We start from the raw sequence: 57671 nt of genomic DNA on the forward strand, positions 1-57671 counted from the left end.
GCACTCGCTACGACAAGCTGGCCAAGAGCTACGCAGCCATGGTCACGCTGGCCTGCAGCCTACGTTGTATGCGGCAATACATTTCGTACAAAACCTAGTGGCCAACTCGTGTTTTTCCAGCAGGCGACGGAAGTTGAGGATGGTGGTTTCATCCGGAATTCGCTCCAGGTTTAGACTGGAAAACTGGCGCAAGATCGCCGTTTCGTACAGCGCCTCTTCTATCGCCCGATCGCTGTAACCGAACCAGTTCTGCATGAGGTGAACCCGCAGCATCGCCATAAACGGATAGGCAGGACGGCCGCCTTCGCCCTTCGGGTAATGGGGTTCGATCAGGCCAATTAAACCCTTCCAGGGTACGACCCGCCCCATCTCGATCAGGAACAGTTCTTTTGCAGGTCTGCTTGCGCTTACCGGCGTACTCGGCATCGGCGAAGGTCATTTGCTGAATCATCGAAAAGCTCGGCGATTGGCGTCCCGGGATTTTGCCAAATCAGGAAGTCTTTTTCAGAATTTCCTTATGTCTGTTGGAAAGTTATCGCGGCTATGGAAACTCGAAAAAGGGCTACCCTTACAGAATAGGGGGATTACCATCCGACAGCTGAAAGATGCTTGCGGCAACTAAAAATACAGAAACGGCCGGGTAACCTGATCGTATCTTATTGATTCCCAGCTTTCAAAATCGCTGGAGATTTGTACACTCTCGAATCGCTGGCAAGGTTCTTGCTGAGGCTCGCTCAGTAAGTAAGTGAAAGATCGTTGAGTGGGACTGCTTTGCTATAAAGCCACCCCTGCGCTAATGCCTCCGGACAAAATACTATGATGGCCTGCCTTTGAGCTTGGTTCTCAATGCCTTCGAAAATAATCGCGGTATTTAGTGTCCTGGCAATTTCGAAAATTTTCAACAATATTGAAGCCGCAGGTGAATCCGTTCCGGCGAATTTGGTAAAAGACCTGTCAATCTTAATTTTGTCGACATTCAGATCAATAAGATACGAAAGGCTCGAGTATCCCGTACCAAAGTCATCTATAAATATTTGAAAACCGTGTCGACGCAACCTACAAATGCTGGATTCAATTTCACGGATTTCAGCGGTTGCACCTTCAAGTATCTCGATGGCAATCTGTGGTGGAGTGATGTCGTTCTTTTCTGCTTCTGCAATCAGCATATCCACAGTTTCTGGCTGGATTAATAATTCAGTCTCCAAATTAACACTCAGGTATAAGTCTTTATTAGAACGAAATCGACTGCTGAACTCGTGTATCGCTTTGGATATTATATTCCTAGTGAGTACTGGACCGAGATTAAGCTCAGCGGCAATCTTGAAAAAAATATCGGGCGGTACATCGCCGAGCTCCTTATCATGCCATCTAGCAAGTGCCTCAAAACCACGCACGCGGCCTGTAGTAGCTTGTACTATTGGTTGGTAGGCAACTTGTATATTGCCGTTGCGAATGGCACGTGCAAGCTTCCCTTTCATGGAGCGTCGGTTGACTAACAGCGTCATGATTACGTACCAAAACAATACGCCGAAACCTCCACTGATGGAGGTTACAGATGCGAGTATCCCAACATGCCTCGTAGAAAAAATGTTGCTATTTATTTGGGCAGCTACGCAAATATCGTAATAGCTCGAGCAAATTCTAGCTTTACGGATAGTAATAGATTTAAAGTCTTTTACAGCACGCCCAATGACGTGCATAACCTGTTGTCGATCGGGTGAGGTGATGACCGCGCTCAACTCAGGTGGTGGCGACTCAAATGCTGCAAATGCTTTTGGCGAGGTAACAACCGAGGTTAATTTACTGGCGGAGATGTCAAACCTATTGTTTGTATCAGTGTAGCTAGGGATGTCGCTCCAGATAGTATAGTTATTCCTAGTTTTTTTGCCGTTATCTGGCAGGTTGTAGGGGTTATTGAAAATACCCCATAGCGCAGAGCAGAGTATTTTGCCGTCGATGATCCTGCCAGCGTCTTTTACAAACTGGTAGTTGAAGGTGATCTGCTTAAGGCGCCCCATGTCCGCGGGGGAGCAGGGGTTTGATTCCAATTGATCAAGATCGAGCAAGGCCGCGGTCAGATCAGCCGCCACGTTCTCGGCATGCTTTAGTATACTGCTTGCATAAGAGTCTACCTGAGTTTGGTTGCTCTCCAGCCAAAGCACTTGTGATAGCCAAAGTGCAAATATAATGGATACTGAGACTGATCCAAACAGTAGAGATCCAGCAATAGTTTTGGATTGCTTTGGGGACATATAAAGTTTGCCTCGCGATCAGAACCAGATAGGAGAGTGCATCTTCGATGGCCGGATCGCTCAGGGAGAAATAATTTTGCAACAGATGAATACGTAGTATGACTTCCAGAGAATAGGGCTTTCTCCCGCCGCTGGGCTTGGGTCGAACAGCCAGATCAGTCCCAGCACACCCGTCCAGGGGACGACCTGATCCATCTCGGGCGAAGAGGCTTTCATGGCCGGTTTGCTTGCGCTTGCCGGCGTACTTAAAGTCGGAGAAGCTCATATGGCTCATGGGCAGCTCGGATCAGGGGGGGGCAGACGTATTTCAGCACATTTGAAGACTTGTTTGTCAGTGCCGACGTTGAAATTACCCAAGGGGGGGCGGTAGAAATCTTGGACTGTTGGCGCTGACGCCGAATTGACCCAGCGGCCGATGCCAGACTGACCCAACACCAATCGGTGAAAATCCAGCACTGGTAATGGGGGATGCGGCGTCAGCGCCAACATGCTGTGCTCACCCTTCCGGCAGTGTCCGCCAGGCGGAGCAGCAGGGGCGGCGGTTGTAGGCTGAGGGCCAGCACCCGGATCGGCGAACATTGCGAAATGTTACGTCAAATGCGAAGCTGACGTAATTGTGAATACTTATCATCCGCCTCTATCGCTATCGTCCAGCCCGCGCATCTTGATTATCGAGGATGACGTTGAGCTGTGCACGCTCCTGAGCAATCATCTGAGCCGTCGTGGCTTTGCCTTGAACAGCACCCATCGCGGCGATCAAGGCCTGGACCTAGCATTGCATTCTCCGGTGGAGTTGATCCTGCTGGACATCATGCTGCCCCGCGACTGTGGCCTGAATATTCTCGCGCGCCTACGATATGAGCGGGGTACGCCGGTGATCCTGATGTCGGCGCTGGGCGCCGAGCAGGACCGTATCACCGGCTTCAGCCAGGGCGCCGACGACTATTTGCCCAAGCCGTTCAGTCTGGCGGAACTCGATGTGCGCATCGACGCTTTGCTGCGCCGCGTGGCGATTGACTGCGGCACCCGCCCGCCGTCCGCCGCTGGCCGCCGTTCGGCGCTGGATTTGGACCCCGATGCGCGGGACGTGCGCTTCAACGGCCGTGCCGCTGGACTGACTTCTTCGGAGTTTCGCCTTGTGTGCACGCTTCACGAGCACCGGGGCGAGGCGTTGAGCAAGGCGTTCCTCTATCAGCATGTGCTGCATCGGCCCTACACCCAGCTGGATCGTGGCCTAGATGTGCATGTGTGCAACCTGCGGCGCAAGTTGGCGGCCATCGAGGTACAGGGGCTGCGCATTGACGCGGTGCGTCATCAGGGCTATGTACTGATGTGCGAAGGCGTCTGATGCGGTGTCGTCATCCACTGCTGTGGAAAATGGCCATGCTGCAAGTGTGCGCCTGCCTGCTGCTGGTGTGGCTGGTGTGGAACTGGGGCCAGCGGGTGGAGCGCAACACCTACTTTCTTGAACTGTCCGACCGGGTCGCCTTGGCTAACTATGCCGCCGAGGTCGAGCAGGTCGCGGCCCGTGGCGATGCGCAGGCGGTGGAGCGCTGGCGGCTGGCGTTGCAACAGCGTGAACACACTTGGGTCTCGGTGCTGGATGACCGCATGCAGAGCCTGGGCACGTCGTCGCTCAGCGCCTCGCAGATCAGCCACCTAACTTTCATGCGCAAGCTCAGTTGGCCGATGAGCAAACGACTGGAGGATGAACTGCCTTATGTGAGCATCGCCTTTCCCCAGCACCCGGAGCGTGGGCGGCTGGTGATGCAGTTGCCTGAGCGCCTGTTACCGCCGGGGCTTACGCCGTGGACCCATGTGTTGACCCACGGCGTGATGCCGGTGCTGCTGGCGCTGGGTCTGGGGTTGGTGCTGTACCGCCACTTGGTGCAGCCGCTGAACGAACTGCGCGAGCGCGCCAACACCCTGAGTGGCGGCGACCTGGCGTCCCTGGCCAGCAGCCGCGTCACGCGACGCCCGGATGAACTGGGCGAGCTGGCCCGCGCCTACGAGCACATGGCCGAGCGCCTGCGCCAGAGCCTTGACCAGCAACGCCAGTTGTTGCGCACCTTGTCCCATGAAATTCGCACGCCCCTGGCGCGCTTGAAGATCGCCAGCGAAAGTGGCTTGCCACCCGGTCTACTGGAACAACGCCTTGCGCATGAGGTGGAAGACATGCGCCGGCTGGTGGACGACTCCCTCAACCTGGCCTGGCTCGACACCGAAAAAGTGCGCCTCCCGGCCGAAGCAGTGGTGGTGGCCTCGGTGTGGGAAGCCTTGGTGCAGGATGTGCATTTCGAAACCGGCTGGCCGCTGGAGGCACTGGTCTGTGAGCTGGGCAGCACCTGCCAGTTGCGCGTGCACCTCAACAGCTTTGCCCTGGCCCTGGAAAACGTCCTGCGCAACGCTATCCGCCACTCGCCGGCACACGGTGTAGTGCACTTGAGAGGCCGGCGCGATGGCGACAGTTGGTGCCTGGTTGTCGAAGACCAGGGATCGGGTGTGGCCGAGGCCGATCTGGAGCGCATCTTCGATCCCTACCTGCGCCTGGATGGCACCCAGGGCAGCGGTTTCGGCCTGGGCCTGAGCATCGCCCGGCGTGCTATCGAACTGCAGGGCGGCGAGTTATGGGCCAGCCGTGGCACCCAAGGCCTGCGCATAAACCTGCGCCTGCCAGCGGCAAATGTTTAGAAAGTTAATGTTCTTTACTCCCAATTGCATCTGCTTATCATCGGCGGCTTTTGATGGCCTGTCGATATCGGCCGGGCTGACGTTTGGAGATCCCCGCATGTTCCGCTTATCCCTGCTTGCCGTGAGTATTTGCAGCCTGCTGCCGGTTATCAGTTTCGCCGCCGAGGCCGATGCGCCCGCGTCACTGGAACTGCCGACCCAGACCGTGTTGGGCACCGCACAGGAAGAGATCAAGCAGATGCCCGGCGTGTCGATCATCACCGCCGACGACATCAAGAAGCGCCCGCCGGCCAACGACCTGTCGGAGATCATCCGCACCATGCCCGGCGTTAACCTCACCGGTAACTCCAGCAGCGGCCAGCGCGGCAACAATCGCCAGATCGACATTCGCGGCATGGGCCCGGAAAACACCTTGATCCTGGTCGACGGCAAGCCCGTCAGCAGCCGCAACTCGGTGCGCTACGGTTGGCGCGGCGAACGTGACAGCCGTGGCGACAGCAACTGGGTGCCGGCCGATCAGGTCGAGCGTATCGAAGTCATCCGTGGCCCGGCGGCGGCGCGTTACGGTAACGGTGCGGCGGGCGGCGTGGTGAATATCATCACCAAGCAGCCGGGCAGCGATACCCACGGCTCCGCGACGATCTACCACAACTTCGCCCAGCACAAAGCCGAAGGCGAGACCGAGCGCATGAACTTCGGCCTCAACGGCCCGTTCACCGACACCCTCAGTTACCGCGTGTACGGCAATATCGCCAAAACCAACGCCGACGACGCTGACATCAACAGCGACCATGAATCCACCCGCACCGGCAACCAGGTCGGCACCTTGCCGGCGGGGCGCGAAGGCGTGCGTAACAAGGACGTCAACGGTCTGCTGAGCTGGAAGATGACCCCCGAGCAAACGCTCGACATGGAGGCCGGCTTCAGCCGACAGGGCAACATCTACACCGGCGACACCCAGAACACCAACAGCAACGCCAACGTCAAGAGCATGCTTGGCCATGAGACCAATATCGTCTACCGCGAAAACTTCGCGCTGACCCATCGCGGCGAATGGGATTTCGGCAGCAGCCTGGCCTACCTGCAATACGAAAAGACCCGCAACAGCCGCATCAACGAGGGCCTGGCGGGCGGCACCGAAGGCATCTTTTCCAGCACCGACTTCTACACCAGCGTGCTGCGCGACCTGACCGCCCACGGCGAGGTCAGCCTACCGCTGCACGCTGGTGTTGACCAGGTGCTGACCATGGGCACCGAGTGGGTCGAATCCCAGCTCGACGACCCCAGCGCTAACACCCAGACCACTACCGCGGGCGGCAGCGTCGCGGGTCTGACGAGCACCAACCGCAGCACCACATCGTCGGCGCGGATCTTTTCGGTCTTCGCAGAAGACAACATCGAGCTGTTCCCTGGTACGCGCCTGACCCCGGGCCTGCGCCTGGACCACCACAATATCGTCGGCGACAATTGGAGCCCGTCGCTTAACCTGTCCCAGGTGCTCACCGACACACTGACCCTCAAGGCCGGCATCGCGCGCTCGTACAAGGCGCCGAACCTCTACCAGCTCAACCCCAACTACCTACTGTACAGCAACGGCCAGGGTTGCTACGGCTCGACTAAGAGCTGCTACCTGCAAGGCAACTCCGACCTCGAGGCCGAAACCAGCGTCAACAAGGAGCTGGGCATCGAGTACCGCCACCACGGCTTAATCGCCGGGCTGACGTACTTTCGCAACGACTACAAGAACAAGATCGAGTCCGGCCTGACCCCGGTCGGCACGGCGTCCGGCGGTACCGGTACCACCGCCAATGCCAACGTGTTCCAGTGGGAAAATGTGCCGAAGGCGCTGGTCGAAGGGCTTGAAGGTAACCTTACGTTACCGCTGGCCGAGTCGCTGACCTGGACCAACAACTTCACCTACATGCTGCAGTCGAAAAACAAGCAGACCGGCGATGTGCTCTCAGTAACGCCCAAGTACACCCTCAATTCCATGCTCGACTGGCAAGCCACACAGGATCTGTCCCTCCAGGCCAGCGTCGCATGGTACGGCAAGCAGACGCCGAAAAAATACGACTACCATGGCTACCGCGTGACAGGTACCAGCAATAAGCAACTGTCGCCGTATGCCATCGTCGGCGTCAGCGGTACCTACGCGCTGACCAAGCACCTGAGTCTCACCGCTGGCGTGGATAACGTCTTCGACAAACGCCTGTGGCGCGAAGGCAATGCCCAGGGCGTTACTAACATCGAAGGCGCGGGCGCCGCCACCTACAACCAGTCCGGCCGTACCTTGTACACCAGCCTGACGGCGTCGTTCTGATGGGCCGGGCACTCTTGCTCGCGTTGCTGTTCGCCCAGTGTGTGCATGCCCAACCGGCCCCCGACCAAGTGATGGATGCGCCGGTGCTGCGTGAGGCCAGCGACTACCAGTTCAGCACCCTGGAACTGGACTCCGCCGACGGCGCCCGGCACTACCGCATTTGGCTCGGTCGCCCGCTCAAGGTCACGGTCGCCAATCCGGTCGCCTATTTGCTCGATGGCAACGCGGCCATGGCGGCGCTGGATACCGCGCTGCTCAAACGCCTATCCCGCAGCGCCGCGCCGCCGGTGCTGGTGGCGGTGGGCTACGCCACGCCGCTGCGCATCGATCGTAATGCGCGCACTTTCGACTACACACCGAAAGTGGGCGAGGGGGCGCAACGTGATCCGCTGACGAATGTTCCTAGTGGCGGGGCGGATGTATTCCTCGACCTGCTCACCGGGCAGATTCGCGCGCAGATCAACCAGCGGCTGGGGGTTTACCCCCAGCGCCAGGTATTATGGGGGCATTCCTATGGTGGGCTGTTGGTGTTGTATACGCTGACGACCCGGCCCGGTGCTTTTGATGAGTACGCTGCTGCTAGCCCGTCGTTGTGGTGGAATAACGGCGTGATCCATTCCGATGGTCTGGCGCAGCATCTGTGCGGCCAGCGGCCGACGTTGCTGCTGATGCGGGGGGATCAGGAGCCGGCGAGCCCGCTGAAAGCCCCCCGCCCACTAGATGATGCGGCCGCCAAGCGTCTGTGGACGACTCTACAAAATATCGAGGGACTTCGAACTCGCTACCAGAGCTTTCCCGGGCTAGGGCATGGGCCGATGTTGAGAGTGTCGTTGCGTTACACGTTGGAGCAATTGTAGGAGCACACCGGTTTTGTATGTCGAAATCCGGCAAATAGGGGGGATTACCTCCCGACCACTACTCATGACCGGGCGGGAGGCCGTGCCGCGTCTGGCTGCGACAGTTTTAATTCTCAAGAGGGTTCGGTCCGATCGGCGATTCAAGAGGGTGCGACCGTTTTGCGATTTTTCACAACTGGGCTATAGGCCGCGAAACGCGGGAGCCACCTGCGACAGCTTTAATTCTCAAACTTCATTGGTTGGTTTCTAGCAAAAAACACCGACACGAAACAGAAAACCTGCCATTGGAATAAAAAATCCTGACACGCCTGCGCGAAAAAAGCGCTGGGCGTGCGCAGGATGTCGTTGAACCTACGCAGTTTCCGGTTCTTCGTTCCAACTCCTTGATCCGCTCGCGCTCGCTGGTGCTGACGCCTCCACGCTGCCCGTGGTCAATCTGGTGCCGCTTGGCCCAGGTCACCAGAGTCTGGGCCGAGCAGTCAATCTTGGGTGCGATGGACTGGACCGCCACCCGTAGCGACGGATACTCGCTGCGGTGTTCCAGCAGCAGCCGCACCGCGCGTTGGCGCACTTCAGGGGAAAACTTGTTCGCGTTGTTCTTGCAAATGGCTCCTTTCTCTCAAGAGTGGGAGCCTCTGCAAAGCCCGGGACGATTCACTGCGCCGCACGAGCTGATCTACATCACCACGGACACGCGTCTGGTCAATCTGCTGCGCGAAAGCATCCCCGACTTCAGTGAGCGCCCGGATTCGGCCCTGGAAACCAAGCGTTATTCCATCGCGACCAACAGGGTTACCCAAGGCCTGGGGTTACTTTGGTGGACGAGTTCGCCCTGATGGGCATGCAGCACCAGAATCTGCGGGTACGCCCTTTCGGCCTGGATATCGCTGTTTCACTGGTCACGGCTATCACATCGGGAGGATCGCCCAAGCGCTCGGCGCCGGACTTTCTGAAAGTGTTCGAGGACGTCATCGCGCAAAATCCGATACGTAGCCTCGAAGATCTCCCGCTGGCTTCGCCCTTGGGCTGCTCCCTAGACTTACCGGGATGACAATGAGGGATCCGGTCGGCGTAGCCTTCTATTCTTTCCCATCATCGCCGGGTATCGGCTGCTGGTAGAACTCATGGGCACGGACAATGGCTTCCGCGATCTTTTCCAGGGGTTCGCGTTTGGCCATTGCTTGAGCGCGCAACGCGTTGTAGGCATCACGCTCCGACAGTTGTCGGGTATCACAGAGTATGTGAGTGGCTTTCTGGACAACCCTGCTCACGATCAGACGGCCCTCAAGCCGCTTCACCTGTTTCTCGCGCTCGCGGCTACGCTTGGCCTGATTGAGCGTAAGGACCATCGCCGTCATCACGCCAAACGATTTGATAGGCGCTGGAAGCATTGCGCAGGCGTTGAGGGTCAGCAGCGCCTCGATGAGCAATGGGTTTTCGTGGCTGATGACCGGCAACACGGGCGGTGTACCGCGTAACAACCAGGGCGCGTTGACCATCATGGTTTTGGGTGTCACAGCAAGGATTACCAGATCGGCTTCCAAGGGCATGCGTTCAGGAATCGGCCACTGAGTCCTGAATTGGCAGCCCATGCGCTGTAACTGGGCGGTCAGCTTCTGGCCGTCCTCGTTGTCAGGATGGATCACCAACACCATCAACTCCCGAAGGTCCTTGAGTGGCGACACGTCAGGACTTTCAGACAACCGCTTTTTCTTTCCCGAGCGCAAGGTCATGGTTCGCGCCGATTCAAGGCCCAGGAACCCAGCCTGGGTGAGATGAGGTAAGGGTCGGATGGCACGTTGGTCGACGTCTCATAGAGGATATCGAACTGACCCTCTGCATTGGCCCGCGCGATGCGTGCATAGAGGTGGGCATGGTGGTTGCCACCGTCGATGCGGATGGTGCCCTGGGGTGCCTCGAACTCGATCAGCGGCAGGTACCGGCGGATGGTGTCCACGTCCAACGACTGGGTGCGACGCATCGCCATGGCCAGGATATGCACCTGAAAGTAGGCGGCTTCCCAGCACATGTCGGTGACCTGGTCCTCGCCGAACATGGCCTTGTAGCGCGCAATGGTCTGGTGATTGATTGGGTTGTCGATCGATTGAAAATACGAGGCTGCCGTGATGTGGCCTGCGACCTTGGCGGCACCAATGCTGCGGATTTCCGTTTCACTGGTGGTGAGGCTGGCAATTGGCAGCTCTTCGGGTTTGAAACCCAGTTCTGCATATAAGTCGTACAAGTGTCGAAGTCCGTCTCCCACCACGGTACAGAAAATGAAGGAGGGGGGGTCGCGCTGTATATGCTCGAAGAGTTTGCGGTAATCCTCGCGGGTGGCGTCCAGCGGCACATAGTACTCGCCCAGCTTTTCGCCGCCTTCTTCGTAGATCAGATCGCTCATGACCCGGTTCGATTCGTAGGGATAAATGTAGTCGGTGCCAATCATGATCACGCGTTTGCCGAAGTTCTCGAACATGTAGTTGGCCAGCGGGACGTTATTGAGGTGTGACGTCGAGCCAGTGCATATCACGTTGTCCGAATACTCGAAGCCTTCATAGAACACTGGGTAGAACAACAGGGCGTTATAGCGCTCCACCACTGAAATGACTTTTTTGCGCATCCACGACATGTAACAACCCAGAAGGAACTTGACGTCCTGCTCGACGATTAATGACTCGGCATGTTTCACATACAGGTTGGGCTTGGATTCAAGGTTACTCAGGCACAACTTGAAAGGCCGGCCATCGATACCGCCAGCGGCGTTGACTTCAGCGATAGCCAACTGTGTGCCCCGGCGCATGGAGGCTTCAATGTCGGTGATGGGGCCGGATTCTGAGAACAATCCCCCCAGCAGGATAGGCTCATTTGACATTACTCAACCTTGAGTGGCGAAATTTGGCCTGCGGCAAGGTGCGCCGCAACAAACATGTTCGAAGCAATATGGATGCCAGCGCCCTAGGCCGACTTGCAAACACTGTGTCTCGGGCGTTCAACCATGGTGCGTATGTGGGGCGCTTGCCCTCATCCGAAGCGCCCCGGGTGCAGTAAGGGAATATGGCAGTTACGTAACATACTGCTTATCAACAGGTTTATTTCGTTGGCCCGAGACTTGCTTTCATCGCTACGCTGCGTCTTTGTTCATCCTTACGCCCTCTTGGCAAGTAAGGAAACCTGGACGAACGACTGAGTCGGACACCGCCGTCCCCTCGGACCCAGGCACATTAGCCTGACGCTTCCCGCACTTTTAAAGCGCGAGGGAGAGTCGGGCTTTTTTGTGTTCTGAAAAAATACACAGGCAATTGCCACAGGTAAGGGTTTCGGCGTTTACCTTAAGCGAAGTATTGTCCGAAATTAATTCGCTAGTTATTTAAAGCGTTAATATTCCATGTTTAAAAATGGAAGGTTATCTGCTGTTTGATACTAAATTCCCCCTGCGCAACGCTCATTTAAAGTGCGCTGGGCGCTATTTTAAGGCAGCAAAGAAAGTTGCTGAAAAATTAAATAAGCGCGTGACAAACCATTAATTACTGACTAGATTCGTGATTCCTGGTAGGAAATATAGTTTCTAGATGAGAATAATATTGCGCCTATTGCCAGTGTGTTTGGCCTATCGACAATGACTGAGAGGGTTTGACATGAGCATCACTCGTCGCAGGTTTATCCGTAATGCTTCCCTCACCGCCGCCGCTGCGGCAGTGGCTCCTTCATTGTTTTTGCCGGGTGCAAAAGGCGCCTGGGGTGCCACGCTCAGCAAGGGCAAGCCGATCAAGGTGGGTGTGCTGTTTTCCCTGACTGGTGGTCTGGCGGTGCCAGAGGAAGATTCGGCGCTGGTGATGCAATACGCCATTGACGAGATCAACGCCGCCGGCGGCATCAACGGCTCTCCCATCGAGCCGGTGATCATCGACGCGAAATCCGACATGAACGTCTATTCGGAGAAAATGCGTGAGCTGATCCTTCGTCATAAAGTCATTTCGGTGTTCGGCTGCTACACCTCCGCCAGCCGCAAAGCGGTATTACCGACGGTAATGAGTCAGCGCAATCTGTTGTTCTATCCCACCTGCTACGAAGGGGCCGAATGTTCGCAGAACGTCATCTGCACCGGGCCGCTGGCCAACCAGCATTCCCGCGACCTCATCCCGTTCATGGTCAAGACCTTCGGTAAAAAGGTCTTTTTCGTCGGCTCCAATTACGTGTGGCCCAAAGAATCGAACAAGAACGCCAAGTTGTGGCTGGAGCAGGCGGGAGGCGAACTGCTCGGTGAAGAATACATCCCGCTGGGCAGTTCCGAGTTCGGCCCGATCCTCAACAAGATCCGCGCCGCCAAACCCGACTTCATTTTCTCCACGGTGGTTGGGGCTTCGGATATCGCATTCCACCGCCAGTTCAAGCAGGAGGGGTTCAGCGCTGACAAGATGCCCATCGCTTCTCTGACCACGGGTGAAATTGAAACCCGTGCCATGGGCAACGAATTCGGCGCGGGCCACTTCCTTTCTGCCCCGTATTTCCAGGCCCTCGACAACCCGACCAACCATCGTTTCGTGGAAGGGTTCCTTGCCAGCAAGTATGGCAAAAACGGGACCACGCACTACAACATGGAAGAAACCTACACCTCCGCATACGTGTTCAAGGCCGCGCTTGAGAAAGCCATCGCCGGACACGGCATCGAGGAAGTGACGCCGGCAATGATCCGAGCGGCCGCGGCGGGCGTTCGCCTGGAAGACAGCGTTTCTCCCGAGGGTGCCGTGTGGATCGATGAAAACAATTTCAATACGTGGCTGGTACCAAAGATCGGCCAATGCCAGGCCGATGGCAGTTTCAAGATCGTCAGCCAGGCCCCGTCCCAGGTGGCACCTGATCCTTTCTCGATCTATCCCGATGCCGGGAAATGTACCGCCGAAGGCTTGAAGGCCGCCAACGGATCGATCCGCAAGGACGTCATCTGACCCGACAGGCAGCCTGGCTGCCTGAAACCCCGAAGTCTTTTTAAAGGACAGAACTATGGATTATTCCTGGGTGACGTTCGCCAACGCTCTGCTGCTGGGCCTAAGCATTGGCAGCATCTGGTTGATAGCCGCACTGGGGCTGACGATCATCTACGGCACCGCGGGCGTCATCAACATGGCCCATGGCGAGTTGATCATGCTGGGCGCCTACAGTGCTTATTGCTTGCAGACTTACCTGGGCGTCTCTTACCTGCTCTGCATACCGCTCTCGTTCGTGATCGTCGCGCTGTTCGGGCTGGTGATCGAACGGGTGCTGATTCGTTATCTGTATGCCCGTCCGCTGGACACACTGCTGGCAACCTGGGGTGTTTCTCTGGTGCTGATGCAGGGCGTGCGGATGATTTTCGGCAACGACCCCAAGTACATCAACATGCCGCAATTTCTGTCGAGCAACGTCTCATTCGGGCCGCTCAGCCTCTCGGCGTTCCGGATACTGATCATCGCCATGACGGCGGTACTGGTCGGGGCATTCTGGTACGTGTTTTATCGCACGCATTTCGGCATCAAGATCCGCGCGGTGACCCAAAACAAAGAGATGGCTGCCTCGTTCGGCATCAATTCCCAACGGATCTACATGCTGACTTTTGCCTTGGGAGCGGGGCTGGCCGGGCTGGCCGGTTCGTTGTTCGCGGCGCTGAGTATTGTCCTTCCAAATATGGGCACCGGCTATATCGTGCAGTCGTTCCTGGTGGTCGTCACGGGTGGAGGCAGCCTGTTGGGCAGCGTTGCGGCCGGGGCACTGACCGGCGAAATCCAGTCGGTGCTGGCGTACCTGATCAACGATACGTTCGCGCGCTTCATGTTGTTCATCCTGATCGTGGTGTTCCTGCGCTTCAGGCCCCAGGGGCTGTTTTCGGCAGGGGCGACCCGGCGATGAAAACCTTGAGTCTTTTCCAGGCACCCGCGTTCTTTCATGGAGGCTTTCAGGATGTCGAGTAATCCCTATCACGACAAACGCTGCCAGTGGCTGATGTATCTGGTGTTTTTCGCTGGTGTGGGGCTGATCCCGGTCTTCATCGACGACGCATTTCTGCTCAACCAGTTCGCCCTGTATGGCGTGTTCGGTCTGTTGGCGGTGTCCATCAGCTTGTGCTGGGGGGCGGGCGGCATCCTCAACCTGGGTCAGGGCCTGATGTTCGGCCTGAGCGCGTACGGCATGGCGATGACCATGCAGATGCAGTCCCAGGACCCGATCAACAATCCCATTCCCCCGTTCATGCTCAATAACGGGCTGGACCATTTGCCGTGGTTCTGGAGTCTGTTCAGCAGCACCGGTGGCGGGATCTTCCTCACCCTAGCGGTGCCCACGCTGTTTTGCCTGTTGTTCGGCGGCCTGATGTTCTCGGCGCGGGTGTCGGGGCCTTTCTTCGCGATCATTTCATTGGCGTTGCTCAGCGCCGTCGGCACCCTGGTGCTGGACATCCAGCCGTACACTAATGGCGCGAATGGCATCAGCCCGCCGATGCCGCTGCAGATATTCGGCGCGCCGCTGGACCCGTATTCCACGAGCATGTTCTGGGTGGTGTTCGTCTGCCTGTGCGGCCTGACGGTGCTCGCCAAGCTGATCACCCAGAGCAAATTCGGACAGATCGTCCATGCGCTGAAAAACGACCCTGAGCGGGTGCGATTCCTGGGCTACAACGTGGCGCTGTACGAGACGCTGATCTACACACTGTCGGGTTTTATCGCCGCGGTAGCCGGCTGCTGCTTCACCCTCATCGTGCAGTACGTATCGCCGGCGCAATTCGACGTCGCATTCAGTATCACGATGGTCATCTGGGCGGGCATTGGCGGACGCCTGTCCTTGCTGGGTTCGATCATCGGTGCGCTGTTGATCCAGGGTGGGCAAAGCTATCTGGGAGACAGTTTTCTCAACAGCTGGATGTTGATCCTCGGGCTGTTTTTTATCGTCGTGGTGCGCTTCCTGCCAAGGGGCCTTGCGGGGCTGATCGAAAGTGTCCTTGGGCGCTTGCGCACCCCTGAGCCCGCCGCGCACGAAGCGTCGGCGGCCTTGACCAAGAGTGGGAGCTGAGCATGGCCGGCGTTCTTGAAATTCGTGACTTACACAAGCGCTTTGACACCCATCACGTGATCAATGGCTTTAGCCTGGACGTGGCGGAGCAGACTTTGTCCTGCCTGGTCGGCCCTAATGGCGCGGGCAAGACAACCTTGATGGACTTGATCACAGGTCGATTGAAGCCCACTTCGGGCAGCGTGCGTTTCCATGGCGATGAACTGACGGGCCTGAGTGAAAACGACATCGCTCGCCGGGGGCTCGGTCGCAAGTTTCAGATACCGGCGGTGTTCAAGGACCTCTCGGTGCGGGACAACCTGACCGTGGCCTACAGCCGACACGTCAACCCGTTCATCAACATGATCAGGTTTTCCGACCCGGCCATGAATCGACGACTCGAGGAGGTCTGCACGCTGGTGGGATTGCATAATCGCCTGCGGGTTGAGGCCGGCCTGTTGTCCCACGGCGAAACCCAGTGGCTGGAGATCGGGATGGTGCTGATGCAGGAGCCGCGCCTGCTGCTGCTTGATGAGCCTATCGCCGGAATGACCGAGGGTGAAATCGAGAAAACCGCGCATTTGCTGCGCAAGATTCGCCGCACGGCCACGTTGATCGTCGTTGAGCATGACATGGGCTTTGTGCGTGAAATCGCCGATGTCGTCACCGTCATGCACATGGGCACGCTGCTCGCCCAGGGACGTATCGACGAAATCGAGGCAAATCCGAAAGTCCGGGATGTCTACCTGGGCACGGAAGAGGAGAGCGCCTGATGCTGATGGATGTACGAAACCTGTCGTCCTGGTACGGCAAGACACAGATCTTGCGCGATCTCTCGTTCGATCTTCAGCAAGGCCAATGCCTTTGCGTGCTTGGCCGAAACGGCGTAGGCAAGACCACGCTGATGCGCAGTCTGATGGGCCTGTGCGACAAGACCACCGGCAGCATCCGCATGCTGGACAACGAACTGGTGGACGTGCCCACCCATGACCGATGCAAGGAAGGCATCGGCTACATCCCCCAGGGCCGGCAGATATTCGGCAAGTTCACGGTGCGGGAAAATATCCTGCTGGGATCGTTCGCCCGCGCCGACGGCAAGACTGAAGTGCCGGAACTGTGCCTGTCGCTCTTTCCCTATCTGGCCGACAACCTCGATCGCCGTGCGGGGCTGCTATCGGGTGGCCAACAGCAGCAGCTGGCGATTGCCCGAGCCTTGGCGGTCAACCCGAAAATGCTCCTGCTCGATGAGCCGACCGAGGGCATCCAGCCCAACATCGTGGCCGAGATCGGACAGACGCTGAAGATGCTGAACAAGGAAATGGGCATCACGCTGATCCTCACCGAGCAACACATCAAAGTGGCGCGGGCCTTGAGCAACGCGTTCCTGATGATTGACAACGGGCGCATCGTCGCCCACGGCAGCATCGACCAACTCTCCGATGAGCTGGTGGAAAAACACATGACCGTCTGACGTACCTGAAACGAAAGTCCAGGGCACCTGACCCTGCCGATGATAAGGAGTGACTGATGATATCGATACCTGCAAAAGGAACCCTGGAGCGTGATGCGTTGATCGCCGAGCACCGGCGATGCGTCGACTCGATGAAAGGCGTGGCTGGCTTCTCGGTGCTGTATTGCGCCACGCCTGGCGACACCACCGATGTGAGCGGCGGGATTCACGAATTTCCGGTGCTGCGCCGTGTATTGCTGCGCATGCGCGGTGAAAGTCCGGCGGGCAAATTGGTCGTGGTGTGCACCAAAATCGAGGAGCAGTGGCGGATTGCGCGGCTGTCAGGGGTTCGCGGCGTGCCGCCCACGTTCGTCAACGACGTGGTGTACGACAACGAGCAGGAGATCCAGCACGACATCTTCCTGATGCGCCTGGACGAACTGCCAGCGGACGCCGGCATGCCTGAGCACTTCCACGACGGCTGGAAGCGCAAGGACGATAACTGGCCAATTACCTGACCGGTCACCGATACGCCCCTCTTATTTTTTGACTGTTCCTGACAGCGACGCCCTGACGTAGCTCGGGCAGACGCATGCCGCGATTTTGGAGATAAGCACTATGTCCACCATGAGACTGGCCGGATACGCCGACAAATTTAGCGTGCATCCGGGTGAGACCATCAAGTTCTTCGTCAACTGCGACGGGCCGGAAAACTTCGATGCCGACATCGTGCAGATGATACACGGAGACACCAATCCCCGAGGCCCAGGCTTCATCGAGAAGGAGGTGCCTGGCGCTTTCAAAGGCACCGTCACTGGTGCCCGGCAGATGATCCACGGAGGCTCCTACGGTTTTGTCAATGACGCCAAAGCACTGAATCCCGAAAGCTTCACCCTACAATGCTGGGTCTGGCCGACCGCGCCCAAAACTCACCCGCGCTACTGGAAGCACGGTCCGCAGGGTCTGGTCACCAAATGGTCTGGCGACCAAGGCTATGGCTTGTTCATCAACGAGCGGGGCTGCGCTGAGTTACGCATCAACGGCGAAAAGCTCACCACCGAACTGCCGTTGCGTGATCACGCCTGGCACTTTCTGGCAGCCACTTTCGATGCGGCCACCGGAGCAGCGGTGCTCTATCACGAGCCACAGGTCATGTACGCGCTGGACCCGGTAATCGCACCGGTCACGCGCACGCTGTCCGGTCCGCTGATCAACGCCCCAGTGCCATTGGCATTTGCAGCGTACGTCGAAGCGCTGGATGACGGCGCGCTGGCACGTTCATCCATGCCCGCTGGGGTGGTGTTCGCCGGCAAATACAACGGCAAGCTTGATTCACCCCGCTTGTGCAACCGGGCGCTGACGCGCTTGGAAATCGAAACCATGAAACAGGGCGCACAACCCGGGCTGACCGAGCGCCGCAACTCGGGGCCTACGTCGGATCTTGCCAAGTGCCTGGTCGGCGCGTGGGAATTCAGCGAGGGCATCAATACCCTGATGCTCAAGGATTGCGGTCCATATCGTCTGGATGGTCGATTGGTGAACTGCCCGACGCGGGCTCTGACCGGTTATAACTGGGACGGTACCGTATTTGACTGGACCAAGGCGCCCACTCAGTACGGCGCTATCCATTTTCATGACGACGACGTCGACGATGCGCGCTGGGAAGTCAGTTTCGAGTGGCAGGTGCCGGTGGACGCAAAAAGCCGCTTTTATGCCGCCAAGCTGACCACCTCCGACAACGACGAAGACTACATTCCGTTCTGGGTTGTCCCGGAACTCGGCAAGCAGCAGTCCAAGATTGCGGTGATGGTGCCCACCATCAGCTACATGGCGTATGCCAACGAGCATGTGGCTTCGAATGCCGGAGGCGCCGAGTTGTTCGTCTATCGCGTGCCAATCATGCAACACCAGAATATGTTCCTCGCCGAGCACCGGGAATATGGTGGTTCGATCTACGACACCCACACCGATGGCAGCGGTATTTGCCTGTCTTCGCGGCTGCGGCCGATCCTCAGCATTCGTCCGAAATACGACCACTTCCTGGCGCAGGCGCCCTGGCAGTACCCGGCCGACCTGCACCTGGTGTACTGGCTTGAGACCATGGGCTACGACTACGACGTGTTTACCGACGAAGACGTCAGCTATGAAGGGCTGGCCCGTCTGGAGCCCTACAACGTGGTCATCACCGGGTCGCACCCGGAACACAACACTGGCACGCAGCTGGAAGCGTTGCACAACTACACCGAGCGCGGCGGGCGCCTGATGTACATGGGCGCGGACGGCTGGTACTGGGTGCATTCCTACCATCCGGGCTATGAAGATCTTGGCCGCGGCGTGGTGACTGAAATGCGCCGGTGTGAATCCGGCATCCGCACCTGGCGTGCCGACCCCGGCGAGTACTACCACCAGGGGACAGGCGAACTGGGCGGCATGTGGCGCTTTCGCGGTCGTTATCTGCATTCGGTGGCCGGAACCGGGATGTCCTCCGAGGGTTTCGACATTTCCTCATGGTATTCCCGCACGCCGGACAGCAACGATCCCCGCGTCAGCTGGGCGTTCGAAGGCATCGATTACGATGAGAAGCTCGGCAATTTCGGCCTGGTAGGCGGCGGGGCGGCAGGGCTTGAACTCGACATCGTCGACACCATGCTCGGATCGCCCCCGCACACACTGACCGTCGCCACCTCGGCGGGTCGGCACACCGAGGCCTATCTGTTGGTGATGGAGGATTTCGGTTTCAACCAGCAGGGTACCGACGGCACATCGCACCCGCGAGTGCGCTCCGATATCGCGTTCCACGAAACCCCTAACGGCGGCGCCTGTTTCGCCTTCAGCTCGATTGCTTTCTGCGGATCCCTGCCCTGGAACAACGGCGACAACAATGTTTCGCGTCTGGTGAAGAACGTGCTTGATCGTTTCTCCATGGACGGGCCGCTGCCAGCGCCGAGTCCTGACGCCGTTCAATACCGGGGCCGCGCGGATTACGACGCCCCTGAAGATCGCCATCGTCGTCGCTGACGCAACCGGATCCGGTGTGCTGTCGCGCGCCGGATCGACGTTGAATTCTCGATAGGAGCTGAATATGTCTCGTCGACCGGAACTGGGTTATTACGAAGACGGGCTGAACCTGAGGTCACCGGCCAGTTATGCCGATTGCGAAGGGGCCGTGGGGGAGGCGGCGATGTTGCCGCTCAGTGCCTACCGATCACTGGAGGTCTCGTGGCTGGAAGACGAATTTCTGTGGACCCGTGAATGGATCTGCATTGGTAGCCAGCAAGACATGCCCGGTGCGGGCGATGTGCTGCCCTATACGCTGGGCAATCATGGCATCCATGTGCAGCGCCAGGCGGACGGTTCATTACGTGGTGCGTTCAACCAGGCGCAGCACGGTGGTTGCCGCACGGTGCCGGATCAATGTCAGGGGGGCAGTAAGACTCACTGCTCCTTCACTTCATGTGGCTACAGTCTCGACCGAAAACCCTTACTGGCGGACGAAGCGGGTGGCGCCGCCATGCACCAATACCTGGGGCTGCGGCCAGAGCGTCTGATCCCGGTGCAAGTCTCGGTATCGGGTGCGCTGGTGTGGGTCAACCTTGACGCAAGCCCCGCCGCGCCGCCCGTCGAGCAAAGTCCGTTGCGGCAATGGTTGACCGACGGTGCAGCCTGGATGCGGCTGGGCGTTCACTGGCAGGAAGTGGACTGCGACTGGAAATTGCTTGCCCAGCATTTGGCAGGAGTGGAGGCGCCGCAGGATGAGTCAACCCTGATCGTGCGCGGCGTCACCGACGAAGCCGAAGTGGCTTGGTGCTTCCCCAATCTGTTGCTACTGCGCGATGCCGATACGCTTTGCATGGCGATCCTGCAACCGGTGGGGCTGGGAAAAACACTGTGTCGCATTCAGGTGTTCAGTCATGGCGGTCTGGTGGCAATCGACGCCGAGGAACAGTTGCAGACGTGGATCAAACTGATCACCCGCAGAGCGCAAACGGCGGTAACTGACTATCAGGAGCTGATGCGCTGGGATCACCCGGCGCATGTCCTCGATCCATTCGCTGTGTATCCGCGACAACACGACCGTGCAGGCCTGTGGGCACAGCAGCATTGGATCCGGCGCGTCACCCGGTCCACGCAGGTCAATCATGAACTCAAGCTGTTCAGCCCTGTGAGGAACTACCTGATATGAACAATCACCTGCAAACGGCCCCTGTCTCCGACCTTCAGACTGCCATCCGCCACTACGAACAGGCGCGCTACGACGAAGCGCTGGACGTGTTTACCGACTTGGCCGTAACCCGGCAGGACCCTGTGGCGCAGATGTGGGTTGGCGCGTGCCATGCGGGGGGCACGGGCGTCGCTTATTCACTGACCCAGGCATTCGCCTGGTATCTCAAGGCCGCCAACGGAGGCAATGTACAGGCTCGGACCAACGTCGGCGCCATGTTGATGATGGGCCAGGGCTGTGCGGTTGATGTAAAGGCTGGCCTGGCCTGGCTGGAGCAGGCCGCGAACGAAGGCGACTGCGGTGCCCAGTTCAATCTGGCCACGCTGTACTCAACCGGTAAATTGGTCGAAACAGATTACCCCCGTGCTACCGGCTGGTATCAGCGAGCCGCGCAACAAGGGCATTACCCATCGCAAGCCCGGCTGGGTTACTGCTACCAGTTGGGGCAAGGCGTGGAGAAAAACCGGGTGCAAGCCTACTTCTGGTTGTCGCTGGCCGCCCGTCACGGCGTTGGTACGGCATTGATCCAGCTCGAACAACTCAACGAACAGATGTCCGAGGACCAGAAGCAGCAGGCAGCAGTACTGCTGGAACAGTGGACCTCTCAACAGCAGACCAGCGCGCAGCGCTGGCAATCCCAGGCGGTGTGAGATGACGGTCTACAGCGTGCAGCAGATCAAGTTCGAATTCCTCAGCTACATCAAGGAGTTTGGCGGCGCAGAGGGGTGGCTGATCGGCGTCTGCGATGATCCCGAGCAGACGCTGTTCGACAGTGGAATGGTCGACGCGCAAGCAGATATCTGGTTATGGAAACCGGCTCTCAATGCCGGGGCGGCAGGCAAGGTTCTGGATTATTTCCAGCAACGCTTCCAGATCCCTGGCGCGTCGGCGCCGCCAGGAATGGAAGAGGCCAACTGCGTGTTTTTGTATCGCAAGGGCGAGCGAATGATGGGTGCGCAGCAGTCGTAATGTGGCGGTCTAACGAAACCGCACACCCATTTAGGCAAGAAGGCTACCGCGCTCTTGATGTCGGAAGACCTCGAGCGTAAGCGCTGATCAATCAGCTAAGCGTCCATGAGCCAGTTGACTGCTGTGCGAGGCGTTTGAGGTCGTCCATTCGGGTAACTGCGCACATCGTATCAGGCGGCGATCACCAGACATTGAGCGACTCAGGCTGCGTAGCCGAGTGAACGAGTCGTTCACCCAAGGGCGAAGTGCTCCGGGCAGCCGGAGCACCATGTCGATGATGCAAGAGAGGGATGAGCAAATCGGGCGTTTCAAGGTGCGCAGGTTTAATTCTCTAGGGCATACGTCGCTTTACTCACCCCTATAACGGCCTTTTCATAAAGTCGATGAGATAGGTGGATAAAGTATCGTAATCATCATTGAAGTGGTGGTTACCGGGTATCCCAAGTGTCTTGCCCACGGTCACAGTATCAGTGCACCCGCTTTTGCGCGCCTCGTCTGTGCCATAAACGCAGAACACTTTTTTAGCGGGCAGTTGAGCCATTTCTGGCGCTGTCATGTATTTCCCGGTGTCTTCACCCATCATCCCTTCGATGCGAATTTCGAAGTTTGCGTTGCGGGCGAAAGACAACAGCACGATGCTGTCGACATCAGCCTGGTCTATAGCAGGCAGACGGTTGTACAGCGCAGGCAGTACATCGGCGCCGAAGGAATATCCCGCGAGGATGAAGTGCTTGATACCCCAGACCCGGCGATAGTGCTCCATCAGTTCTGATAACTCTGATGCGCTTTTTTCCGGGCTCTGAAATCCCAGTAGTAGTGCAGGGCATCGACGCCGACGACAGGTATTCCGGAATCCGAAATGTGCTCGGAGACTTTCTTGTCCATGCCTCGCCACCCGCCATCACCCGAATAAAAGATCGTCAGCGTATCGCCGGTCGTTGCGGAAGGCAGCTCAACCAATGGCAGTTTATTGAGGATGTTCAGCTCCGGGATATCCAGGATCTTGTGACGTAGATAGGTTTCCAGTTCCTCTGAAATCAGCTTCCTTGGCGTGACCGGCGTCGTGACATCAGTGGCTACACCATTTTCCAAAACGGTCAGCTTGTTTGAAGTGACGTTATGCCAAGTCCCTTTTGAAGGAAGTATGGTAGCTGGGCCAGCGCAGACTTCCTTTGCGGGCTCACCGATGCTGTCGGTGGTCAACGAGACTGCAATCGCCTGCTCGTTTTTCTGCAAGGACAGCCAGCGTTGCGCAAGAATCGCTTCTTGATCCAGCCCCACGACAATGTCCGGTGCAGGCGCAAACCGCCGCAACGACTCATCGAAAAGTCGAAGTGCCTGCAAACAGTCCGTGGTGGGAAGTTCGACCTTCACGATGGTGGCCGACGCATCGAAGCTCAACTTGCGCAGACGCTTGGTGCCAAAGTCGTTATTGATGGGCACGGCAATAACGATGGTTTTCTTCGAGGTGTTGGGGACGAACAGTGTGAGCGTCGATGAACCACCGAGGTCGTGGGTCTGAACCGTGGGAAGCACTCGAGGCAGCATGGCCCTTCGTGCCTTGCGTTCGCCGACAGAATGAGAATGCACGATTAAGGCAGCTGCCAAGGCCAGGACAAGTGCAATCAGCGCCACCAAAAGTTTTCTGCTTTTGAAGCAATGGCGGGGCAGTTCTGTTTTTTTCATTGTTCAGTTCAAGGTTTCAAAGTGCTTACAAATTACGCAGCCACTGTATCGCGGCCAGGCTGTCTGAAGGCTGATAGAGATTTGATTGCCGGATCGCCACCCAAAAGAAGTGCCGCACAAAAAGAAACCCACTCGAGGTGGGTTTCTTATTCTGCCGTTTTGGGATAACCGATCACGTGCATCGCACTGACGCCGGAGCGTACAGGTCAGACGAGCAAATCACTCCTGATATGCCACGCTGAACTTCGCCTCCGGGTGCGCCGCCTGATAGGCCTTCATGGTTGTGCGTAGTTTCTGCGCCGATGCAGCGTCGGTGGCATAGAAAGCCACGGTGTCGAAGGCTGCGGCGATCTTCGGCACGGTCAATTGCAGGTCGGCGACCTTGGTCCAGTTCGCGGGATGCTGGGAAAACCAGTCGTCATAGACGAAAGCGTAGTGCACATCCTTCTTGTCCATCAGGGTCTGAATCCATTCAGGGCCGGTCTCGGACTTGCGTAGTTTCAGGGCTTCCAGGCTGCCCAGACCCCAGAGGTCAAGCACGTAGTGGTGACTGTGCAGCGCCACCAGCCCCAGATCGTTGACGGCCACGGGCTGGTCCAATTCTTTGGCGATCATCGCCATCGCGTACTGTTGATTATGGATCGCCCGTGCGGCAAGCGGCGTGCTGAAGGTGGTGTAGACCAGTGGCGCGAATGCCAGCGGCAGCAAACCGAATATCAAGGCGACCGAGCGCGGCTTGAGGCTGGTCAGCGCCCAGTGAATGAAGAACACTCCCAGGAAGCTCAGCCAGTAGATCTCGTAGCGTCCGTACCAGCCGTATTTGCCCAGCAGTACGTGCAAGGCCGTCACGCTGATGAGCAGGACCACGAGCGCCCGGCGCTGGATAAAAAACGCACACATCACCAGCATCAGCACGATCACCCAGCCGTATTTCTCGAACTGGTTGATGGCATTGAGCACGATGGATTTGACGCCGGAAGTGTCGGATTTGGCGATCACCGACGACGGTAGCCAGCCCATGCCGATGTGGTCCAGAAACAGTGAGAACCCGGCGATCAGCGCAACGATCACCGCGCCGCAGACCACTGTTCGGACCCCTTCGCCTTTCATCAGGAGGTAGAGCAGCACCGGCATCGAGATCGCCAACCCCTCATAACGCACCAGAGGCAGCAAGATGATCGCCCCATACACCAGCGGCTTCACGGGCAGGCTGCGGAATTCCTTGTCCAGCACAGCCTGGGCAATGGCGATGGCGAGGAACACCTGCAAGCAATGCTCCATGCCATTGAAGATCAGGCCATAGAAATTGGTCGCCAGCAGCCAGCCGCCGAGGATGAAGAGTTTCGGCCACGCGCTGACGCTCTGCAGTATCTGTAACAGCAGGCGGAAGGTGAGGAAGGAGAAGATCAGATTCAGGACCAACGGCACTTTGTACATCGCCGCGCCGAGGAAGCCGAAGGGCGCCAGGATCAACGGCCAGATGATGCTCGACGAGGGCGCCGAGAACTCTGTGGGGTTGATGCCGTAATGACCGTTGAATATCTGCCGCGCCAACGTCAGATGAATGTAGGGATCGTCGAGGGTGTAGAAAAACTCGCCGCCATTGAGCGCAACGACTGACAGCATCAATACCAGGAGGGGGGCCAGAAACAGCACGCAGGTGATGCGTCGGTCCGAAAGCCACGTTGTTGCCGGTATCGAGGCGAGGGTAGCGGTATCCATAGCGATGGCACTCGAATGCGTCCATGATGCACGCACTATAAGCACAGGCCTGGACTAACGGTCATCGCAATTGTTGATACCCAACCTCGCAGACGCTGGCGATGCGGCGCCATAAAACCAGCAGCGCAAGTCGCTCTTTCGCGGCTCTATCGCGCTGCCATATCAGGCTTAGGCGACTTTGTGCACGGAATCCATTTCCCGCAGATGCCCTTTGGCAGTCTTGCCCGCCTGCTGCACCACCCATTTCATGAATTCGACGATCGCCCATTCTTCGCGCCGCTCCTTGGCGCAGTACACGAAGTAGTCGAATTTCAGCTCACAGGTGCTGTTGGTCACTTGCACCAGACGCTTGGACCGCAGCGCTTCGGAGGCAAAGACATTGTTGACCAGCGCAATGCCCTGACCCGCGCAGGCAGCACTTATCAACAAGGACTCATCGCCGTAGCTCGAACCTTGGATCATCTTGCGATTGCCCATGCCGAATGCATTCATCCACACCTTCCAGTAATTGCGCTCGGTGTCTTGCAGCAGTGGATAAGTCAAACAGTCCTGTGGGCTCTCGATGCTGTGCTGCTTGGCCAGCAGGTTCGGGCTACACACCGGGATCAGATAGGAAGACCACAGGCGGGTCGCGTGATTGTCAGGGCTGGTCGCCATCTCGCGTTGGATCGAGATATCCACATGTCCATGTTTGAGGTCGGAAAGGCCGTTGCAGATCTGGATCGAGATCTCGATGTTTGGGCAGCGCTCCTTGAAGTCACCCAACGCGGGAATCAGCCAGGAACTGGCAATAGTGGAAGTCGTGCTGATCACCAGCCGTGTCTGCCGGGGCTGCTTTAGGGCCGCGCCGGACCAGGCTTTTTCGATGACGTCGAAGGTGTCGGACAGCTCGTCGAACAGGCTCCGGCCGCTGGCAGTCAGTTGAATACCCTTTGCGTCACGTTCGAACAGGCGCTTGCCGATCTGATCTTCCAACCCCTTGATCTGCTGGCTGATCGCCGCGGGAGACACACACAGGTGATCTGCGGCGCGCTTCATACTGCCGACCTTGCACACCTCGACGAAGGTGCGAAGGGCAATCAACGGGATTGCTCTGCTCATCGTGCATACTCCGCCCAGATGCCACGGCCAGTGGGCCGAAGAGTGAATGCGTCTGTTGGTGTCGCCATATCGGCGCTTCCAAAAGCCTGTTTTATCCCACGGCCGCGATCCCTTTTGGCAAATGCCAGGCGCAGCCGGGCCTCGGTCTAGCCAGACAATCGCTTCATGATTTAGCTGTGGATAAGCGTTCGAGTCAGGTTATCGCAGGAGAGTCCTGCGTTTGCGGTGCGGGTTTGGGCTTGCTCTTGCTGAGCACGAACCACACCGCCAGACAGATCAGGCCGCCGCCATACAAATGGCCAGCCGACAGGTGTTCATCCAGGAACATCACGCCCCAGAGCACGCCGAATGGCGGGATCAGGAACGTTACCGTCAACGAGCGAACCGGGCCGATGTCAGCGATCAGGCGGAAATACAGGATGTACGCGCACGCGGTGCAGACGAAACCAACCGCCGCCAGCGACAGCCAGACAGTGGAATCGCCCCATGTCGCAGGCGGGTTTACCGCTGCTGAGATCCCGAAGAACGGCGCAAGAAACAGCGTGGCGCCAATCTGGCTGCCGAACGCGACGAGCTTGGCATCGAGCCCCCCCTTGTCGGCGATCCACTGACGAGTGAGAAAGCCTGCCGCGCCGTAGCAACTGGTAGCAACCAGGCAGGCCAGCGCGCCCATTACTACCGTACTGGTGAAGGTGACCGGGCCGGTGGTGGTGAGCAATGTTATCCCCAGTAAGCCGATTAATACGCCTGCGGCTTTTTTCGGGGTTAGCGAATCGTTAAAGAACATCGAGCCAATCAAGACACCCATCAACGGCGTCGTGGCATTGAGAATGGCGGAGTAACCGGAGGGTAATAACAAGGCCGCAATGCTGTACATCAGAAAGGGTATGCCGGAGTTGATAACGCCTAAAACCATCGTGGCTTTAAGTTTGCCCTGAAAGTCGTGGCGTGTTTTAAGGATCGCCAGGATTACCAGCAAACCCACGGCCCCCAGTAATACGCGGAAGAACGCTGTGGGCAATGCACCTAATACCGGGGCGGCCACGCGCATAAACAGAAAGCTTGCGCCCCAGATCGCTGCGAGCAGAAGTAGTCGAACATAGTCAGATAGTCGCATGGCACTTCCATCCCAAATCCAATGCTTTCAACAAATCGGCTCGAAACATGTAGATTGACGCTCGTCGAGCCGCGGTGTGATGATTTGAGCAGTGTCCAAAGCCCTGCTCAAGCGAGCTTTTCTTAAGCGCATTAGTTTTTCTTAACTGAGGACCGGCATGAAATTCCCGCCTCTGTACGCCTTGTTGTGTTTCGAAGCGACGGGGCGTCACGCCAGCATGAAAAGCGCGGCGGGCGAGCTTTTCGTCACACCGGCGGCAATCAGCCAACAGATCGCCAAGCTGGAAAAGGCCGTTGGCGTCACCCTGTTCATTCGCAACACCAAGCGTCTGGAGCTGACCCCCGAGGGCAAGATTTACCTGCGCGCCATCCGCCCGGCGCTGGGTCAGATCTCCGACGCGACCCAGCGTCTGATGAGCGACAACGGCCCCAACACCATCACTGTCAGCTGTACCAGCGGCTTTGCGATGCAATGGTTGCTACCGCGGCTGCCCGATTTTCAGGCGATCTGCCCCGGTATCGAAGTGCTGATCAGCACCACCAACCGGCTGGTGGACCTGTTGGGCGATGGTGTGGATTTCGCCGTCCGTCACGGGCTGGGTCGCTATCCCGGGCTTGAAGTCGAGATGCTCATCAATGACCGTCTGCAGCCGGTTTGTGCGCCGAGTCTGCTGCCGGATTCGCGTTACCTTTCTTCGCCTATCGACCTGAAGAACTACACCTTGCTACATGACGAACACCGCGAAGATTGGGCTTTATGGCTCAGGGCCGTGGGTATCGAAGACGTCGAGGCTGCGGTGCACCGAGGTTCGGTTTTCGTGGACTCCAACGGTGTGATCGAGGCTGCGCTGGCAGGCATGGGTATCGCGCTGGTGCGGCGTTCGTTGATCCGTGAAGAACTCGCGTCGGGGCGCTTGGTCGTGCCGTTCCGCGCCACCATCGACACGCCGATTGCCTATTACCTGGTGTACGACGAAACAGCCATCCTGCCCAAATCCAGCCGCCAATTCCGGGACTGGCTGGTGTCCCAAGCGATCGCCAGCCAGCGGGAATTCACCACGCGTTGAGTCTTGATGACAAACCCTCTGGCTCTGCCCTTGCAACGGGTGAATCTGAAGGCAATCGGCTTCTGCCCGGAGAGTGGGGCAAGCTGGAGCGCCACCCCGGTTGCTCCTACTGCTCCCGGCAAAACCAAAAGGGAATCGATATGTGGTGTCCCGTCCATGTGCTCTGTATGTTTTGAATCAATGTTTATCCCGACAGTTAAGCCCTGCTTCAGTGTTCATTGAACATATAAACTCCGCCAAAAAAACACTTAACTACCTGATAAACTGATGATTAAGTAAACTTGAGTTAAGTCAGACTTAACCGGGAATTGCGTATTTCTTGTTTGCTCCCTATCCCGATTTTCTTCAGCTTATCCCTCAACTCAACGGCGTCGTCAGGCAATGGCGGGCGTGGGTAATACAACGGGCAGGGATGCTCCGGGCTGAAGGAGAACTTCATGACAGACTTTCAAATTTTTCGCCCCATGGCGTGGGACAAACTGGTTCATGAGTACGATCTGGACGGGTCCAGGCTTCTGCCCTGGGAGGGTTATCCAACGCCCATTGGCGGCGGTTGGTGCGTGGTGCTCCCTGGCACCAAATCGCTCTCCCATACGCAGATCGACCAAGAGTTTTTCATCGGCATTAAAGGCACCGCCAAACTGGTGGTGGGCGATCAGACTTACGCCTTCGCCATGGGCGACATCGCCGCCATTCCGAAACACACCGATCATTACGTGCTGAACGACACCGACGAAGACTTCCATTTTTATGTGGTCTGGTGGGATCGCGATTCGGCCAATCGTTTCCTCGATGAAGATGCCCGGCAAGCCGTGGCACTGAATGAATTTGCCCTGCAAAAAGCCACGATTCATGACGTGTCCGACCAGAGGGCTTCGTAATGGGCAAGCTCCTGGTCACCATCACGCCCCCGACGCCGAACGGCGATCTGCATATCGGGCACATGGCCGGCCCTTTCCTGGCCGCTGACATCTACACCCGAGCGCAACGCCAGCGCGGCCATGACTGCACGCTGGTGTCGTATTCGGATGACTATCAGTCGTACATGCTGCGCCGCGGGATCGAGCTGGACCGCGCGCCGCAGGAACTGGCGCTGGAGAATACGGACAAGATCAACGACACCCTGAAAAAGATGGGCATCGAAGTCGATTTCTGGATGCGTCCTTATCGCAACAGCTACTTCAAGAAGGCTGTTGAAGAAACTTACGAATACGCCGTGAAGGCGGGCGCCATTTACAAGAAAGTCAGCCAGGAACCCTACTGCGAAGCCTGCGATAAATGGGGCTATGAAGCGTTCGGGCGGGGTAATTGCGATCACTGCGGTGCGGACTCCGACGCCAGCCAGTGCGAAGAATGCGCCCACACCCCCAACGCCTCGAAGATGAGTAACTTCCGCTGCAAGCTGTGCTCGTCGCAGATGATCTGGCGGCCGGTAGAGCGCGAATTCCTGGCTCTCTCCAACTTTCGCAATCACCTGCAGAGCACCTTCGAGCACGCGCCGCTTCGGCCGTTCATTCGCAGGTTCCTCAGCGAAGAATTCGAGATCGGCCCGGTGGACTGCGGCATCACCCGCCCCCATGACGGAGGTCTGGATCTCAAGCCCGACGGCAGTCGGCGCATTCACACTTGGGTGATGGGCCTTTCGGGCTATCTGAGCGCCTTTCGCGAGTACCTCAACGAATACAAACACGCGCCGTGGGAGTACGACGAATACTGCCGTTCGGGCAAGGGCCGGCTCGTGCATTTCCTCGGATATGACTGCGCCTTCAGCCACATGATGGTTTACCCGGCGCTGCTGCAGACCATGCACGGCTATCGCATGCGCCAAAGCTTCTACACCAACCAATTCCTGACGTTGAACGGCAAGAACCTGTCCACCAGCCGCAATTACGCGATCTGGGCCCGGGATCTGGTGGCCGATGCTTGCACCGACAGCGCGCGGTTCTACCTGGCGCTGATTGCTCCCGAGCAGGACACCGACGACTTCGACGTCGAGAAATTCGCCGCCTGGCGCAGGGAAACCTTCAGCGAAGTGCTGGTCAAGCTGGCGGCACAAGCCGAGCGCGAGCGGGTCGAGGGCGACAGCCTCAAAGTCAACTCGGCAGATGCGGCGGCGATCAAGATCCTGGTCGCCCGCTGGTTCGAAGTGACCTCGGTGGATCATTTCACCATGAAAGGTCTCGCGGTGCTGCTTTCCGACATGATCAACGCTGCCCGTGATCGCCAACTGCTCGGCAAACGAATTCTGCCGTACATGGCGTTGATCGGGGCGATTGGTGCGCCCGTGTTCCCGGAGCTGGCCAGGCAGATCCTGCGTTACTGCCGTTTCACCGAGAACGAGGTGTTCCACCAGCTCGTGTATGTCAGCGCGGTTGAATACGAGATCTGATCAGGAGACGCTGATGAAAACGTCATTCGATGTGATCGTGATCGGCGCCGGTGTGATAGGCGCTTCGATTGCCGCCGCGCTGGTAGAAAGCGGTCTGGATGTGGCCCTTATGGAGAAGGGCATTGGCGGCGGTCAGGGAGCGACCCGCGATACCGGGGGCATCGTCCGGGCGCTGGAACTGGACCCGGCGCTGCGCCCGTTGACCTGTCGCGGCGCGCACCACGGCAGGACCGGCATCGTGCATGCGTTATTCGAACAGACGCTCAAGCGAACCGGTGTCGCCTACATCGCCAGCTCCGAAGTGTGCGGTCGCTATCTGGATGCCGTGGGCAGCGAGGGTACGCAGAACGTCGAACTGCATGCCTCGGTGAGTGCCCTGGATAATGGTCGTTTCACAGCGTTCTGCAAGGAGGAATGCCTGCTGATCGAGCGCAACGGCGGAACGGTCGATGCGCGCGCCTGCGTTTCCAACCTGTGCCGATACGTCAGCGAAAAGGCGACCTTTCTCGATCATCTGGCGGTCGATCGTTGTGTCGAACGCGAAGGCTACGTTGAGGTGCACGCGGGCAAGCTGTGTCTGGAAGCGACCTGGGTGGTCGATGCCTGTGGCGCTGACGGCCCGCTGCCCCGGCCCTACGGCGCTGTACATGCGCGCACCATCCCGTTCACCCGGATGAGCTGCGATGACGCGCCGAGTATGCCGATCATTGCTCATCATCTGAATACCTACCTGCTGCCGCTGGGACGCAATCTGATGCAGGTGGGCGGACAGCGCCGGCACCGCGCCGATCATGCCTCTGATCTCAATCTGTCGGTGATGGACAACGAGCACGATGTGGTGGAGCGCGTGGCCAGACTCGGCTTCGACGCGCAACGCAGCCTCGCGGTCGTGACTCAGGTGGCGTGGGATGCCTACACCGACGACGGTCGTCCGCTGATCGGCCGCTCCAATGCCAGCAGTCATATCTATCTGGCCACAGGCTTTTGCGGGATTGGCTTCAAAATGGCACCGAGTGTTGCGGAATTACTGGCATTCGAGTTGGGCGGGTTGATGACCGGAGTACAGATGGATGGCGACCATCGTTCCATCATGAAAGCCTTCAACCCCTCACGCTTTACCGAGGTAGCCTTGTCATGATGCGCCTGGGTATCTGCGCAGCACTGGACGTCGGCACCACCTTGCACGCCCGAAGCTTCCTGCGCGGCGTTTATCTTTCGAGCCACCTGTTCAGCAACGTCCGGCGTGCGCAGCATTTGTACTTCGATGATGGCGCCAGTGCCGAAGGTGGACGTGCGGCCGCCAAGCATTTCATCGAGGCGAGTGTCGATGCGGTGATCGGTCATTTCGCTTCCGAATCCGCTGCTGCGGTAGTAGAAACTTATGCACAGGCAGGTATTGCGCTGATTCTTCCCGCCTCAACCTGTGCGGCGCTGACCGAGGATGGCAGCACGACCTTCAGGGTTTGCGCGTCAGATCGAGTGTTGGCCAAGCGATTGCTGGCGTTCGCCGCAGGCGAAGGCCTGCTCAAACTGGCATTGTTTGCCGACCCTAGCCTGCACGGACAGCGACAACTGCAGGAGTTGAAAAACGCGGTCAGCGCCTCTGCCAACTTATCCACAGTACAAATCGTGACTGAGCCGGCGCAAGCCGATGCGCTGGTGTTCTGCGGACGCCTGAAAGCCAGTCGGCAGTTCCTTGTGGAAAATCGCGCCTGCGGCTGTGGATTACCGCTGTTTTTCACCGATGACGCGGCGTCTCCAGCGCTGGTTGGTGGCTTGAACCAAACAGGGACTGTTTACGTGGTGAGTTTTCCTGTCGCCAGCGACCTGCCAGAAGCCCACCCGGTGGACCTCGCGTATCAGCGCATTTACGGCGAACCGGCACCGGTCTACGCCATCGAGACGCTGGCCGCTTTTTCTCTAGTGGACCTCGCCGCGCGCCAGCATCGCAGATTGCTCGATGCGTTGCGCTTCGATGAGTTTTCCACACCTGCAGGCCCCATCAGTTTCAGCAATGGGGAAAACGATCACGCCCGGGTTTCGCTTTGGGTCTACGCCGACAAGCGCGTCCATGAAAGACGGCTGCTGTGTTGAATCGGGCCGCCAAGGCTCGCCAAGTCTTTGAACCTTTCAGGAAGAACCACCATGAATCAGTTTGAAATCGAGGGTTTGCGTCAGGAGCTGGACGTCGTGTCGGTCGGCTTCGGTCCCGCCGGTATCGCACTGGCCTGTGCGCTGGAAGACGAAGCGGAAGACAACGGCAAGAAGCCGTTTCAGCGCGTCCGTTTTTTCGAGAAGGGGCGTGATTCGACCTGGCACGGCGCATTTCTGCTGGCCGGAACCGACATCAACCATCACGTGTTTCGTGACCTGGTGACGCCGCGTAATCCGCGCAGTCGTTTCACGTTCGCCATGTACCTGAAGGAGAAAGGGCGCCTGTACAAATTTGGCTTGCTGGGTCGTCCCGCAAGCCGCGTGGAATGGTCCGACTACATCAGTTGGGTTGCAGCTCAGCTCAAGGATTACGTTTCCTACGACGAAGGCGTGCTCGACGTACTGCCCGTCGCGGAAAAGGGCGTCCTGCGCGCTGTGGATGTAGTCACCGCTCAAGGGACTTATCGCACCCAACGCCTGGTGCTTTCCCACGGCAGCCTGCCAAAAATCCCCGAGGCGTTCAGTCCGCATCTGGGCGGTCGCGTGTTCCACACCTCGCAGTACCTTAAAAACATCCACCTGGGAGGCGGGCCTATCGCTCAGCGTTGGCTGGTGCTGGGCTCTGGACAAAGCGCCGGCGAAGCGGTGGCGCATCTGCTCGGTGCTGCGCCCACCACTCAGGTGCATTCGGTGCATCGGGGTGTCGGTTTTCGGGTCGGCCAGTTGGGGCAGTTTCCGAACATGGCGTTCTTGCCGGAGCAGGTCGACTACTTCCATCAGCTGGAGCCAGCCCGTCGCAGCAAGGTGTTCGACGAAATCCGCTCGACCAACTACGCAGGCATCGACGCCGACGAAAGTCAGGCTTTGTACTCCTTCATGTACGAAGGCGAGGTCAGCGGGCACCAGCGCCTGAATCTGCACACGTGGTCCAATGTCATCTCTGTGGAAAAAGTCGGCGATGCCTATTCAGTGCTGATGCGCGATAGCAACACCGGGCTTGAGACCACGCTTTATGTCGACGGCATCGTCCTGGGCACCGGTTACGAACAGCTCGCAGTGCCCCCATTACTGACGTTGTTGCAGCCCTGGTTGTTGCGCGATGAAGACGGCAGCCTGGCAGTGGATCGGCATTACCATGTTGGGCTGCAGAACAGCGACGGTCTGCAGATTCTCGCCAACGGCACCTCGGAAAAGACCCATGGCATCAGCGACGCGCAGTCGTTCTCCATGGTCGCGTTGCGCGCCCAGCAACTGACCGATGCGTTGTTGGCCACGCAACCCCGCCAACTGGCACCAGTCGTGGCTCACCCCAAGAGAGCCATGCCTGCACGCGCCGAGGCACGACCATGAACTTCATCTCTCATATCGTTGGCGATTCGAATTTCGTCCGGCTCAAAGGCCTGGGGTTCGAGAACCTTCACCTGAAGCTCGAGTCGTGCAACCCGGCCGGTTCGATCAAGATGAAAACCGCGATCGGCTTGATCGACTCCTACGCCGAACGCCGACTTATCCACAGGGATACGGTGTTGATCGAATCGTCCTCGGGCAACCTCGGTGTCGCCTTGGCGATGATCTGCGCCGAGCGGGGCTACAGGTTCTGCTGCGTGGTCGATCCGAATACCAACCTGCATAACATCAAGATGATGGAAGCCTTCGGTGCGCAGATCGTGATCGTTACCGAACGTGATGACAACGACGGCTATCTGGGCACCCGCATTCGCTATATCCGCGACACCGTGGCCCGCGATCCGCGCTACTTGTGGCTCAACCAGTACAGCAATCCGGCCAACGCGCGCACCCATGAGCACACCACGGCCCGCTCGATTCACATCGCCTTCCCTGCCCTGGATTACCTGGTGGTGGGCGCTGGCACCACGGGCACGCTGATGGGTTGCGTGCAGTATTTCCGCAAGCACTCGCCGCGCACCAAAATCATCGCCGTGGACAGCGCCGGATCGGTGACCTTCGGCCAGGCGCCGGGCAAACGTTTCATTCCGGGTCTGGGTTCGAGCCAGACGCCGCCGATCTTCCGCGCCAATCACCTGCACAAACAGCAGGTGGTCGATGAGCGCGCGACCGTTGCCATGTGTCGCTGGCTGGCCAAGTCCAACGGTGTGCTGGCGGGTGGATCGACCGGCACGGTGGTCGCCGGTCTGGCCGCGCCTTCACTGGGAATTCCCAAAGATGCGGTGGTGGTGGCGATCTCCCCGGATGCCGGCGAGCGCTATCTGGAAACCATCTACAACGACGAATGGGTGATGCAGAAATTCGGGCGCGCTGAGCTTACCTCACTGTTGTCGCAGCCCATCACTCGCTACCTCAAAGAGCATGTTCACACCTTCGAAGGGGAAGCTCTTAATGTCTGAATTCCATGTCATCCCGGGGGCCGTGATCAACGACATCCTCGACAGCCAATCTCACAGCATGGTCGCGCGTGTCGAGCAGGTCTATCTGCAACATCACGACGGCAAAACCCTCAATCCGGACAGCTACTTCCTACGTTTTCCACAGCAGCCGGCCAACCGCATCATCGCCCTTCCCGCGTCGCTGGAAGGCGAGGATGCCGTGGCCGGGATCAAGTGGATCTCCAGCTTTCCCGGCAATGTCGCGCAACGAAAACCTCGGGCGTCGGCAGTGGTGATCCTCAACGACCGCGAAACGGGATACCCCTATGCGTGTCTGGAAGGTGCGCAGATCAGCGCTGTCAGAACGGCCGCGTCCGCAGTGTCAGGCGCTTATTGGCTCAACGGTCAGTCACATAAGGCAGGCTCTGTGGGATTCATCGGCGCAGGTGTCATCGCTCGCAACATCGCCCGCATGCTCGCGGTAGAGGGCTGGGATATCGGCCACGCCGTCGTGCATGACTTCGACCACACCTCGGCGAGCGCGTTGAGGGGATATGTCGAGCAGATCGATTTATGCACAGCCCGCACCGGTTCGCTGGAGGAGGCGCTGGCGGCCGATCTGGTGATCTTTGCCACGACCGCCGGTGAGCCTTACGTGAAGCCGCCCATGATGTTCCGTGCCGGTCAGGTGGTGCTCAACATCTCGCTGCGCGACATCGCTCCGCAATTGTTGCTGCAGGCCAACAACCTCTGCGACGACGTCGAGCACTGCATGAAGGCCAACACCTCGCCGCATCTGGCCGAGCAATTCAGCGGCAACCGTGAGTTCATGAATGGCACTCTCGCCGGGCTGATTCGCGGGGAAGTACGACTTGATCCGACCAAGCCTTCGATTTTCTCGCCCTTCGGGCTGGGCGTGCTGGATCTGGCATTGAGCAAGTTTATCGTCGACACCGCGTTGGCTGAATCTCGCGCGGTGGCCATCGATTCTTTCTTCGGAGAAACCCTGAGATGGAACTGAGCACTGCGCTGCGCCTCGACAAATCCTCACTGGAAACGTCGTGTGTGGAAAGAGCCGCGCAACAACCCGCCATCAGGATCGGCATCGTGGGCTGTGGCTCGCGCGGCCTGACGGTGCTGGAGCGGCTGTGTGCGCTGGCTGCCCAAAGCGAGCGGCGGGTCGAGATCAGCGTATTCGATCCCCGTCGGCCGGGGCCTGGTTTGCACTCGGTCGAGCAGCCGTCTTACCTGATGCTCAACACCGTGGCCTCGCAGATCTCCATGTTCCCTGATCAAGTCGCGCTCGGCGGTTACACCGGGCGCCAAGGACCAGACTTTTACCAATGGTGCCTGCGCTTCAAATCCGCTGAGCGGCTGGTGCGCCCCAACGAATTTCTGCCCAGGTCGTGGCTTGGCGAATACCTGGCCTGGACATATGAGGAGATTATTCGCGCGTTGCCTGAGCAGGTGAGAGTCACGCATCACGCCAACACTGTGGATAACGTTGAGCATACGGATTTGGGTGGATTCGTGTTGTCTGCAGCGGACGATCAGCATCATGTCGATTGGCTTTTGATCACTGTTGGCCATGCCGATATGCCCCCGACTGTGGACAAACGTGCTGGAGCGACCAACAGCATGAACGCTTATCCACAACCCCACGCGTTGGACGGGATTTCATCCACAGATCATGTCGGCGTAGAAGGACTGGGGCTGACGGCAATGGATGTGGTTGCGGGCCTGACAGTGGGTCGAGGGGGGCATTTCGTCGAGGGGCCTGAAGGGTTGCGCTATCAGCCTTCCGGCCAGGAACCGCAGGTGTATATGTATTCGCGAAGCGGATTGCCCTACCGCACCCGGCCCGACATCGTGCCGCACCGCACAGGCAGTTCGCCGCTGATTTTCACGTTGACGGCGGTTGCCGATCTTCGTGTTCAAAACCCGGACGGCCTGGATTTCGAAACTCAGGTGCTGCCGTTGCTCAAGGCTGAGATGGTCGCGGAATACTTCGGGATGATTGCGAAACTGCAGGGCGAGTCATCGCTGCGGGTTAAATCGGAGATCGCGATGGCGTTTCTGTTAGGCGAAATAGAGCCGAAATCACGGACGCTCGCTGAACGGTTTTCCGTGCCGTTGCTGGACGAGAGCGTGTTCACCCCTCAGCAGTTCCGAGCCCCTGTGGATAATTATCCGATGTGGGTACGGAGCTTTATTCAGGGCGATCTGAACGAGAGCACTGTGGGTCTTGATGACAGTCCGATCAAAGCAGCGGTCGAGGTATGGAGAAGCTGTCGTGAACAACTCAGGCGCGTTGTGGATAACCGCGGCCTGACGCCGAAATCGCACGAAGTCTTCTTCAACGTCTATGCGCCGCTGGTCAATCGCATGGTCGCCGGTCCGCAGAAAGAGCGTCATCAGGAGCTACTGGCATTGGCGGATGCAGGGGTTCTGCATTGGGTTCATGGCTCAAAGGTTATGCTCGACGCTGAACGAGGAGAGGTCTCGATCACCACGGAGGAAGGCAGGGAGATACCGCTCACTGCCGTGGTATATGCACATGTCAGCGACAGTCGCACAGCCTCGGCCCAACCAAAAATCATCCAGCAATTGCGCGAAAGCGGAGTTATCCACAATCTGGGCGAGCGAGGAGAGGGTGTGCATGTGGACAGCCATGGCAGGGCCCAACCGAATCTGTGGATAACCGGTCCTATTGTGGAAGGCGCCACCTACTACAACCATTACGTTCCGTCGTCGGGCAGCTATTCGCGTGCATTCGTCGACGCCGACCGAATTGCGCGAGAGATGTTGGGGATGACTGTGACTGTCTGATTCTTTATGCGGCGTCTCGGAAAAAACCATGAAAAAAGCCCGCGCTGACGGAATCAGGCGGGCTCTTCGAGGGGCAAATGCTCAAGCCCCAGGGCTCAAGCGAATGATTTTGGGAAATTCACTCAGGCTGATCGGAGCAGTACAGCGGTCGCCAGAGCAGTCCCAGCGCTGCTCGCTGTTCACCATTCCCTTGTCGGGTGCCTGGGTGTCCAGCACGCGCAAGGGTGCGTTGTTCATTGCCTGACTGCTGAGCTGATCTTCCCTTGGGCGTCCCGCTGCCCAGGCCACCATGATTCGTTCGTGACCATCACTGAATGCCAGCTTGTAGATGCCGTCGGCCTGAAGGCTGGCGCCAGGGTCGTAGTCGAAATCCCGCAGGTACGGACTGATCGCCTTGAGTACCGAGTAGGCAGGTTTCGGCGTGAGGTCCACATTGAGCAGCCCGAAGTTGTGTTCCTGATCATCGCGCTGGGTGCCGTCGTTGATAAGGTCGTACCACCACATGCCCTTGATATTGGGGACAGTCCGGGCGAGGAAGTAAGCGCGAGCCAGATACGCGGCCTGACGCGTGGTATCGATGCCGCAGGCGCCTTCATGACTCGGCCAGCTCATCTCGGTCAGGTACAACGGCACCGGCTTGCCGCCCCTGCTGAACCTGCTGTCCAGATCGCGCATCCAGTTGATCCAGCTTTCTGGGGTGTTGTGGTCGCGACCCTCGCAATGCACATACGGATGCAGCGAGATGCCGTCGGCGTACTTGAGCACTCCAGCGGCCAGGATGCGGTCGACGAAACCGCCCTTGATACCTGCTGAGGTCACCGCACCGGCAAGCACCTTGGCCTGTGGATTGTTCCTGCGGATGATCGGGACGGCGTCTCTCACCACAGCCACGTAATCATTGCTCAGGCGCGCATCGGTCGGGCCGTCGATGTCCCACTCGTTCCACACTTCGTAATACTTAACCGGGTTTCCCAGCTGGCGGGTGAGGTAGTCGACGTATTTCAGGTAGGGGATTTTCACTTCCGGTTTGCGTGGCTTGGCGTTGCCGTTGAAGGACGTGCCGTAACCGAGAATGACCATCGGCGCCTGCTTCAGTGCACTGGCCGTGGTCAGCCAGGCACGCCATTGCGGGATGATCTGCAGCTGATTCGGCTCAGGCTCGGCGGTGGACCAAAACGCGTCGTCACGCACCGAGGTGACTCCGGCCGTGCTGGCCAGATCCAGACTTTTCTGCAATGGCTGATCAAGGTTGTTCATCGAGTGAGTAGCAACCCCCACGATGAAAGGCTCAGCTACCGCGACGTCGGCAACGATGAGACAGGACAGCAACAGCAGGCCTTTGCGGCCAATACTCGAAAAGCTCATGCGTGACCGTCCTTTCTCAGCTCAACCCTGGCAGGCCGTTCCATGAGGTCGCTTCAACCGGCTTTGGGGCCGCAGCCCTCAGCTGCGACCTGGCCGCCAGCGCATGCCCGATTGCCATGCCAAGAAAAAGGTTGGCCAGCGTCACTTCGAGGGTGTCGGTGGTCCAGCTGACGATACAAATGCAGAACCCGGTCGCCAGCATCGCGCGGCCATAGCGGCTAGTGATGTCGGCCAGAATGAAAAACAGCGGGATGTGCAGCGCGTACAGAAACAGCCCGACCAGGCCGAACGTGGCCCACAGGTACACCACGGTGCTGTCGGAAATCATGAAGATATCGGCACCGGCCACAGGGAACGCCGCCACTGAGCTTCCCACCAGTCCGAATCCGGCACCGGTGTAGGCGCGATCTTCGCTGACGAGTTCTCGGATCACGTTGGGCCAGGTGTTGATCAGGCGGTCGTAAATCGATGACAGCGAGCTTCCCGTCGAGATCTTGTTGGGGTCGAAGTCGTACATCATGCCAATGAACGGCAGCGCCACCCCCAGCAGCACGGCAGCAACGATGGCCCCGCGTGTGGTCCAGCGAAAGCGGGTGATCATCAGCAGGGCGACAGCGCCGGCAAACGCCAGAACGGGTGCCTTGCTGGTGGTCAGCACGACGCCCGCCAAGCCAACGCCACAGATCGCGATCGCCAGCATTCTCGAGCGCACCATGGTCATCAGGTACAGGCTGAAAATCGAAATGATGATCGCCAGCGCACTGGAGATCCGGGCAAAACCGGCGGGCCGGTCGGCGTCTTCGGCAGCCCAGGTGGTGTTGGCGCTCAGCTCGGTGCCGCCGATGCTGTAGCTGTACCCCTTCCACGGAAGGTTGGTGTACTTGTCGAGCACGATACCGCCCAACGAGGCCATCAAGGCAAACGCGATCACCCACATGAACAGCTTTCTGTGGCGAGTGATCTGATCGCCGCACGCCAGGCCGAAAAGTAAAGGGCTGATGCCGTACAGCGCGAATGCGAAGTTACCGGCGCCGGCGCCATTGAGCACGGCCCATGCAGATGACAGCAGCAGCACGAGGAAGCTGAGCCAAACGCCGGGACCGGCCTTGAAGCTGCGCAATTCCAGCGCGAAGAACAGCAGACAAGCGACTTTCGGGGCGTACAGCAGCACCGAAATTCCGGCTTTGTCCAGATAGAAACGCAGGGCGCCTGAGAAGGTTTCGACCAGAATCAGGCTGATCGCGACCAGCACGATGGCCGTGGATTTGTCGAACGACATGATCGACGGCTTTTCAACGTAAGCGGGGGTAGGCGACATCATGGGAACGGCCCCTCGGGAGCGCTGGAATTGAAAATGATCGGCAGACACAGCGGCAGATAAGCAAATGTCGTTTGCCAGCCCAAGCTACCGCTCATCGACATCAGCAAACGCCGTCGATGGAACTGGAGAATTGCTGGGCATTGGGTGGCCAATACACAGAGGATGGCCAAGCGGGGCCCCTCTCGGATCGGTATGACAGGGGATATATCAGCCCCAGATCGCGAGGCTGTCAATCAAATAGTCAAATTTTCGGACATATACGCCACAGCCTGAAAATCACAGACCGTAACTCGTTGATTTAATTGATCGGTATAAATTTGACGCTGGTAATCCGGGAGGCAGCTGCGGTGAAAAGTGCGCGGCCTATGACTCAGTTTCGTTACAGAACACTCGTTCCATCTGCAGATAGGGCCTTTGTAGCAGTCCCGTTCGCTGGCGGCGACTTTCTTGAAATCACTACGCAAACAAACCGGACTGTTACAGAGATCGCCCTCTAATTCAGGTATACCGCCGCTTGTCGGGCGCCGGTGGGAAGTACTGGTTCAGCCAGGTTTCGCTCAGGGTGCGGTCGCCGGTCTTGATGAACATGCGCATCTCTACCGGATCCACCGAATCGCTGGTCGGATACCAGTCGAAGGTTACCCGGAAGCCTTTGATGTCGGGCAGCACCAGTACGTTGAAATCCTGCACCTTGCCATTGGAAACGGTCACCACCGGCTCGATGCCTGATCCTTCCGGCAGACGGTCGATACCGCCCCCGGTGAAGTCCACGGCAAAGCGGCGCGCCCAGACTTCCGGGTAATGCTCGCCCGGCGCCCAGCCTTCGATGAAGCCGCCCATACCCGAGCGTGTCGCGTGAACCCGTGCCAGAGGCGTACTCACCGGCGGCAACGGGCTCCAGTACAGCTTGTAACCGAAATTCATCGACATACCGGCCTTGATCGGCACCTTCGGATTCCAGAACGCGACGATGTTATCCAGCGTCTCGCCGGTAGTTGGCAGTTCCAGCAGATCGATCGATCCTTCGCCCCAGGCCGTGGTCGGCTCGACCCACAGGCTCGGTCGGCGGTGATACCAGTCGACCGTGTCCTGATACGTCTTGAAGTCGTGATCGGTCTGCACCAGACCGAAACCCTTGGGGTCTTTGTCGGCGAAGGCATTGAACTGGATCTTGGCCGGGTTGTTCAGCGGTCGACAGATCCACTCGCCATTGCCGCGCCACATCGCCAGGCGATCGGAATCGTGGATTTCCGGATGCAGGGTGTCGCACATGCGGCGTTCGTGGGTGCCGCAGCTGAACATGCTGGTCATGGTCGCGATGCCCATCTGCTCGATGTCGGCTCGGGCATTGATATTGGCGTCGATGTCCATTACCACTCGGTCGGCCTGGCAGTCGATGTCGAAGCGATAGGCGCCGGTGGCGCTCGGCGAATCCAGCAGCGCATAAACCACGAAGCGGGTGGCGTCCCTGGCCGGTTTCTCGAACCAGAACTTGGTGAAGTCGGGGAATTCTTCGGGGCGATGGGCGTAAGTGTCGATCGCCAGGCCGCGTGCAGAAAGGCCGTATTGCTTGTTGCTGTCGATCGCGCGGAAGTAGCTGGCGCCGAGAAACGAGAGAATGTCGTTGATCGCGATCTCCGGAGCCTTGAACAGCTTGAAGCCGGCAAAACCCAGATCGCCCTTGAGTTGGCTCTGGTCGATGCGGCTGGCTTCATAGTTGAACAGCTCCGGGCGAAAATGCACTTCCCGCGCTTCTTGGGTGGCCGGGTCCACGCTGTACATCCGCACCGGGGTCTTGAAGCCTGCGCCGACGTGGAAGAAATGCACATCCAACTGGCCTTTGACGTCGTTCCACAAGGAATGACCGGCATCGTATTTGATCGCATTGAACTGCTGAGGCGTCATGTTCGCCAGGGTCGGTGGCAGCGTCTGCTTGGTGCTGACGTAGGCCTTGCCGGCCATCTGCTTGGCCATATCCTGCAAGGTCTTGAAGTCGAAGTGTTCGATGTCGCCATCTGCTGCTGCCGCCAGGGCGCGTGCTGCATAAAGACCCGAGGCTGGCAGCGCACTATAGGCTGCCAGCGCCATGGAAGCTTTCAGGAGATTCCTGCGATTCATAAGGTGAAGCCTCTGAAGAAATGCTGTGCCTTCCTGCACGAAAATGTGCGCTTTCCCAATCCTTGCCGAACGCAAATTACCAACAAACAGATAACAATCTCGGCATCTTGTTCGCAAAAAAGGGAAAAAAACGTTTCAGGGCGCTGCTTTTTACCGTTTCCGTACAGCCGTTTCGAGTGTTGGCGTTTGTGTGATGACACCTGCTGGATGAACGCCAGGCGTACGGCGAAGCCGATCAACAGACTGCCGCACGGCCATTGTTGTTGGGGCGTTTGCCGGCTCGCGCTTCAACGCGTCCCTGTCGGCGCGCACGCCTGCCGGGTTCCTCTCAAACCTGTGGCGGATGCCGGCGGTTACGACGGCAGCGCAAGCGGAGTATCGGGCAACTCATCTGCGACGGCCGCCCCGCATTCGCCAGCAAGCCAGCTTCTACAATCACGGGACAGCCACACATTGGTATTCACGCCTGGGTCGTATGCCCCCCAGCACCCATCGCAGCCTGCCGCAGCGCCTCGGACCGGGTCGGGTGAGGGTGGCAGGTCAGGGCAATATCTTCGGCCGACGCCGCAAATTCCATCGCCACGCAGTACTCGGCAATCATCTCGCTCACGCTCGGCCCTACCAGATGCACACCGAGGATTTCGTCGGTTTTTTCATCGGCCAGCACTTTGGCAAAGCCATCGGTCTCGTGATTGACCTTGGCCCGGCTGTTGGCGCTAAACGGGAATTTTCCGACCTTGTAAGCGCGACCTTCCTCCTTCAATTGCTCCTCGGTCTTACCGACACTGGCCAGCTCCGGCCAGGTGTAAATTACGTTCGGGATCAGGTTGTAATTCAGCTCGCCTTTCTTGCCGACGATTCGCTCAACGCACACCGCTGCTTCGTCTTCAGCCTTGTGCGCCAGCATCGGGCCTGACGTGACGTCACCGATAACCCAGATTCCGTCCACGGATGTGCGATGGCCCTTGTTGGCCAATACGCCGCGCTTATCCACCTCAAGGCCCACGGTTTCCAGACCCAGACCCTTCGTCACCGGCCGACGGCCAATAGAGACGAGCACGTAGTCCGCTTCGATCACCTCGGCGTCACCGCCCGCAGCCGGTTCGATCGTCAGGCTCACGCCTGCTTCACTGGCAACGGCCGAGGTCACTTTGGAGCTGAGCTTGAAGTTCATGCCCTGCCGCGACAACGAGCGATGCAGCGTTTTACCGGTCTCCAGATCCGAGCCATGCGCCACATGATCCAGAAACTCAACGACGGTAACTTTGGCGCCCAGCCGACGCCACACCGAGCCCAACTCCAGACCGATTACGCCAGCACCAATCACCACCAGATGCTTGGGCACTTCACTCAACGACAGTGCGCCGGTTGAATCGAGGATGCGTTTGTTGTCGATGGTCACCCCCGGCAAAGGCGTTGGCTCGGAGCCGGTGGCGATGATGATGTCCTTGGCGGTCAGTTCGGTTTGCCCGCCGCCGGCGTCCGTGACGATGACCTTGCCGGGGCCTGCGAGACGCCCCCAGCCCTTGATCCATTCGGCCTTGTATTTGCGAAACAGAAACTCGATGCCCTTCGTCAGCCCGGTCACGCTCTCGACTTTCTGCGCCATCATCTGCGCCAGGTTCAACGTCGGGCTGCCCTCAATGCCGAGCTTCTTGAACTCCTCACCCGTCGCCGCTTCGTAGAGTTCGGAGGCATGCAGCAGGGATTTGGAGGGGATGCAGCCGACGTTCAGGCACGTGCCGCCCAGGGTTTCCCGACCTTCGACGCAGGCGACCTTCAGACCCTTTTGCCCGGCATGAATGGCTGCGTTATAGCCGCCTGGGCCGCCGCCGATGATCACAACGTCATAGTTACGCATGAGTGCACTCCTGAAGAAAAAATCGACAATGGAGGGAAGCGTAGACCTCCCTCCGCAAATGTCCCGAAAGATCCAAGACGAGAAAAATTACGATCGTAATATCAAGTCAGGAGGGAATGAAGGTCAAGCTCAGGCTTTTCAAGGCGCACATTCAGGAATAACAACAGGCTGTGGATAAGATGTTGGCAGGTTGTATGTAAGCTGTTGAAACAGTCATGAACCAGCATCCATAGCGGGATCAGCACGACGATCCAGGGGCTAAAAGCGAGTGCAGCGACGAGCCCGCCGACCGCCACTTAAATAAGCCCGGCGCGCCGTCACATGGACTGCACGCACCCCGTCATCGAACAGGATTCTGACCACCGGGTGCAGCAATTTTTGCAGCCAGTTTTTGAGTATGGTCAGCATGATCGCGGGCCCACTGCCTGTGGATAACTTCCGGGGAGCACAGTGCAAGTTGGAGACCATGCAGCAGGGGTGATTGCCTGCGATCAGCAGAGTGTCCGCTGGAGATAACGCGGCAGTTAAACCCAATCGCGGCGAGCGCGCTCCTACAGCGGAGTGGGGAAAGCAGGCGTCGAGGAGTTCATGAGCAGCCAACCTGTCTGCAGCCTGTCTGGGTGAATAAATCGTCATGTCCGGGTGCGATTACCAGACGAAAATTTCACGACTTCTGTTATATCGTAACGCCCTGTGAATCTACCGTTCGGGCTGTTTCCCGAGTGGCGAACAGCTCAAGCAGCGGACAGGAAGGGTGATGACTACAGCGTTCGGCAAGTTCTGGAGTATCGATGCGGGTTGATCTGGATGGTGAAGGTGCAACACCTGCAACCTTGCCGAGATTTCAGCGTGCGAGCTTTCAGGCGCGTCGCTTGTCGCGACTGACCTACGTGCTGGGCGGCTTGGGCGTGATCGGCTTGGTGGTCTCGCTGTTCGTCGACCTGTTTTCACCCAATTCCCTGTGGACGGCGGTGCTCACCAATAGTGCCGCAAGCTTGCTGGTGCTGGCCTCGGCACTGCAATCGGCCCAGGTGGTTGCCCTATGGCGGGCGCGGGTTATCGCACCCGATGAGGTGGCGATTTCATCAGAAGAGCCCATCGCTGCCGAAGAACAGGGCTGGTACGACCGCCTGCTCACGCGCATTGGCGGGGCAGGGACTTCGATGGTCGGCCAGATCGGCGCGCCGGTGTTCTGGCTGGCAGGCTGGGCGCTGCTGGCGCTGATCAGTATTTCGATGATCTGGAACCTCGCGTTGATCGGCACCAATGTCGGCCTGACGGGCAGCGTGGCAGGCGGTTTGCTGCTGCTGATCGGTTTTGGCCTGTTGGTGCTGGAGCGCCAACTCAGCAACGAATCCGAAGCGAGCTGGCCCGAAGCCGAACAATTGGCGCAGATCGCGCGAGGGGCGATCGGCACGTTGCTGATCGCCGCGTTCTGCCTGTTCTTTTCTTCGGCGGACCGAGTCTGGCCGGCCCGGTTGGCGGTCCTGACCGGCCTGCTGCCGGGGCTGGTGGCTGCCGAGTTGCTGATTCGCGCGCTGCTGTCGATTTTCAGTCCGCGCAACGGGCGCCTCGAGCCGCGCCTGGTCGCCAGCAGTTTCGGTGCCGGCCTGCTACGTTGGCCGCCGCGCCCGCTGATGGCCCTGCAGAACGAATTGCACAACCGCTTCGGCATCGACCTGCGGCAGATCTGGGCGTTTACCTACATGCGGCGGGCGTTTCTGCCGGTGATGGCGGTCATTGTTGCCCTCGGCTGGGCGCTGAGTGGCGTGCACGAGATCCCAATGCAAGGTCGTGGGATCTATGAACGTTTCGGCAAGCCGATCGAAGTCATGGGGCCGGGCCTGCACGCAGGTCTGCCGTGGCCGTTCGGCACAGTCTTGCCGGTCGAGAACGGCGTAGTTCATGAACTGGCGACCAGCGTGTCGGACGGCGCCAGCGCCGAGCGTGCGCTGGACCCTGCCGAAGGTCCGCCCCCTGCCGTGGCCAATCGTTTGTGGGACGCCACGCACATCAATGATAAGTCGCAGGTGATCGCCAGCGGCTCGGGGGACAAGCAGAGCTTCCAGATCGTCAACATGGACGTGCGCTTCGTTTACCGCATCGGTCTGGACGATCAGTCCGCCATGGCCGCGATCTACAACAGCGCCGACATTCCGAGCCTGATTCGCAGCACCGCCAGCCGCGTTCTGGTTCATGATTTCGCCTCGCGCACTCTTGATGAGTTGCTCGGCGAACAGCGTAGCGATCTGGCCGCCGACATCGGTAATGCCGTCGCCCGAGACCTGAAGAAGCTCGACAGCGGCGTGGAAATCCTCGCCACCGTGGTTGAGTCGATTCACCCGCCGGCCGGTGCTGCCAATGCTTATCACGCGGTGCAAGCGGCGCAGATCAGCGCTCAGGCGCTCATTTCTCGCGAGCGCGGTGCGGCGGCCGACCAGGCCAACCTTGCGCAGTTGCACGCCAGCATCGCTCACGATCAGGCAGCGGCCAATTCACGTGAAACCATGGCCAACGCCCAAAGTGCTGACCTGAGCTTCAACGCGGAGCAACAGGGTTATGCCAAGGCCGGTCAGGCATTTCTGCTGGAGCAGTATTTAAGCCAGCTGATCCAAGGCATGACCCACGCCAAGTTGCTGGTTCTGGATCACCGTTTGGGCGGCACCAGCGCGCCCACCATCGATCTGCGTTCTTTTACCCTCCCGGTCGACCCTGCGGCGTCGCCAAAGTCGGCTGAACAGCCAATGGCTGAATAAGGAGTCGTCCCTTGAGTCTGTTTCATTCCCACGATCATCACGACCATGCAGGTCACGACCACGGCCATGGCGGGCATCATCATGGTCATCACCACCACGGCGAAGCGGCAGGCCCGGCGGGTTTTCCGTGGCGTCGTGCAGCGCTGGCGGCGGTGCTGATCGCATTCGCGGTGGCCGCAGCGAGCCTGGTTCAAGTGCGCTCCGGCGAGGCGACCGTGATCACTCGCTTCGGCAATCCCGCCCGCGTGCTGCTCGACCCCGGCCTGAGCTGGCGTTGGCCTGCGCCGTTCGAGGCGGCCATTCCCGTGGACCTGCGATTGCGCACCACCTCAAGCGGTCTGCAGGATGTCGGCACTCGCGATGGCCTGCGCATCATCGTCCAGGCCTACGTTGCCTGGCAGGTGCAGGGCGATCCTGACAACGTGAAGCGCTTCATGCGCGCCGTGCAGAACCAGCCTGACGAAGCGGCGCGGCAGATCCGTACCTTCGTCGGGTCAGCGCTGGAGACCACGGCCGCCAGCTTCGACTTGTCGAGCCTGATCAACACCGACGCCAATCAGGTGCGCATCGCCGACTTCGAGAATCAGCTGCGTCAGCAGATCGACAAGCAATTGCTGACCACTTATGGGGTGCGCGTCCTGCAAGTGGGTATCGAGCGTCTGACGCTGCCCTCGGTGACCCTCAACGCGACCGTCGACCGGATGCGCGCCGAGCGCGAAACCATCGCCACCGAACGCACGGCCATCGGCAAGCGCGAAGCGGCGCAAATCCGCTCCGCCGCCGAACGCGACGCGCGCATCGTCGAAGCGGACGCCACAGTCAAGGCCGCCGATATCGAAGCGCAGTCCCGTGTCGAAGCCGCCCTGATCTACGGCCGCGCGTACGCCAGCTCCCCGCAGCTGTACAACCTGCTGCGCTCGCTGGACACCCTGGGTACGGTTGTCGGCCCGACCACCAAGTTGATTCTGCGCACCGATGCCGCGCCGTTCCGCGTGCTGGTGGATGGCCCTCCGAGCCTGGATGCTAAGCAGGACGGCAAGGCTGGAACGCTGCCATGAGTGAACAGGACTCGATACCGATCGAGCGCCCGGCAGTCAACAGCCCTTGGCTGCAGGCCAGCCGCCTGGCCTTCCTTGGGTTGTACGTGGTGACATTGCTGGCGGCCGTCGGCTGGGCGGTGTCCAACGTGCGGCAGATCGATCCGCAGAACCGCGCTGTGGTGTTCCGTTTCGGCGAGCTGGATCGCGTACAGAACGCCGGTTTATTGCTGGCCTGGCCGCAGCCGTTCGAACAGGTGGTGCTGCTGCCTTCGGCGGATCGCGTGATCGAGCGTCACGTGGAAACGTTGTTGCGCTCGCCAACTGCACTGGCCGCAGACAAGGTCACCAGCTTCGCCACGCCGATGAGCGATGCCTTGGCGGGCTCGGGCTACCTGCTGACCGGCGATGCCGGGGTCGTACAGCTGGATGTGACGGCGTACTACAAGGTCACCGATCCGCGTGAGTTCGTGCTGCAAGGCGAGCATGTACTGCCGGCGCTGGATCGGCTGGTCAATCGCAGCGCGGTCAGCCTGACGGCGGCGCGGGACCTGGACACCATTCTCGTAGCACGGCCTGAGCTGGTCGGCTCCGACAGCCAATCCGCCGAGCGCCGCGAACGTCTGCGCGGCGACCTGGTGCAGGGCATCAACAAGCGTCTCGAAGAATTGACCCACACCGGCGCAGGACTCGGCGTCGAGGTAGTACGGGTGGACGTGCAGTCCAGTCTGCCTGCCGCTGCGGTCAATGCTTTCAACGCCGTTCTGACCGCCAGCCAACAGGCCGATCAGGCGGTGGCCAATGCGCGCACCGACGCAGAAAAACAGAACCAGACCGCCAATCAACAGGCCGATCGCACCCTCCAAGTCGCCCATGCCCAAGCGTCCGAACGATTGGCCAAGGCGCAGACTGACACCGCTGCCGTAACGGGGTTGGCGCAATCAATTCAGAACCAGAGCGACCCCGGCCTGTTGCTGCGCATCTACCGCGAGCGCGTGCCTGGAATTCTCAAGCAGGCCGGGTCGGTGACGACGGTCGATCCCCATGACGATTCACGCCTGATCATTCAGGGGGCTGACAAATGAGTGGCGAAGCTGCACACACCCATGACCACGGCCACGCCGACGCTCCAGCGCCGGGCAGCATGCTGACCAGCAGTGAACAGCGCCGCGCCGCGCGGCAACTGACACTGGCGATGCTCGCATTGGGGCTGTTGGCGCTGGGGCTGGTCTGGCGTTTCTTTGCGCCTGAGCAGGTGGGCGTCAGCCAGTTGTTGTTGGGCGCAGCGTCCTTGCTGGTGGCGATTCCCGTGGTCAGCGCTGGCTGGCACAGCCTGCGTTACCCGAGTCTGCACGGCATCACCGATCAACTGATCGCGCTGGCGATGCTCGGCGCCTGGGCAACAGGCGATCTGATGACCGCCGCCTTGCTGCCGATCATCATGATCTTCGGGCATGTGCTGGAAGAGCGCAGCGTCATTGGCTCACAGGAAGCGATTCAGGCGCTGGGCAAACTGACTCGCAGCCATGCGCGGTTGATCGCGGCCGATGGCTCGATCCGCGAAGTGGATAACGGTTCGCTGGTGGCCGGCGATCGTGTCGAAGTCCGCGCCGGTGACCGGGTACCTGCCGATGGTCTGGTGATGTCTGGTCAAGCCAGTCTCGACACCGCACCGATCACAGGCGAGTCGGTACCGCTGGAGGCGCGTGCGGGCATGGAAGTGTTTGGCGGCGCGATCAACCTTGATGGTCTGTTGCGTATTGAAGTGACACGCATCGGTAACGAGTCGACGCTGGGCAACGTCATCGCGCTGATGCAAAACGCTGAACGCTCAAAGCCGCCGATCACCCGCGTGCTTGAACGCTACGCGGGCAGCTACATGGTCTTGGTGTTGTTAATCGCAGCTGTCACTTGGTTCATCACCAACAATGCTCAGGCGATGCTCGCGGTATTGGTGGCCGCCTGTCCTTGTGCGTTGGTGCTGTCGGCGCCTGCCACAGCGATTGCGGGGATCGCCGTCGCTGCACGCCACGGCATCCTGATTCGCAGCTCGGCGTTTCTCGAAGAGCTGGCCGACCTCACCTCGCTGGTGGTCGACAAGACCGGTACCCTGACCTACGGCAGCCTGCGCCTGCAATCAGTGCAGGCAGACGAGGGCGCTGACGATGACGTGATCGCGCTGGCCGCCAGCTTGGGTTCTGCCAGCAGCCACCCGGTCAGCCGCGCGCTGGCCGGGCTGGTGGACAAGGGTGATCTGCTGGCGCTGGAAGACATTCGCGAGCGTCAGGGCCTGGGTGTCGTCGCGCAGACGGTTCGTGGCGAAGCGGCGCTGGGTCGCCCGGAGCTGTTCGCGCAGCTGGGCATCGAGACCTCGCCAGTGCCCAACCACGATGGCCCGATTGCCGGGCTGGCGGTCGATGGCGTCTTCCTCGCCTGGCTCTTGCTGGCGGACAGCCTCAAGCCGGAAGCACGTCAGGCATTGAGCGAACTGCGCGATCTGGGCATGGGCCGCCAATTGCTGTTGACCGGTGACCGTCAGAGCGTCGCTGACAGCCTCGGGCATGAGGTGGGCATCAGCGACATCCATGCGCAGGCGTTGCCCGAAGACAAACTCAATCGGGTGATGGGCGAGATCAAGAACGGCTTCCGGCCAATGGTCGTGGGCGACGGCATCAACGATTCGCTGGCGCTGAAGGCCGGCGTGGTTGGGGTCGCGATGGGGGCGGGCGGGGCGGACATCGCACTGGCCTCTTCCGATATTGTGCTGATTGGCAGCGATCTGCGTCGTCTGGGCACCTGCGTGCGCCTGAGCCGTCAATGTCGCTCGACACTTCAGGTCAACGTGATCATTGGCCTGGGCTGGACTCTGGCGATTGTCGCCTTGGCGGCATTTGGCGTGCTTGGCGCCGCGGGTGCGATGATCGCCGCCGTGTTGCACAACCTCAGTACGCTTCTGGTGTTGGGCAATGCGGGGCGTTTGCTGCGCTTCCACGAGCCGATCGCAAAATTTCACAATCGGTCCTAACTCTTTGAATTCGGCGCTTTCTCTGAGAGTGCCGGGTTAGAGGCCTGCGCTAAGTATAAAAATTTGCTTGAGCTTTGAAGCACTCTGTAACAAATTACGGGAAGTCATGAAGAGGGTGCTCCATCGCAGGCTTCACATTGGCTCGTTCCTGGGCGCAACCCGGTAGTAGGTTCGTCGTCGTAATTCACAAAAGCCGATAGCCTGACGGTTCCTACGCTGGAGCCGGTTTTGGACTACCCTTTTCCGTGTTCCTGGATCAGGGGGTTTTCTCAATGTTCGCGCAACTTCCACCGGCGTTACAGAAGCTTCACTTACCACTGCGACTTAAGCTCTGGGATGGCAATGAGGTCGAGCTGGGGGCTGACCCCAGCGTCACGATTGTCGTCAAGGATCCCTCGCTGGTGTCCGATTTCACGCACCCAAGTCTCGATCTGCTGGGCAGCGCCTTTGTCGAGGGCCGTCTGGAGCTTGAGGGCTCGATCAGCGAAGTCATGCGCGTCTGCGACGAATTGACGGCAGCGCTGGTGGACGAGGATGACGATGTCGTCCCGGTCCGCACGGAACACGACAAGGAAACCGACGCCAAGTCGATCTCTTACCATTACGACCTTTCCAACGATTTCTACCAGCTGTGGCTGGACAAGGAGATGGTCTACTCATGCGCCTATTTCAAGACCGGCAATGAAACGCTGGAGCAGGCGCAGCAGGATAAATTTCATCACCTATGCCGCAAGCTGCGCCTCAAGCCTGGCGAATACCTGCTCGACGTCGGTTGTGGTTGGGGAGGCCTGTCACGCTTTGCGGCTCGCGAGTATGGGGTGAAGGTGTTCGGTATCACCTTGAGCCGCGAGCAACTGGCGCTGGCGCAGGAGCGGGTCAAGGCCGAGGGCCTGGAAGATCAGGTCGAACTGCAACTGCTCGATTATCGCGACCTGCCCCAGGATGGCCGGTTCGACAAGGTGGTGAGTGTCGGCATGTTTGAACACGTCGGCCATGCCAACCTCGACCTCTACGCCAAGTGCCTGTTCGGCGCGGTGAAGGAGGGCGGGCTGGTGATGAACCATGGCATCACTGCCAAGCACACGGATGGTCGTCCGGTAGGGCGCGGCGCTGGTGATTTCATCGACCGCTATGTGTTTCCCAATGGCGAGTTGCCGCATCTGGCAATGATCAGCGGGTTCATCAGTGAGGCCGGGCTGGAAGTGGTCGACGTGGAAAGCCTGCGGCTGCACTACGCCAAGACCCTGGATCACTGGAGCGCCCGGCTTGAGCAGAAGCTGGACGTAGCGGCAGCGATGGTCCCTGAGCAGGCGTTGCGCATCTTCCGCCTTTATCTGGCGGGCTGTGCATATGCGTTCTCCAAGGGCTGGATCAACCTGCATCAGATTCTTGCGGTAAAACCCCATGCCGATGGCAGCCATGACTTGCCGCTGACGCGGGATGATTTGTACGTCTGAGACGGCCTGTAGGAGCGCTTGCCCGCGATTGCGATTGACCTGACGCCACTGCGTGCCTGGACTGACGCATTCGCCGACAAGCGCGCCGACAACATGACGCCTTCAAAGAATCGGGGAGATCAACCGCGCCACGCGCATCCCCAGCTGCTGCAAATGATGGGTCTCCTTGCTTTCCTCAATGCTGATCTCGTGGGCCTGCGCGAAGTCATCGCTGAGCATCGCTTCAACCTCTCGAGCGAAGTTCTCATCCACCGTCAGCAGCATCAGTTCGAAATTCAAGCGGAACGAGCGGTTGTCCAGGTTGGCGCTGCCTATCGCTGAAATTTCGTTATCCACCAGTACCACTTTCTGATGCAGGAACCCCGGCTTGTAGCGGAACATCCGCACCCCGGCGCGCACTGCCTCGAACGCGAACAGGCTGGACGCGGCATACACCGTGTAGTGATCAGGCCGCGACGGCAGCAGCAGTCGAACATCGACGCCGCGCAATACGGCCAGACGTAACGCCGCAGACACCGGTTCATCGGGGATGAAGTAAGGCGTGGTGATCCACACGCGTTCGGTCGCGGCGTGAATCGCTTCGACGAAGAACAGCGAGCAGGTTTCCTGTGGGTCAGCAGGGCCGCTTGCCAGCAGCTGACAGAGCACGCCATCTTCCGGGTAGCTGTCGGGCAGGATCAGTGGCGGTAATTCGCGGGTCGCCCAGAACCAGTCCTCGGCAAACGACTCCTGCAAGCACGCCACCACTGGGCCGACGATTGCCACGTGGGTATCGCGCCACGGGGCCAGTGGAGGCTTGAGCCCCAGATACTCGTCGCCAACGTTGTGCCCGCCCACAAAGCCTTTCACTCCGTCCACTACCACGATCTTGCGATGGTTGCGGAAGTTGACCTGAAAGCGATTGAGCCAGCCTCCCCGGGTAGCGAATGCCTTGATCTGTACGCCCCCCGCGCGCAGCTTCTCCACATAGCTTGTGGGCAGCGAGTGACTGCCAATGCGGTCGTACAGCACGAAAATCTCAACGCCCTCGGCAGCCTTTTCCAGCAGCAGCGACTGCAACCTTCGGCCCAGCCCATCATCATGAATGATGAAAAATTGCACGAACACCACACGTTTCGCTGCGCGAATGGCGTCAAAAATCGCGGTGAATGTCGCGTCGCCGTTGATCAGCAACCTCACTTCGTTGTTCGCCAGGCACGGCATCCGCCCGAGCTTGGGCATGGCTCGCAGAGATTCATAGGCATCAGAGCGACGCGCCGCTACAGCTTCCTCGATCCAGGGCTTCCAGTTGAAGTCAGCAATTGCATTGCGCATCTCGCTGTTGGCCTGACGGCGGGCTTTGATGTAAGCATCGAAGGTGCTGCGGCCAAAAACCAGATACGGGATGAGGGTGATGTACGGGATGAAAATCAGCGGCATTGCCCACGCAATCGAGCCTTGTGCGGTGCGCACGGTCAGCAGCGCATGAATCGCTGCTACGATGCCGAGCAGATGCGTGAAGCCAATCAAATAGCCGAAGAAATACGGGCTGTGGTAATCCATGCGCAACCTTGTGCTAGAGGCGTATTGGTGTCTAAAAGACCACAGCGCGCAGCGATTGTCGCTATTTTCTTATGGGTGCAACTGCTTATTGCATTCATCGTCTAAGCGTCATCGTCTATCGGCAACCAAGACGGGCACGCCGTCATCAGGCCGCGATCAAACTGCCCCATAGTAAAAAGGAAATCAGGTTCATGAAAAAGCGCGTATTGGCGTTGATGGTTTGTCTGGCTGCGCCCTTCGCTCAAGCGCAAGTGCTGCAACCCGGCTTGTGGGAGCTGACCTCCAGCAACATGCAGGTCGATGGCCAGCAGATGCCGGACATGCAGGTCATGCTCGCCCAGCTACAAATGATGGCCCCGCAGCAACGCGCGGCGATGGAACAAATGCTGGCAAAACAAGGGATTACCCTGGGCGGCCAGGGTGTGCGGGTATGTCTGACGCCCGATCAGGTGAAGAATGAACAGATTCCGCTGACCGATCCCAAGACAGGCTGCACCCAGCAAATCACCGATCGTAACGGCGCGACGTGGAAATTCAAGTTCAGCTGCCCGCGCGCGCAAGGCACCGGCACCGCGCAGTTCCTGAGTGATCGGGCGTTCAATACCCATGTGATCGGCTCGTTCAACGCCACTGGCCAGCAGCAGAATGGCAGCATGGACACCAAGGCAGTCTGGCTTGGTCAGAACTGCGGGAACGTCAAACCACGAACCTGAGCCACTGTTTGTCCGAACGCCCCGCTAGTCGGGGCGTTTTCATTTCCTGGGTAATGAATGCATACGTGTTCCACGTGGAACATCTTCTTGTTTCACATGAGTTTCTTAACCTTACCTGTTGTTTTACGACATAAAGTTTCACGCGTTCCTATCAAAAGCTTCATCTTCAGCGCTTGAACGGCATGTTATATAGTTACTAATAATGTCATGCCTATCCAAGCCAGGATGCTCAACTTTATTCGGACCGTGTCATGCACCGACGTCAAATGCTGCTTAATATGCTTTTGGCCAGCGCCGCCTTCGCGCTCCCTTTCTCTGTCAACGCCACTCAGATTCGTAACGCTCGGCTATGGCGTTCCGAAAACAAGCTGCGGCTGGTCTTCGACCTAAGTGGCCCGGTGCAGTACAAGACTTTCACCTTGAGCGCACCTGAACGCATCATCATCGACGTCAGCGGCGCCCGGCTGGAAGGAAATTTCACGCAGCTGGCCCTGGAAAACACGCCCATCAAGGCCATTCGTTCCGGGCACTTTGGGCAGGGCGATACCCGCATCGTGCTGGACCTTGCATCGCCCCTGCAGCTCAACAGCTTTCTGTTAGGTCCGGAGGGCTCGCAGGGTAATCGCCTGGTGCTGGACCTGGCACATGACGTTGCGCCACATGTGCCCGTGCAACTGGCCGCGGCACCTGGCGCACTAATGAAAGAACCACCCGCGCCTGCGCTCGAGAAGACTCACTTCAAACGCGACATCATGGTGGTGGTGGACGCTGGTCATGGCGGCAAGGACCCCGGCGCGATTGGCTCCAAGGGCGAGCGCGAGAAAGACGTGGTGCTGTCCATCGCGCAGTTGCTGGCCAAACGGTTGAAGCGCGAGAAGGGCTTCGATGTGCGTCTGGTGCGTAACGACGACTTCTTCGTGCCGCTGCGCAAGCGCGTCGATATCGCTCGCAAATACAACGCCGACATGTTCATTTCGGTTCACGCCGATGCCGCGCCAAGGCTGACGGCGTCCGGCGCTTCGGTCTTTGCGTTGTCGGAAAACGGCGCGACGTCGGCGACTGCCCGCTTCATGGCGCAGCGTGAAAATGGCGCCGACCTGATCGGCGCCACGAGCTTGCTCAACCTCAAGGACAAAGACCCAATGCTGGCTGGCGTGATCCTCGATATGTCGATGAACGCAACCATTGCGGCGAGTCTGCAACTGGGGCACACCGTGCTCGGCAGTCTGGAAGGCGTCACCACACTGCATCAGAAGCGCGTGGAACAGGCAGGATTCGCCGTTCTGAAGTCGCCGGATGTGCCGTCGATTCTGGTCGAGACCGGCTTCATCTCCAACAGCCGCGACAGCCAGCGACTGGTCACTGCGCGTCATCAGCAGGCCGTCGCAGACGGGCTGTTCGACGGGATGAAACAGTACTTCGAGCGCAATCCGCCTGCGGGTTCGTTCATTGCGTGGCGGCAGGAGCAGAAAGCAGCGGAGCAGGCGGTCGTTTGACTGAATACACGAGTCTTTGTAGGCGCGCGCTTGCCCGCGAAAGCGCGAAAGACAGGTACACCCGATACCGATTTGTCGGTTGTACCCGTGTCATCGCGGGCAAGCGCGCTCTTACGGGAACGACCACGTGCTGCCTAATCGCGAGAACCTGCGCTGCGCTCCAAAGGCTTCTGCCGGTTCGCGAGGAGGCTGACCGAGGATCTGGATAAATGCCTGCTGCCCAACGAAGAGACGGCGATCGGGGTCAGGGGCGCCCAAGGTGTCTGACCCATTTCACTGCACCTTCCACGCACCCTTGCTTTGCTGCTCGCAAAATGGCTTGAGAAACGCCGCATCGCTGGCCACGCCGTAATAGTGAATGTTCTGCCGATAAGGCATATTGGCGACTTGCGCGTTGCTGCACTGGCCGAACGAGCCGGTAGGGCACTGATCCACGTAGGTCACTTCGACCTTCTGGTCCTTGAGCTGGGGTTTGCAGAAGCCGTCGTGGAACAGGTCGGGCGGGATGGTGAGATTTTCCTGACAGACCTTCACGTCAAGCCGCTCGGCATGGCTGTGAACCACACAGGACTCGGCCCACGCCGGGTTTGACGCGACTGCACACAGTACCGACGCCAGCCCCGCGGGCAACCAGATTGCTCGCATTGATTACCTCCGTCTGCGCTCGTTTTCAGGAGCGCCATTGAAGAATGGCCGGATATGCTGCAGAACATTCCCACCCATGTCATTGCTGGCCCTTTGGGCGCCGGCAAGACCAGCCTGATCAAACATTTGCTGTCGCAGAAACCGGCGA

At 58.9% G+C, this 57671-nt stretch carries 44 protein-coding genes and 6 pseudogenes (1 of these 50 running past the window's edge); 34 read left to right on the forward strand and 16 right to left on the reverse strand.

What is annotated here, in order from left to right:
• Nucleotides 1-98 (forward strand): annotated as a pseudogene (locus CE491_RS06625) (IS5/IS1182 family transposase); the annotation flags it as partial.
• Between the two features lies 1 nt (nucleotide 99).
• Here the strand turns inward: CE491_RS06625 and CE491_RS06630 are convergent.
• The 3 genes and pseudogenes from CE491_RS06630 to CE491_RS06640 all read right to left on the reverse strand — a co-directional run.
• Nucleotides 100-448 (reverse strand): annotated as a pseudogene (locus tag CE491_RS06630) (transposase); the annotation flags it as partial.
• A 286-nt stretch (nucleotides 449-734) separates the two neighbouring features.
• On the reverse strand, nucleotides 735-2252 hold the full coding sequence (locus CE491_RS06635; RefSeq protein WP_110947557.1) for an EAL domain-containing protein: 1518 nt from the start codon (nucleotides 2250-2252) through the stop codon (nucleotides 735-737).
• Nucleotides 2245-2526 (reverse strand): annotated as a pseudogene (locus tag CE491_RS06640) (transposase); the annotation flags it as partial. The gene CE491_RS06635 and the pseudogene CE491_RS06640, both read right to left, overlap by 8 nt.
• A 342-nt stretch (nucleotides 2527-2868) precedes the next feature.
• Between CE491_RS06640 and CE491_RS06645 the strand changes: the two are divergent.
• The 4 genes from CE491_RS06645 (at nucleotide 2869) to CE491_RS06660 (ending at nucleotide 8120) form a co-directional block, all read left to right on the forward strand.
• Entirely contained in the window at nucleotides 2869-3600 is a 732-nt protein-coding gene (locus tag CE491_RS06645; protein WP_110947558.1) for a response regulator transcription factor, read from the forward strand.
• On the forward strand, nucleotides 3600-4943 hold the full coding sequence (locus CE491_RS06650) for a HAMP domain-containing sensor histidine kinase (protein WP_110947559.1): 1344 nt from the start codon (nucleotides 3600-3602) through the stop codon (nucleotides 4941-4943). Before CE491_RS06645 ends, CE491_RS06650 begins: the two co-directional genes overlap by 1 nt.
• 97 nt (nucleotides 4944-5040) lie before the next feature.
• Complete coding sequence (locus tag CE491_RS06655) at nucleotides 5041-7263, forward strand: TonB-dependent siderophore receptor (protein WP_110947560.1); 2223 nt, start codon at nucleotides 5041-5043, stop codon at nucleotides 7261-7263.
• Nucleotides 7263-8120 carry an alpha/beta hydrolase gene (locus CE491_RS06660; RefSeq protein WP_110947561.1) on the forward strand — a complete coding sequence of 286 codons (858 nt, stop codon included), beginning with the start codon at nucleotides 7263-7265 and terminating at the stop codon, nucleotides 8118-8120. The genes CE491_RS06655 and CE491_RS06660 overlap by 1 nt, the downstream gene beginning before the upstream one ends.
• A gap of 314 nt (nucleotides 8121-8434) precedes the next feature.
• Here the strand turns inward: CE491_RS06660 and CE491_RS06665 are convergent.
• Nucleotides 8435-8727: pseudogene (locus CE491_RS06665) on the reverse strand (transposase); the annotation flags it as partial.
• Between CE491_RS06665 and CE491_RS06670 the strand changes: the two are divergent.
• Entirely contained in the window at nucleotides 8705-8956 is a 252-nt protein-coding gene (locus CE491_RS06670; RefSeq protein WP_110947562.1) for a hypothetical protein, read from the forward strand. The pseudogene CE491_RS06665 and the gene CE491_RS06670 overlap by 23 nt on opposite strands.
• Nucleotides 8957-9199: 243 nt before the next feature.
• Here CE491_RS06670 and CE491_RS06680 read toward each other — a convergent pair whose 3' ends face one another.
• Together CE491_RS06680 and CE491_RS06685 are read right to left on the reverse strand one after the other, a co-directional pair.
• Nucleotides 9200-9853, reverse strand: coding sequence for an ANTAR domain-containing response regulator (locus tag CE491_RS06680; RefSeq protein ID WP_110947564.1), 654 nt, complete (start codon nucleotides 9851-9853; stop codon nucleotides 9200-9202).
• Nucleotides 9850-10992, reverse strand: coding sequence for a transporter substrate-binding domain-containing protein (locus CE491_RS06685; RefSeq protein ID WP_110947565.1), 1143 nt, complete (start codon nucleotides 10990-10992; stop codon nucleotides 9850-9852). Before CE491_RS06685 ends, CE491_RS06680 begins: the two co-directional genes overlap by 4 nt.
• Before the next feature lie 763 nt (nucleotides 10993-11755).
• Between CE491_RS06685 and CE491_RS06690 the strand changes: the two genes are divergently transcribed.
• From CE491_RS06690 to CE491_RS06740, 11 genes and pseudogenes are all read left to right on the forward strand, one after another.
• On the forward strand, nucleotides 11756-13066 hold the full coding sequence (locus tag CE491_RS06690; protein WP_110947566.1) for a transporter substrate-binding domain-containing protein: 1311 nt from the start codon (nucleotides 11756-11758) through the stop codon (nucleotides 13064-13066).
• Nucleotides 13067-13121: 55 nt separating this feature from the next.
• Entirely contained in the window at nucleotides 13122-14003 is an 882-nt protein-coding gene (gene urtB / locus CE491_RS06695; protein ID WP_110947567.1) for an urea ABC transporter permease subunit UrtB, read from the forward strand.
• 51 nt (nucleotides 14004-14054) lie between these two features.
• Entirely contained in the window at nucleotides 14055-15158 is a 1104-nt protein-coding gene (urtC, locus tag CE491_RS06700; RefSeq protein WP_110947568.1) for an urea ABC transporter permease subunit UrtC, read from the forward strand.
• A 2-nt stretch (nucleotides 15159-15160) separates the two neighbouring features.
• On the forward strand, nucleotides 15161-15910 hold the full coding sequence (urtD, locus tag CE491_RS06705) for an urea ABC transporter ATP-binding protein UrtD (protein ID WP_110947569.1): 750 nt from the start codon (nucleotides 15161-15163) through the stop codon (nucleotides 15908-15910).
• Complete coding sequence (urtE, locus tag CE491_RS06710) at nucleotides 15910-16608, forward strand: urea ABC transporter ATP-binding subunit UrtE (protein ID WP_110947570.1); 699 nt, start codon at nucleotides 15910-15912, stop codon at nucleotides 16606-16608. Before urtD ends, urtE begins: the two co-directional genes overlap by 1 nt.
• Before the next feature lie 56 nt (nucleotides 16609-16664).
• Nucleotides 16665-17105 carry a N,N-dimethylformamidase, small subunit gene (locus tag CE491_RS06715; protein ID WP_110947571.1) on the forward strand — a complete coding sequence of 147 codons (441 nt, stop codon included), beginning with the start codon at nucleotides 16665-16667 and terminating at the stop codon, nucleotides 17103-17105.
• A 100-nt stretch (nucleotides 17106-17205) separates the two neighbouring features.
• Nucleotides 17206-19605: a N,N-dimethylformamidase beta subunit family domain-containing protein gene (locus CE491_RS06720; protein ID WP_110947572.1), complete on the forward strand. Its 2400-nt coding sequence runs from the start codon at nucleotides 17206-17208 to the stop codon at nucleotides 19603-19605.
• 64 nt (nucleotides 19606-19669) lie between these two features.
• Complete coding sequence (locus tag CE491_RS06725; RefSeq protein WP_110947573.1) at nucleotides 19670-20770, forward strand: Rieske (2Fe-2S) protein; 1101 nt, start codon at nucleotides 19670-19672, stop codon at nucleotides 20768-20770.
• The gene (locus tag CE491_RS06730) at nucleotides 20767-21459 is read left to right on the forward strand and encodes a tetratricopeptide repeat protein (RefSeq protein WP_110947574.1); all 693 of its coding nucleotides are present in this window, start codon (nucleotides 20767-20769) and stop codon (nucleotides 21457-21459) included. Before CE491_RS06725 ends, CE491_RS06730 begins: the two co-directional genes overlap by 4 nt.
• Nucleotide 21460: 1 nt before the next feature.
• The gene (locus CE491_RS06735) at nucleotides 21461-21778 is read left to right on the forward strand and encodes a hypothetical protein (protein WP_110947575.1); all 318 of its coding nucleotides are present in this window, start codon (nucleotides 21461-21463) and stop codon (nucleotides 21776-21778) included.
• Between the two features lie 35 nt (nucleotides 21779-21813).
• A pseudogene (locus tag CE491_RS06740) lies at nucleotides 21814-22097 on the forward strand (IS3 family transposase); the annotation flags it as partial.
• A 39-nt stretch (nucleotides 22098-22136) separates the two neighbouring features.
• Here the strand turns inward: CE491_RS06740 and CE491_RS06750 are convergent.
• The 4 genes and pseudogenes from CE491_RS06750 to CE491_RS06765 all read right to left on the reverse strand — a co-directional run bounded on the left by CE491_RS06750 (nucleotide 22137) and on the right by CE491_RS06765 (nucleotide 27404).
• Nucleotides 22137-23464 (reverse strand): annotated as a pseudogene (locus CE491_RS06750) (virulence factor family protein).
• 219 nt (nucleotides 23465-23683) lie between these two features.
• Nucleotides 23684-25186, reverse strand: a complete 1503-nt coding sequence (locus tag CE491_RS06755; protein ID WP_110947578.1) for a hypothetical protein — start codon at nucleotides 25184-25186, stop codon at nucleotides 23684-23686.
• 168 nt (nucleotides 25187-25354) lie between these two features.
• Nucleotides 25355-26287, reverse strand: a complete 933-nt coding sequence (locus tag CE491_RS06760) for a LysR substrate-binding domain-containing protein (protein ID WP_110947579.1) — start codon at nucleotides 26285-26287, stop codon at nucleotides 25355-25357.
• Between the two features lie 193 nt (nucleotides 26288-26480).
• Entirely contained in the window at nucleotides 26481-27404 is a 924-nt protein-coding gene (locus CE491_RS06765; protein WP_110947580.1) for a DMT family transporter, read from the reverse strand.
• 157 nt (nucleotides 27405-27561) lie between these two features.
• Between CE491_RS06765 and gcvA the strand changes: the two genes are divergently transcribed.
• The 9 genes from gcvA to CE491_RS06810 all read left to right on the forward strand — a co-directional run bounded on the left by gcvA (nucleotide 27562) and on the right by CE491_RS06810 (nucleotide 38187).
• Complete coding sequence (gene gcvA / locus CE491_RS06770) at nucleotides 27562-28470, forward strand: transcriptional regulator GcvA (RefSeq protein WP_110947581.1); 909 nt, start codon at nucleotides 27562-27564, stop codon at nucleotides 28468-28470.
• Between the two features lie 437 nt (nucleotides 28471-28907).
• Nucleotides 28908-29351, forward strand: coding sequence for a cupin domain-containing protein (locus tag CE491_RS06775; RefSeq protein WP_110947582.1), 444 nt, complete (start codon nucleotides 28908-28910; stop codon nucleotides 29349-29351).
• Nucleotides 29351-30859 (forward strand): methionine--tRNA ligase, encoded by a 1509-nt coding sequence (locus CE491_RS06780; protein ID WP_110947583.1) that lies wholly within the window; start codon nucleotides 29351-29353, stop codon nucleotides 30857-30859. The genes CE491_RS06775 and CE491_RS06780 overlap by 1 nt, the downstream gene beginning before the upstream one ends.
• 13 nt (nucleotides 30860-30872) lie before the next feature.
• Complete coding sequence (locus CE491_RS06785; protein ID WP_199885017.1) at nucleotides 30873-31997, forward strand: NAD(P)/FAD-dependent oxidoreductase; 1125 nt, start codon at nucleotides 30873-30875, stop codon at nucleotides 31995-31997.
• Nucleotides 31994-32953, forward strand: a complete 960-nt coding sequence (locus CE491_RS06790) for an ABC transporter substrate-binding protein (protein ID WP_110947585.1) — start codon at nucleotides 31994-31996, stop codon at nucleotides 32951-32953. Before CE491_RS06785 ends, CE491_RS06790 begins: the two co-directional genes overlap by 4 nt.
• 51 nt (nucleotides 32954-33004) lie before the next feature.
• On the forward strand, nucleotides 33005-34363 hold the full coding sequence (locus tag CE491_RS06795) for a SidA/IucD/PvdA family monooxygenase (protein WP_110947586.1): 1359 nt from the start codon (nucleotides 33005-33007) through the stop codon (nucleotides 34361-34363).
• Nucleotides 34360-35379, forward strand: coding sequence for a 2,3-diaminopropionate biosynthesis protein SbnA (gene sbnA / locus CE491_RS31190; RefSeq protein ID WP_110947587.1), 1020 nt, complete (start codon nucleotides 34360-34362; stop codon nucleotides 35377-35379). Before CE491_RS06795 ends, sbnA begins: the two co-directional genes overlap by 4 nt.
• Nucleotides 35372-36379: a 2,3-diaminopropionate biosynthesis protein SbnB gene (gene sbnB / locus CE491_RS31195; RefSeq protein ID WP_110947588.1), complete on the forward strand. Its 1008-nt coding sequence runs from the start codon at nucleotides 35372-35374 to the stop codon at nucleotides 36377-36379. The genes sbnA and sbnB overlap by 8 nt, the downstream gene beginning before the upstream one ends.
• The gene (locus CE491_RS06810; protein WP_110947589.1) at nucleotides 36370-38187 is read left to right on the forward strand and encodes an FAD/NAD(P)-binding protein; all 1818 of its coding nucleotides are present in this window, start codon (nucleotides 36370-36372) and stop codon (nucleotides 38185-38187) included. The genes sbnB and CE491_RS06810 overlap by 10 nt, the downstream gene beginning before the upstream one ends.
• Before the next feature lie 81 nt (nucleotides 38188-38268).
• Here CE491_RS06810 and CE491_RS06815 read toward each other — a convergent pair whose 3' ends face one another.
• The 4 genes from CE491_RS06815 to lpdA all read right to left on the reverse strand — a co-directional run bounded on the left by CE491_RS06815 (nucleotide 38269) and on the right by lpdA (nucleotide 44852).
• Entirely contained in the window at nucleotides 38269-39552 is a 1284-nt protein-coding gene (locus CE491_RS06815; protein WP_110947590.1) for a glycoside hydrolase family protein, read from the reverse strand.
• 16 nt (nucleotides 39553-39568) lie between these two features.
• A complete protein-coding gene (locus CE491_RS06820; protein ID WP_234407534.1) occupies nucleotides 39569-40873 on the reverse strand; it encodes a hypothetical protein in 1305 nt (434 codons plus the stop codon).
• Nucleotides 40874-41371: 498 nt separating this feature from the next.
• Nucleotides 41372-42991: a glucan biosynthesis protein D gene (locus CE491_RS06825; protein ID WP_110947591.1), complete on the reverse strand. Its 1620-nt coding sequence runs from the start codon at nucleotides 42989-42991 to the stop codon at nucleotides 41372-41374.
• Nucleotides 42992-43451: 460 nt separating this feature from the next.
• Complete coding sequence (gene lpdA, locus CE491_RS06830) at nucleotides 43452-44852, reverse strand: dihydrolipoyl dehydrogenase (RefSeq protein ID WP_110947592.1); 1401 nt, start codon at nucleotides 44850-44852, stop codon at nucleotides 43452-43454.
• A gap of 791 nt (nucleotides 44853-45643) precedes the next feature.
• Here lpdA and hflK point away from each other — a divergent pair.
• The 5 genes from hflK (at nucleotide 45644) to cfaB (ending at nucleotide 53127) form a co-directional block, all read left to right on the forward strand.
• A complete protein-coding gene (gene hflK, locus CE491_RS06835) occupies nucleotides 45644-47608 on the forward strand; it encodes a protease modulator HflK (protein ID WP_110947593.1) in 1965 nt (654 codons plus the stop codon).
• Between the two features lie 11 nt (nucleotides 47609-47619).
• A complete protein-coding gene (hflC, locus tag CE491_RS06840; protein ID WP_110947594.1) occupies nucleotides 47620-48666 on the forward strand; it encodes a protease modulator HflC in 1047 nt (348 codons plus the stop codon).
• Entirely contained in the window at nucleotides 48663-49730 is a 1068-nt protein-coding gene (locus CE491_RS06845) for an SPFH domain-containing protein (RefSeq protein ID WP_110947595.1), read from the forward strand. Before hflC ends, CE491_RS06845 begins: the two co-directional genes overlap by 4 nt.
• On the forward strand, nucleotides 49727-51670 hold the full coding sequence (locus CE491_RS06850) for a cation-translocating P-type ATPase (protein WP_110947596.1): 1944 nt from the start codon (nucleotides 49727-49729) through the stop codon (nucleotides 51668-51670). The genes CE491_RS06845 and CE491_RS06850 overlap by 4 nt, the downstream gene beginning before the upstream one ends.
• A 272-nt stretch (nucleotides 51671-51942) precedes the next feature.
• Nucleotides 51943-53127 (forward strand): C17 cyclopropane fatty acid synthase CfaB, encoded by a 1185-nt coding sequence (cfaB, locus tag CE491_RS06855; protein ID WP_110947597.1) that lies wholly within the window; start codon nucleotides 51943-51945, stop codon nucleotides 53125-53127.
• A 102-nt stretch (nucleotides 53128-53229) separates the two neighbouring features.
• On the opposite strand, the gene cls is transcribed toward cfaB, so the two are convergent.
• A complete protein-coding gene (gene cls, locus CE491_RS06860) occupies nucleotides 53230-54669 on the reverse strand; it encodes a cardiolipin synthase (protein WP_110947598.1) in 1440 nt (479 codons plus the stop codon).
• Nucleotides 54670-54860: 191 nt separating this feature from the next.
• On the opposite strand from cls, the gene CE491_RS06865 reads away from it, so the two are divergent.
• Nucleotides 54861-55382 carry a DUF3617 domain-containing protein gene (locus tag CE491_RS06865; RefSeq protein ID WP_110947599.1) on the forward strand — a complete coding sequence of 174 codons (522 nt, stop codon included), beginning with the start codon at nucleotides 54861-54863 and terminating at the stop codon, nucleotides 55380-55382.
• Nucleotides 55383-55633: 251 nt separating this feature from the next.
• Nucleotides 55634-56878 (forward strand): N-acetylmuramoyl-L-alanine amidase, encoded by a 1245-nt coding sequence (locus CE491_RS06870; protein WP_110947600.1) that lies wholly within the window; start codon nucleotides 55634-55636, stop codon nucleotides 56876-56878.
• A 273-nt stretch (nucleotides 56879-57151) separates the two neighbouring features.
• Here CE491_RS06870 and CE491_RS06875 read toward each other — a convergent pair whose 3' ends face one another.
• Nucleotides 57152-57523, reverse strand: a complete 372-nt coding sequence (locus CE491_RS06875) for an NADH:ubiquinone oxidoreductase (protein ID WP_110947601.1) — start codon at nucleotides 57521-57523, stop codon at nucleotides 57152-57154.
• 54 nt (nucleotides 57524-57577) lie between these two features.
• Between CE491_RS06875 and CE491_RS06880 the strand changes: the two genes are divergently transcribed.
• Nucleotides 57578-57671, forward strand: partial view of a CobW family GTP-binding protein gene (locus CE491_RS06880; RefSeq protein WP_110947602.1) — the 5' portion only. The gene runs 869 nt beyond the window's last position; 94 of the gene's 963 nt are visible here — the first part of the coding sequence; it begins with the start codon at nucleotides 57578-57580; its stop codon lies off the right edge, out of view.

It is taken from the genome of Pseudomonas bohemica (assembly GCF_002934685.1).
Classification (GTDB): Bacteria; Pseudomonadota; Gammaproteobacteria; order Pseudomonadales; family Pseudomonadaceae; genus Aquipseudomonas; species Aquipseudomonas bohemica.

What these genes read in the sequence shown, in the direction of transcription:
- CE491_RS06635 (WP_110947557.1), bottom strand. Translation starts at nt 2,252, where the DNA reads ATGTCCCCAAAGCAATCCAAAACTATTGCTGGATCTCTACTGTTTGGA.
- CE491_RS06650 (WP_110947559.1), top strand. Translation starts at nt 3,600, where the DNA reads ATGCGGTGTCGTCATCCACTGCTGTGGAAAATGGCCATGCTGCAAGTG.
- CE491_RS06655 (WP_110947560.1), top strand. Translation starts at nt 5,041, where the DNA reads ATGTTCCGCTTATCCCTGCTTGCCGTGAGTATTTGCAGCCTGCTGCCG.
- CE491_RS06660 (WP_110947561.1), top strand. Translation starts at nt 7,263, where the DNA reads ATGGGCCGGGCACTCTTGCTCGCGTTGCTGTTCGCCCAGTGTGTGCAT.
- CE491_RS06680 (WP_110947564.1), bottom strand. Translation starts at nt 9,853, where the DNA reads ATGACCTTGCGCTCGGGAAAGAAAAAGCGGTTGTCTGAAAGTCCTGAC.
- CE491_RS06685 (WP_110947565.1), bottom strand. Translation starts at nt 10,992, where the DNA reads ATGTCAAATGAGCCTATCCTGCTGGGGGGATTGTTCTCAGAATCCGGC.
- CE491_RS06690 (WP_110947566.1), top strand. Translation starts at nt 11,756, where the DNA reads ATGAGCATCACTCGTCGCAGGTTTATCCGTAATGCTTCCCTCACCGCC.
- urtB (WP_110947567.1), top strand. Translation starts at nt 13,122, where the DNA reads ATGGATTATTCCTGGGTGACGTTCGCCAACGCTCTGCTGCTGGGCCTA.
- urtC (WP_110947568.1), top strand. Translation starts at nt 14,055, where the DNA reads ATGTCGAGTAATCCCTATCACGACAAACGCTGCCAGTGGCTGATGTAT.
- urtD (WP_110947569.1), top strand. Translation starts at nt 15,161, where the DNA reads ATGGCCGGCGTTCTTGAAATTCGTGACTTACACAAGCGCTTTGACACC.
- urtE (WP_110947570.1), top strand. Translation starts at nt 15,910, where the DNA reads ATGCTGATGGATGTACGAAACCTGTCGTCCTGGTACGGCAAGACACAG.
- CE491_RS06715 (WP_110947571.1), top strand. Translation starts at nt 16,665, where the DNA reads ATGATATCGATACCTGCAAAAGGAACCCTGGAGCGTGATGCGTTGATC.
- CE491_RS06720 (WP_110947572.1), top strand. Translation starts at nt 17,206, where the DNA reads ATGTCCACCATGAGACTGGCCGGATACGCCGACAAATTTAGCGTGCAT.
- CE491_RS06725 (WP_110947573.1), top strand. Translation starts at nt 19,670, where the DNA reads ATGTCTCGTCGACCGGAACTGGGTTATTACGAAGACGGGCTGAACCTG.
- CE491_RS06730 (WP_110947574.1), top strand. Translation starts at nt 20,767, where the DNA reads ATGAACAATCACCTGCAAACGGCCCCTGTCTCCGACCTTCAGACTGCC.
- CE491_RS06735 (WP_110947575.1), top strand. Translation starts at nt 21,461, where the DNA reads ATGACGGTCTACAGCGTGCAGCAGATCAAGTTCGAATTCCTCAGCTAC.
- CE491_RS06755 (WP_110947578.1), bottom strand. Translation starts at nt 25,186, where the DNA reads ATGGATACCGCTACCCTCGCCTCGATACCGGCAACAACGTGGCTTTCG.
- CE491_RS06760 (WP_110947579.1), bottom strand. Translation starts at nt 26,287, where the DNA reads ATGAGCAGAGCAATCCCGTTGATTGCCCTTCGCACCTTCGTCGAGGTG.
- CE491_RS06765 (WP_110947580.1), bottom strand. Translation starts at nt 27,404, where the DNA reads ATGCGACTATCTGACTATGTTCGACTACTTCTGCTCGCAGCGATCTGG.
- gcvA (WP_110947581.1), top strand. Translation starts at nt 27,562, where the DNA reads ATGAAATTCCCGCCTCTGTACGCCTTGTTGTGTTTCGAAGCGACGGGG.
- CE491_RS06775 (WP_110947582.1), top strand. Translation starts at nt 28,908, where the DNA reads ATGACAGACTTTCAAATTTTTCGCCCCATGGCGTGGGACAAACTGGTT.
- CE491_RS06780 (WP_110947583.1), top strand. Translation starts at nt 29,351, where the DNA reads ATGGGCAAGCTCCTGGTCACCATCACGCCCCCGACGCCGAACGGCGAT.
- CE491_RS06785 (WP_199885017.1), top strand. Translation starts at nt 30,873, where the DNA reads ATGAAAACGTCATTCGATGTGATCGTGATCGGCGCCGGTGTGATAGGC.
- CE491_RS06790 (WP_110947585.1), top strand. Translation starts at nt 31,994, where the DNA reads ATGATGCGCCTGGGTATCTGCGCAGCACTGGACGTCGGCACCACCTTG.
- CE491_RS06795 (WP_110947586.1), top strand. Translation starts at nt 33,005, where the DNA reads ATGAATCAGTTTGAAATCGAGGGTTTGCGTCAGGAGCTGGACGTCGTG.
- sbnA (WP_110947587.1), top strand. Translation starts at nt 34,360, where the DNA reads ATGAACTTCATCTCTCATATCGTTGGCGATTCGAATTTCGTCCGGCTC.
- sbnB (WP_110947588.1), top strand. Translation starts at nt 35,372, where the DNA reads ATGTCTGAATTCCATGTCATCCCGGGGGCCGTGATCAACGACATCCTC.
- CE491_RS06810 (WP_110947589.1), top strand. Translation starts at nt 36,370, where the DNA reads ATGGAACTGAGCACTGCGCTGCGCCTCGACAAATCCTCACTGGAAACG.
- CE491_RS06815 (WP_110947590.1), bottom strand. Translation starts at nt 39,552, where the DNA reads ATGAGCTTTTCGAGTATTGGCCGCAAAGGCCTGCTGTTGCTGTCCTGT.
- CE491_RS06820 (WP_234407534.1), bottom strand. Translation starts at nt 40,873, where the DNA reads ATGATGTCGCCTACCCCCGCTTACGTTGAAAAGCCGTCGATCATGTCG.
- CE491_RS06825 (WP_110947591.1), bottom strand. Translation starts at nt 42,991, where the DNA reads ATGAATCGCAGGAATCTCCTGAAAGCTTCCATGGCGCTGGCAGCCTAT.
- lpdA (WP_110947592.1), bottom strand. Translation starts at nt 44,852, where the DNA reads ATGCGTAACTATGACGTTGTGATCATCGGCGGCGGCCCAGGCGGCTAT.
- hflK (WP_110947593.1), top strand. Translation starts at nt 45,644, where the DNA reads ATGCGGGTTGATCTGGATGGTGAAGGTGCAACACCTGCAACCTTGCCG.
- CE491_RS06845 (WP_110947595.1), top strand. Translation starts at nt 48,663, where the DNA reads ATGAGTGAACAGGACTCGATACCGATCGAGCGCCCGGCAGTCAACAGC.
- CE491_RS06850 (WP_110947596.1), top strand. Translation starts at nt 49,727, where the DNA reads ATGAGTGGCGAAGCTGCACACACCCATGACCACGGCCACGCCGACGCT.
- cfaB (WP_110947597.1), top strand. Translation starts at nt 51,943, where the DNA reads ATGTTCGCGCAACTTCCACCGGCGTTACAGAAGCTTCACTTACCACTG.
- cls (WP_110947598.1), bottom strand. Translation starts at nt 54,669, where the DNA reads ATGGATTACCACAGCCCGTATTTCTTCGGCTATTTGATTGGCTTCACG.
- CE491_RS06865 (WP_110947599.1), top strand. Translation starts at nt 54,861, where the DNA reads ATGAAAAAGCGCGTATTGGCGTTGATGGTTTGTCTGGCTGCGCCCTTC.
- CE491_RS06870 (WP_110947600.1), top strand. Translation starts at nt 55,634, where the DNA reads ATGCACCGACGTCAAATGCTGCTTAATATGCTTTTGGCCAGCGCCGCC.
- CE491_RS06875 (WP_110947601.1), bottom strand. Translation starts at nt 57,523, where the DNA reads ATGCGAGCAATCTGGTTGCCCGCGGGGCTGGCGTCGGTACTGTGTGCA.